The following is a 48,460-nucleotide window of genomic DNA, read 5'->3' as shown; positions in this document are numbered from 1 at the left end:
GGCCGCGGGGCGGGGGCACGTCGGAGCCGCCACGGGACAGGCGCGCGCCGGTCCTGGCGCGCGGCCCGTCGTCCCTGGCACCGCCGCGCTCGCGCCCACGCCCGGCGTCGTCGCGATCGCCGGCGCGGCCACGCCCCAGGTCGTCTCGCGGACCTGTGCGTCCGCGCCCTGAGTCGTCTCGCGGACCTGTGCGTCCGCGCCCTGAGTCGTCTCGCGGACCTGTGCGTCCGCGCCCCGGGTCGTCACGATGGCCGCTCCGGTCGCGTGCCGCGTCGTCGCGGGCGCCGCCGGTCTGGGCGCGTCCGCGCCACCGCTCGTCACGCTCGTCGCCGTCGCGTCCGGCGCGGGGTCGCGCGGCCTCGTCCCGGGTCCGCGCGGTCCTGCCGCGCGACCGGTCGTCGTCGCGGCCCTGGGACGCGCGGCCCCTCAGGCGCGCGTCGTCGTCCCTGGAGCGGTCGTCCCGGGGCCGATCGTCTCTGGGCCGGTCGTCCCGGGGCCGGTCATCTCGGGACCTGTCGTCTCGGGAGCGGTCGTCTCGGGAGCGGTCGGCCGGGCGGACGGCGCCGTCTCTGGGGCGCCGGCGCGGGCCGTCGGCGGGGTCCTGGCGGGAGCGGGCCCGCCGCTCGTCGTCGCCGCGCGACCGCCCGGCCCGGCCGTCGGCCTCGCCGCGCGAGCGGCCACGCCCGTCGCCGTCGTCACGGGAACGGCCCCGAGACGAGGCGTCGTCACGGGAACGGCCCCGGGACCCGGCGTCGTCGCGGGAGCGGCCGCGCGGGTCGGCGTCGTCCCTGCGCGGACGGCCACGCCCGTCGCCGTCGTCGCCCGAACGCCCCCGGGACCCGGCGTCGTCGCGGGAACGCCCCCGGGAGGAGTCGTCGTCGCGGGAACGGCCCCGGGAGCCGGCGTCGTCAGCGGAGCGGCCGCGGCGGCCGTCGCCCGATGGGCGGGCGCGGGGGTCGTCGTCGTCGCCGAAGGGCAGGTCGAACGGGTCGGGCTGGTTGCGCGGGCGGCGCGGCGGGTTGGCGTCGGGCGACGCGGGGCGGCCCGCCCCCTCCGAACGGGCAGAGCCCCCTCCTTGACGCCCTGCCCGTCCCGGGCCGCCGGGCCCCGCCGGGGTACGACGAGCGGCGCCTGGCCCTCCTTGAGAGCCGGCGCCGCCTGTACCACGGCCGGGACCCTGTCCCCTGCCGCTTGAATCCCTCACGGCCGGCTGTCCACCCGGGTGCTCGCGTCGCCGTTGCCGGAGAGGGGGTTGACCGAGCCCCAGTCGGGACGCTGCTGCAGCGCGGGCGCGTGCTTGGCCAGCTCGCCCGCCTGGGTGTTCTTCTCGTACTCGCGCTTCAGGCTGTCGGCCTCCTGGCGCGACTGGGCGATCTGCTCGCGCAGCTTGGCCTCGGTGATGGCGTCCTGGGCGAGCATGGTGTTGAGCAGCAGCAGGCTGACCAGGCCGCCGCACAGCAGGCCGACGACGAGCAGCACGAACGGCGCCCGCTGCCGGCGCCGCGGGGTGCGGCGCGCGGACTCGGGGCGCGATGAGGCGGCCGGGCGGCGCACCCGCGGCACGCCGGGACGCGCGCGGTCGGCGCCGGGCCGGGCCCGGTCGGTGCCGGGCCGCTCGACCTCGGGCGCGCTCGTACGGCCCGCGGCGGCGCGGGCGCCCGCCCCGATCGGGCCGTCGTCGGCCAGCCCGGGCCGCGGCTTGGACTGATGGGTCACGCCGGGCCTGCGCACGCCGGCACGGGCCTTGGGCACGCCCTTCGACCTCGTGATCGGCGTGCCCTTCGCCCCGGCGCCCGGCGTGCTCGTGGCGCGGCCGGCGGCCGGCTCGGCCGTCAGCACGGTCTCCGGGACGGCGCCGCGAACGGGCGTGCGGCGCCCGCTCTCCTGCTCAGTCGTCAAGTCGGATCCTCTCTGCCGCCCGCAGCCGGGCCGAGGCCGCCCGCGGGTTGCGGGCGAGCTCTTCTTCGCTCGGGAGCTCGGCTCCCCTCGTCAGCAGGCGGAACCGCGGCTGGTGAGCCGGCAGCGGGACCGGCAGCCCGGGGGGGCTGGTGTCCCTGGTTCGCGCCGTGAGGGCCTGCTTGGTGAGCCGGTCCTCCAGTGAGTGGTAGGAGAGCACGACGACTCGCCCACCCAGGGTCAGCGCGTCGAGCGCCGCGGGCAGCGCCACCTCCAGGGCGGTCAGCTCCGCGTTCACCTCGATGCGCAACGCCTGAAAAGTTCGTTTGGCGGGGTTGCCCCCGGTGCGCCGCGTCGCGGCGGGAATGGCGTCGCGGACGATGTCCGCCAGCCGCTTGGTCGACGTGATCGGCTCCTTGGCCCGCTCCTTGACGATCAGACCGGCCACGCGGCCGGCGAAGCGCTCCTCGCCGTAGTCGCGCAGGATGCGGGCCAGGTCGCCGGCCGGGTAGGTGTTGACCACCCGCTCGGCCGTCAGCTCCTGGCTGGTGTCCATCCGCATGTCGAGCGGCGCGTCATAGGAGTAGGCGAAGCCCCGTTCCGGCTCGTCGAGCTGCGGCGAGGAGACGCCGAGGTCGAACAGCACGCCGTCGACCTCGGCGAAGCCCGCCCGGTCGAGCACGTCGGCCAGCTCGTCGGACGTGGCGTGCACCAGCGTGGTGCGCCCGGCGTACGGGGCCAGCCTGCGCGTGGCGAACTCGATCGCGAAAGGGTCGCGGTCGATCCCGATCAGGTGGAGTGCCGGATAGGCGGCGAGCAGGGCCTCGGAGTGACCGCCGAGGCCGAGGTTGGCGTCGACGACGACGGGGCCGGAGCCCGGCTCCGCCGCCCTGCCCAGTGCCGGGTCCAGCAGTTCCAGAACGCGCTCGAGCATCACCGGAACGTGACCGCCCATGCCTGCGTCGTCGTGCATCTCCAACCCCCCTTTCATCGCGTCCTTGCTCGCGGATGACGCGTGGATCGATCGTCGGCTCTTCCTGGGTCCCCACCCCGGCGCCGTCCGGCCAGGTCCCCATCCGCACCCTCTTCGTGGACGCCCGCCATCTGACACCGGGGAAGGTGCATCAGATACCGGGCAGTGGTTGCGGGTGGAGACCTCGCCGAACGACTTCACCGACGGATCGACCGTGTGATTTCTACAGGATCCCTGGCAGCACCTCCTCCGACAGATCGGCGAACGCCTGCTCCTGCGCGTTGAGATAGGTGTCCCAAGCCTGCGAGTCCCAGATCTCCAGCCGGGTGTTGGCCCCGATGACCACGCAGTCACGTTCCAGGCCCGCGTACTGGCGCAGGCTCTGCGGGATCGTGATACGCCCCTGTTTGTCTGGTTTCTCATCGGACGCGCTGGCGAAGAAGACGCGGCTGTAGTCACGCACCGCCTTGGCGGTGACCGGGGCGGTGCTGAGAGCCTCGGTAATGCGCTGGAACTCCTCCACGGGAAACACGTAGAGGCATCGCTCCTGGCCTTTGGTGATCACAAGACCCTCCGCCAGCTCCTCACGGTACTTAGCCGGCAGGAACAGCCGTCCCTTGTCGTCGAGACGCGGCTGATGGGTGCCGAGGAACATCGGCCCCACCTCCCGTGCCTCGTGAAGCGCTCAGCGCTGGTGCACCGGGCCCTCCACTGCGCACCACCATACTCCACTTCTCCCCACCGTCAACTGATTCGAACCCAGTTCGCCCGCCGTTTCCGTTGCGTTACCGCAGGTCAGAGCGATGGAGGGGGGTGGAGCCTGCTGATCACCCGTTCAACTTCCACGGGCGTGTCGAGGCGTCAAAAGACCGCGGTAATAAGGGCCGGGCGGCTTCGCCAAGGCCGTGGTGGAGGAAAGTGGAGCGCGCGGACGGGCCGGAGTGTCACCGGATTCGCACTGCTATGCCACAAGAACAGGAACATCGCCAAGGTTCCCTGGAATATCCACAAAAGTCGCTCGAGAACCCACAGCGTCGTAGGGTCGTACAGACAATGGAAAAGGAATGGCATGGCTCCCGCAATGGCTCTGTCCGGGACAGCCGTCGCACTTCGCATGGAGGCCTGGTGGCAGTAACCCATGACGTCCCTCCCCAGCTCGACGAGCTGGTCTCCACAGCGCACCGGATTCGGCAGGCGATCGAATCGGTGATCGAGGGCAAGAGCGACGCGGTCCGGCTCACGCTGACCGTGCTGCTCGCCGAGGGCCACCTGTTGATCGAGGACGTGCCTGGCGTCGGCAAGACCATGCTGGCCAAGGCGTTGGCGCGCTCCATCGACTGCCCGGTACGCCGGGTGCAGTTCACCCCCGACCTGTTGCCCAGCGACATCACCGGTGTGAGCGCCTACAACCAGCAGACCCGCGAGTTCGAGTTCAAGCCCGGGCCCGTTTTCGCGAACATCGTGGTGGGCGATGAGATCAACCGGGCGTCGCCCAAGACCCAGTCCGCGTTGCTCGAATGCATGGAGGAGCACACGGTCACGGTGGACGGGGTGACCTATCAGCTCGACGCGCCGTTCATGGTGATCGCCACCCAGAACCCGATCGAGATGGAGGGCACCTATCCCCTGCCCGAGGCCCAGCGCGACCGTTTCACCGCCCGCGTGGCGATGGGCTATCCGGAGCCCACGGCCGAGCTGGAGATGCTGGACGTGCACGGCGGCACCTCACCGCTGGACAAGCTGCAGCCGGTGGCCACCACCGCCGAGGTGCGGGCGCTGATCGAGGCCGTGCGCGGCGTCTACGTCTCGCAGCCGGTCAAGAAATACGCCATCGACCTGGTCGTGGCCACCCGTCACTCCCCCGATCTGCGGCTGGGCGCCTCGCCCCGGTCCACCCTGCAGCTCGTCAGGGCGGCCAGGGCGCACGCGGCGCTGTCGGGCCGCGACTACGTCATCCCCGACGACCTGCAGGAGCTGGCCGTGCCCGTGCTCGCGCACCGGCTGCTGCCCAGCGTCGAGGCGCAGGGCCAGCGCCGCCTGCCCGAGCAGGTGGTGACCGACCTGGTCAGGCGCGTGCCGGTGCCGGAGACGCGTTGATGGATCCGCAGCGGAGCGAGGACATCCATCAACGCCACGGGTTTGGTGATGCGCGGTGAGAGCAGGGCTGCGGGCGCTGACGTCGCGGGGCAGGTCGTTCCTTGCCTCCGGCGTCGCCGCCCTGGTGATGGCCTTCTTCCTGGGTGAGAACGACCTGTTCAGGATCGGCGTCCTGGTGACGGCGCTGCCGCTGCTGGCCGCGATGGTGGTGGCGCGGACCAGGTACCGGATGAGCTGCGCCAGGCGCCTCGACCCGCCCAGGGCGGAGGTGGGCGGCGAGGCCACGGTGACGCTCCGGCTGGAGAACGTCACCCGGCTGCCCACCGGGCTGATGCTGATCGAGGACACCGTCCCCTACGCGCTGGGCGTGCGGCCCAGGTTCGTGCTGGACCGGGTGGAGGCGCGGGGCATCCGCGAGATCGACTACCGGGTCCGCTCCGACCTGCGCGGCCGGTACACGATCGGGCCGCTGACCGTGCGGATCACCGACCCGTTCGGGCTGGTCGAGCTGACCCGTTCGTTCACGATCAGCGACACGCTGGTGGTGACGCCGCAGGTGATGGCGCTGCCCCACGTCCGGCTGTCGGGTGAGTGGACCGGCGGCGGCGACAGCCGCACCAGGAGCGTGGCGGCGGCCGGCGACGACGACGTGGCCCCGCGCGAATACCGTCAGGGCGACGACCTGCGCCGGGTGCACTGGCGCTCGACCGCGCGCCACGGCGAGCTGATGGTGCGCCGCGAGGAGCAGCAGTGGCAGAGCCGCGGCGCGCTCCTGCTCGACACCCGCAGGTACGCGCACCGGGGCGAGGGCCCGCGCTCGTCGTTCGAGGTGGCGGTCTCGGCCGCGGCCTCGATCGGCGTGCACCTGGCCCGTGAGGGGCTGGGCCTGCGCCTGGTCACCGACCAGGGCGCCGAGCACCTGACCGACTCCGGGCTGAGCTGGTCGCTGCTCGACACTCTCGCGATGGTGCGGCACAGCCAGGCCCGCTCGCTGGAGCTGGGCGTCTCGGCGCTGCGCCAGGGCGGCGGCGACGGGCTGATCGTGGCCGTGGTCGGCGAGCTGACGCCCGACGAGGCCAGGGATCTGGCCAGGCTCAGGCACGGCGGGATCACCGGCGTGGCGGTCCTGCTCGACGTGGGCAGCTGGGACGGCGCGCCGAGCGAGGACCACGAGGCCGTGCAGGGCGTGCTGGCCGGCTACGGCTGGCGCATCGTGCGCCTGCCCGCGGGCACCTCGATCGCGTCGGTCTGGCAGAACGCCGCCAACCGCGGCAGGTACGCGCTCAGCCCGGCGGGAGGTGCGGCATGAGGTTGTCGATCGCCGCGGGGGTGGCCACGTTCGCCGCGGCCGTCCTGCTCTACCCGCTGTTCGAGGGCGGCGGCTGGTTCTGGGCCTCGCTCGGCGCGGTGCTCGCGGTGGCGGCGGCGAGCCTGCTGTGCGGCCGGCTGACGCTGCCCGCCTGGGCGGCGGCGCTGGTGAGCGTGGCGGCGCTGTGGATCTACCTGACCGCGTCGTTCGCCTCCGAGGAGGCCTGGGCGCTGTTCGTGCCGACCAAGGGGTCGGTGGCCGAGCTGATCGACCTGCTGGGCGTCGGCTGGAAGGACATCCAGCGCTTCGCCGCGCCGGTGCCGGCCAACGAGGCCGTCACGTTCCTGACGGCCGGCGGGGTCGGGCTCATCGCGCTGACGGTGGACCTGCTGGCCGCGCGGATCCGGCGGGCGGCGCTGGCCGGGCTGCCGCTGCTGGCGCTGGCCGTGGTGCCGGTGTCGATCCTGTCCGAGCCGATCGACTGGCCGGCGTTCATCCTGGCCGCGCTGGGCTTCACCAGCCTGCTGATCGCCGACGGCCGCGAGCGCGTCGGCCACTGGGGCCGTGCGGTCCTGGTACGCCGCACCCGGACGGCCTCGGCCAGGGCGGAGGGCTCCCGCGACAACGCCGACACCAGCAGGCTGCGCCTGTCGGGCAAGCGGATCGGCTTCGCGGCGATCGCGCTGGCGGTATTACTGCCCGCGCTGCTGCCGTCGATGGAACCGGTCTCGCTGTTCACGTTCGGCGTGGGCGGCACCGGCTCGGGCAAGGGCAACTCGATCAGCATCCCGAACCCGATCGCCAACCTGAAGGGCCAGCTCGACCTGCCCGAGCGCCGGGAGGTGCTCACCTACACCAGCAGCGACGACAAGCCCAGGTATCTGCGGATCTACGCGCTCGACACCTTCGACGGCCAGCAGTTCGGCATGAGCGAGCCGAAGGGCGCGCCGGAGAACAAGACCGAGAACGGCCCGCTGCCGCCCGCCACCGGCCTGACCTCGATCCCGGTCAAGGACGTGACCACGAACGTGCGGATCAGCGAGGAGATCGAGCGGCTGTCGTTCCTGCCGCTGCCGTACCCGCCCAAGCAGATCCAGGTGGACGGCGACTGGCGGGCGGACGTGAGCACGCTCATGGTCTTCTCCACCCGCGAGGAGGCGGCCGGCCTGGAGTACGACGTGGTCACCGGCGAGCCCCAGGCCACACCGGAGCTGCTGGAGTCGCTGCCGCAGGCCAGGAACTCGATCGACCCGCGGTTCCTGCGGCTGCCGCCGAACCTGCCGCTGGAGATCAGGCTGCTGGCCGAGCGGGTGACGCGGGGCGCCACGTCGAACTACGAGGCCGCGGTCAAGCTGCAGGAGTTCTTCACCAAGACCGGCGGTTTCCAGTATTCGCTGGAGACGCAGGGGCACAGCACCTCGGCGCTGCAGGACTTCCTCATCCAGAGCCGGGTGGGCTACTGCGAGCAGTTCGCCGCGTCGATGGCGGTGCTGGCCAGGATCGTGGGCATCCCGTCGCGGGTGGCGATCGGCTACACCGGCGGGATGAAGCTCACCGACCGCTGGACGGTGGGCACGAACGACTCCCATTCCTGGCCCGAGCTGTACTTCGAGGGCGTGGGCTGGCTGCCGTTCGAGCCGACCCCGGCGGGCACGCTCGGCCAGGGCAGCGCCCGGGTGCCGGCCTACACGCTGCCGCGCCCGCGGACCACGGGTGACACCAGCGTCCCGACGCCGGGTGCGACGAGCAGCGCCGAGGAGCCGCTCGGCCCGAACAACCGGCCGAACCTGCGCCAGCTCGACCGCGAGGCGCAGAACGGCGGCGCCGCGCTGCCGATCGAGGAGCCGACGCCGATCATGGCCCAGGTGGGCATCGGCGCCGGCGTGCTGCTGCTGATCCTGCTGATCCCGGCCGCGGTCCGGCTGGTCACCAGGAGCCGGCGGGTGCGCGTGCTGGGCTGGAAGGTGGCCGAGCCCGAGGACGAGCTGACAGCCAGGGTGATCGCGGGCCGGCATCCGTCGGTCGCGGCAGCCTGGGCGGAGCTGGACGACGTGCTGCACGACTACGGCATGACGCGCCAGTCCAGCGAGACCCCGCGGGCGCTGGCCCGGCGGCTGACCCAGCAGTACGAGTTCGACGCCGACGCGGCGGCGGCCATCACGGCCATCGCCTCGGCCGTGGAACGGGTGCTGTTCGCCAGGGACCCGGGTGTGATCGGCCCGATGAAGAAGGACCTGCGGACGGTGCGCAAGGCGCTGGCGGCCACGGTGTCGCGCGGACGGCGGATGCGGGCCGTGCTGCTGCCGCCGTCGACGCTGCGGCGGATGCGGAACCTGGGCGAGCGCCTGCTCGACGGGTTCGACCTGCTGGAGAACATCAGATTGCGGCGGACGGCAGGCCAGCGAGGCTCCTGACGCCACCCGGGGGGCCCGCGCGGGGCTCCCCGGCTCGCACAGCGCGAATGTGCGGTCGTTCCCCGGGGAACGACCGCACGTTCGTCGTCTTGGGGCTAGCGCTCGTCGTGACGGCGGCGCCAGCGCTCTTCCATGCGCTCCATGAAACTGCCCCGGTTGCCCTTGCGGGCGCCCTTGGTCGGCGGAGCCGCGGCCCCGGACCCGGGAGCGGAGTCACCGAACCCATTCATACGTTTCCAACTGGACAGGCCCCACAGACACGCGGCGAGCATGACCACGAAACCGCCGACGCCGAGCGGGATCAGGCTCATCACCACGCCGACCATCATCAGGACGACGCCGAGCGCAAAGCCGATGGAGGCCTTGATCAGGCGGCGCTTGTAATGGCTGCGTGGGTCACTGATCCTTACGGTGTTGGCCCACTTCGGGTCCTCGGCGTAGAGGGCCTGCTCGATCTGGTCGAGCAAGCGCTGCTCGTGCTCAGAGAGCGGCACGGCGCCTCCCAAGGACGGCCCCAGGACGGGGAAGACGGCAACGGACGACACGGGGTGTCCGAACCTCGCGGTCGGTTATCCCCAGAATACGAGGCTGTAGACGTAGGCGAAAGCAAACGTCCAACGCAGACCAAACCGGAGGTGACGCCATGGTCTCATTTTTTCTCATCTCGCGCTCCTTCCCCCGATTCTGCCCGAAATCGTGACATTGGGCGTCATGCCTCTATTTCATCAAGACGGCCGCGCACGAGCGACGCCGGGAGCACGGCATCGGGCCCGAACCTGCGGATCGCCTTGTCCATGGCCTGCTCGGCCTCACGCCAGCCGGTCTCGCGCTCGCCCAGGGTGAGCTGGCGGACGGCCTCCTCGGCCGGGCGCAGGTTCTCCATCCTGACCCCGACCAGGCGCAGGCGCACGCGTTCGAGGCCGGCCGCCTCGTACAGCTCGCAGGCGGTCGCGTAGATCTCCTGAGCCACATCGGTCGGCTCCCGCAGGGTGCGCGACCGGTTGATCGTGGAGAAGTCGGCGCGGCGTAGCTTCACACTTACAGTTCTGCCCACGTGTCCGGCCTTACGCATGCGCGCCGCCACCCGCTCCGACAGCCGCAGCAGCTCCCGCTTGATCACCTCGGGATCGTCGACGTCGGCGGCGAAGGTCTCCTCGTTGCCGATGCTCTTGTCGGGCACGTGGGCGCTGACGGGGCGTTCGTCGCGCCCCCAGGCCAGCGCCGCCAGATGGCCGCCCACGGCCTGCCCCAGCTCCCTCTGCAGCGTGCTGGAAGGCACTCTGGCGAGATCACCCACCGTCCGGATGCCCAGACGCACCAGGGCCTGTTCCGTGCGCTCACCGACCCCCCACAGCGCCGAGACGGGCAACGGGTGCAGGAAGGACACCACCTCGGCCGCGGGCACCACCAGCAACCCGTCGGGCTTGCACTGCTTGGACGCCAGTTTGGCGATGAATTTACTGCTCGCGACGCCGACCGAGCAGGTGATGCCGTAGCGCTCCAGCACCTGCTCCCTGATCATCGCGGCGATCTTCGCGGGCGGGCCGAGCCGCCGCCGCGCCCCGCCCACGTCGAGGAACGCCTCGTCGGAGGCGATCGGCTCGACCTGCGGGGTGATCGCGTGGAAGATCTCCATGACGCCCTTGGAGACCTCGGCGTACTTCCCGTGGCTGGGCGGGATGATCGTGGCCTTCGGGCACAGCCTGCGTGCCCTGCTCATCGGCATCGCGGAGTGCACGCCGAACGCCCTGGCCTCGTAGGTGGCGCTGAGCACGACGCCGCGCCCGGCGGGCGAGCCCACGATCACCGGGCGCCCCCGCAGCTCCGGCCGGTCGAGCAGCTCGACGCTGGCGAAGAAGGCGTCCATGTCGACGTGCAGGATCGGGCAGCCGCTGTCGTCGGCCCCGGTGCGGGGAGCGGGGCCGATGCCCGTGATCTGCTTGCGAGACACGTTGTCAAGTCTATCCGAACAGGCGTTCTATGGCTCCCCTCGGACGCCGGCGACTCAGCCGCGGTGACCCAGCACGTGCAGCTGCGTGGCGATGTCGCGCAGCACCGGATGGGTGGCCGCGGCCTGTTCCAGCGCGATCAGCGCCTCGGCGGCCCCGGGCTCGCCGTCGACCAGCCTGCTCGGCACCAGGTCGGCGAAGACGCGCACGCCGTGGATCGCCCCGGCGGTGAAGCCGGTGGCCGTGAGCAGCTCGGTCAGCGCCGCGGCGGAGTAGCGGCGCGGCGTGGGGTCGCGATCGCCCCAGCGGCCGAGCGGGTCGTCGAGCGCCGCCCTGGCCTCGTCGAAGCGGCCGGTCAGCGCTCGGTGGATGGAACTGGCCACCGGGTTGGCCGCCAGCACGCTCACCGCGCCGCCGCGGCGCAGCAGCCCGGCCACGGCGGTCAGCGCGCCGATGGGGTCGTCGACGTATTCCAGCACGCTGTGGCACAGCACCAGGTCGGCGCTGTCGCGGCTGAGCAGGTCGCCCAGGTCGGCCGCGTCGCCCTGCAGGCCGCGCACCGACACGCCCTTCTCCTTGGCCCGGCGCTCCAGCGCGGCCAGTGAGTCGGGGGTCGGGTCGACCACGGTGACGGTGTGCCCGAGCTCGGCCAGCGGCACGGCGAACCCGCCGGTGCCGCCGCCGGCGTCGACGATGTCGAGCCCGTCGCGCCCGGTGGCCGCCGTCCGCTCGGCCAGCACCCCACGCAACGCGTCCCAGACGACCGCGGTACGCACCGCCGGGGTCCTCGTGACGCTTTCAGCACGCAACGTCCGCTCGCCTCCCTCGTTCCACGAACGCGCCCAGCCTACGCGCTGCGGCGGCACGACGCCTCCAGGGACCGGATGCGCTCACGGGGAGCGCCGCCCGAACCCGGCCGCCACTCGCACCCGGCCGCCGCTCACGGGGAGCGCCGCTCGAACCCGGCCGCCAGCCGTCCGGGCGCGCGCAGCAGCCAGGCGTCGGTCAGCAGTTCGGTCAGCTCCGCCGGGTCCAGCGCGCCGAACCTGGCCAGCACGACGGCGTGGCCGTCGTAGTGCGGGGTGGTGAAGTAGGTCTGCGGCTGGGCCGCGACGAGCTCGCCCTTGGCCTCCTCGCCCGCGACGGGGACCGCCAGGACGTCGCCTTCCTCGCGGATCCTGGCGAACCACCGGCCGCGCACGTAGAAGGCGGGGGTGCCGTACATGAGGCGCTCGGCGGTCTCGGGCAGCGCGAGCGCGGACCGGCGCACGTCGTCTTCGGTGACCATGAGCGTCATTGTGCCCTGGCGCACCGACAGATTCCCTGACGCACCGACAGATACCCCGGCGACGGCGTCGCACGGTCAGGGCGGAGTTCGCGCGCCTGACCGTGCGACGATACACATCCCTCGCCTGCGCGAGCCGTGCGGGCCGCGTTGCGCAGAGCGTACCCGCCCGCCGGCCGCCGCCCGTGTGCCTAGAGGGTGAGGCTTGGCTTGAGTTGCTTGAAGCGCGCCAGCAGGCCGTTGATGAACTGCGGCGACTCGTCGGTCGACAGCTCGCCGGCCAGGTGCACCCACTCGCTGATGACCACGCCCTCGGGGACGTCGGGCATCCACAGCAGCTCGTAGGTGCCGCCGCGCAGCAGGTTGCGGTCGACCGCGGGCATGCGCTCCAGGGTCCAGCCCTCGGCGTAGGTGGTGATCAGCTCGTCGATGCGGGGGCGGTGCCTGGCCACGCCCTCGACGATGGCCGAGGTGTATTCGTTGACCGGGGGCTCCTGCCGTTCGACCCGCTCGGCGAGGATCTTCAGCGGATCCTCGCCGCGCAACTCGGCCTCGAACAGGATGTCGAGCGCACGCCTGCGTGCTTTGCCGCGTGCCGACACCTCAGGCCCGGCCGAGGTATTCGCCGCTGCGGGTGTCGACCTTGACCCGCTCGCCGGTGGTGATGAAGAGCGGCACCTTGATCTCGGCGCCGGTCTCCAGCGTGGCCGGCTTGGTGCCGCCGGTGGAGCGGTCGCCCTGCAGGCCCGGCTCCGTGTTGGAGATGGTCAGCTCGACGGCCGCGGGCAGGTCGACGTAGAGCGCGGCGCCCTCGTTGAACGCCACGGTCGCGAGGGTGTTCTCCAGCATGTAGTTGGCGGCGTCGCCGACGGTCTTGCTGGGCACGTTGACCATGTCGTAGGTCTCGGTGTCCATGAAGACGAAGTCGTCGCCGTCCTTGTAGGAGTACTGCATCTCGCGCTTGTCGACGTTGGCCACGTCGACCTTGACGCCGGCGTTGAACGTCTTGTCGACGACCTTGCCGGAGAGCACGTTCTTGAGCTTGGTGCGCACGAACGCGCCGCCCTTGCCCGGCTTGACGTGCTGGAACTCCACAACACTCCAGAGCTCACCGCCCTCGAGCTTCAGCACCATGCCGTTCTTGAGGTCGTTGGTCGTCGCCACTCGTCTTCTCCCGCGTGCGGCCGCTCTACAGGACGAGCAGCTCCTTGGTCGTCTTCGTGAAGAGTTCCGGCCCGCCCTCACGTGTCACGAGAGTGTCCTCGATGCGGACGCCGCCCTGGCCCGGGAGATAGACCCCCGGCTCGACTGTGATCGGAACTCGATCCTCAAGTCTACCGTTCCTCGACGGACCCAGGAACGGCTCCTCGTGGATCTCCAGGCCGACGCCGTGTCCCAGGCCGTGCCTGAAGTGCTCGCCGTGCCCGGCGGCGGCGATGATCGAGCGGGCCGCGCCGTCGACGTCCTTGGCCTCGGCGCCGGGGGCGAGCGCGTGCCGGCCGGCCCGCTGGGCCTCGGCCACCAGGTCGTAGAGGTCGCGCTGCCACTGCGCGGGGGCGCCAAGCACGACCGTCCTGGTCATGTCGGCGTGGTAGCCGCGGTAGCGGGCGCCGAAGTCCATCGTGACGAGGTCGCCGGCGCGCAGCTCACGTCCGGTCGGCGCGTGGTGCGGGACGGCGCCGTTCTCGCCGGCGGCCACGATCGAGTCGAAGGCGGGCTTGTCGGCGCCCAGCTCGGTCATGCGCTGTTCGAGCAGGCGGGCCACGTCGCGCTCGGTGAGCCCGGGGGCGATCTTCGGCAGGACGTCGGCGAACGCCTGGTCGGTGATCTCGCAGGCGGTGCGCAGGCACTCCAGCTCGGTGTCGTCCTTGACCGCGCGCAGCAGTTCGACGGCGGGCTCCAGGGGCACCAGGCCGGCGCCGAGCCGGTTGAAGGTGGCCACGCTCATGTGCGCCGCCTCGATGCCGGCGCCGGTCTCCACGAGCCTGCCCACCACGTCGGCGGCCTCGACCGCCGTCACGTCGAGCGCGCGCGTCTTCTCGATGTAGCGGTTGTCGGTGGCCAGCAGCGCCGTGCCGTCGGCCCTGACCAGGACGGCCGCGTTCGAGCTGTCCAGCCCGGTGAGGTAGCGCACGTTGACGAGGGAGGTGACGAGGATGGCCGGGACCTCGCGTTCCGGCAGCAGCGCGGCGAGCCTGGCCCGACGCTCCTGGTAGTTGACGGTCATTGCGCTAATGTACGCGTTTTTGACCATTCGGCCGTTACCTACTTCCGACGACTCTTGACCAGCGGAGGGCTCCGGATTTACTGTCCAAAGCTAGTTAGGAAGGTTTCCTAACTCCAAGGTTTCCTGACTTCCCGTGGGGAGCGTGGCCATGAGACTGGCCCTGGCGATCTCGACCCTCATCGTGACCGTGCTGGCCGCGGGGAGCCCCGCCGCGGCCGCGCAGCCGCCGCCGTCCGGCCACATCCGCGTCGATCAGGTGGGTTTCGCCCCCGGCGAGGCCAAGCACGCGTACCTGATGACGACGGGCGCGGCGGCCGGGGCCCGCTTCAAGGTGCTCGACCGCTACGGGCGCGTGGTGCTCAACGGCCGGGCGGGACACGACCTGGGCGCGTGGAACGCGGCCTACCCGCACGTGTACGACCTGGACCTGTCACGGCTGCGCAAGCCGGGACGCTACCGGGTCACCTCGGCCGGGCTCACCTCGCCGCCGTTCGAGATCGCGCCCGGCTCCCCCGCGCCCGCGATCATGACCTTCTTCCGCGGCCAGCGCGACGGCGGCGCCAGGCACCGCAACGACCGCGCCGCCTCGGTGTACGAGTGGCCGGCGTTCACCGGCCCGGACACCGACGTGATCAAGGGCACGCTGACCAGGATCGGCGGCCCGGTGGACGTCGAGGGCGGCTGGTTCGACGCCGGCGACTACCTGAAGTTCACCCACATCCTCGCCTACGTGGACACCCTGATGTGGGCCTCGATCCGCGACGGCGGCGACCAGCGCCTGGCGAAGGAGGCCCGCCACGGGCTGAAATACCTGGACAAGATGTGGGACGGCGACTCCAAGACCCTCTACATCCAGGTCGGCATCGGCGCAGGCGACGAGGCGGGCACGTTCTCCGGCGACCACGACGTCTGGCGGCTGCCCGAGTCCGACGACACCTCCGAGCACCCGTACCTGAAGAACCGCCCGGTCTTCCGCGCCGCACCGCCCGGCGAGCCGATCAGCCCCAACCTGGCCGGTCGCACCGCGGCCGCCTTCGCCCTGGCCGCCCAGCTCGAACCCGACCCGCGGCGGGCGGCGTCCCTGCTGGAGGAGGGCGCGTCCGTCTACGCGATGGCCAGGACCACGGACGTCGGCCAGCTGGTGACGTCGCTGCCGTACGCGTTCTATCCGGAGAGCGCCTGGCGCGACGACATGGAGCTGGGCGCCGCCGAGCTGGCGCTGGCCGCGCAGCGCCTGCGCGACCCGCGCGCGGCCGACTGGCTCGGCCAGGCGGCGCACTGGGCCGGCGAGTACCTGCGGCACGAGGCGGGCGGCGACACCTTCAACCTGTACGACGTGAGCGCGCTCGCGCACCGCGACCTGGTCAGGGCCCTGCGCGCGCACGGCGCGGGAGCGCCGGGGATCGGCGCGCGGCTGATCGCGGACCTGCGGGCGCAGCTGGAGATCGGCGTGGCCAGGGCGGCCAAGGACCCGTTCCGCGCCGGGGCCGCGCATGACCAGTTCGACGCCGTGCCGCACGCCTTCGGCCTGGCGGTCACCTCGGTGCTGTACCGGACGGTGACCGGCGACAGGACCTACGACGCGTTCGGCACGCAGCAGCGCGGCTGGGCGTTCGGCGCCAACCCGTGGGGCGTGTCGTTCGTGGCCGGGGTGGGGACGAACGCGATCCGGTGCCCGCACTACCAGATGTCCAACATCACCGGCGGGCCGGCCACGGGCGCGGTGGTGAACGGGCCGAACAGCGCCTCGCTGTTCGACGACGGGCTGGGCGGCCACCTGGACGGTATGAAGCCGTGCCCGGCCGACGGCGTGGACCGCTACGCGCAGTTCACCGGGCGGGGTAGCCGGTTCGTCGACGACGTGCGGTCGTGGCAGGCCTCGGAGCCGGCCGACGACTTCGCCGCCGTCGCGCTCTACGCGATGTCCCTCATGCCGGGCCGCTGACCGGCTGGGCACGCGTCCCGCGCCCGGCCGGGCGCGGGACGCGTCACACCCGTCGGGCGTCGCGTCAGAGTCGCCAGTCGTTGAGGAAGTCGGCCAGCGGGCCGTCCATGGGCGCCTCGCCGTGCTCCTGCGCCTGCCGCAGCTCGTTGTAGGCCTCTCTGAGCTGTTCGAGCCCACCGTCCGGCTTGCCCTCCTGGAACTTGTCCGAGGCCTTGCCGATCTTCTCCAGGATCTTGTCCGCCAACTGAGGGTTCATCGCGCCCTGGTTACGCGCGATCTCCACGACCTCGCCGAACCGGCGCGACCACTCCTGATAGCCGCCGGGCGGGATGGCATCGCCCAGCGTGGCCTTCGGCTGCGGGCCGGTCTCGACCAGCCGGGTGGGCTCCTGCGTGATCACGGTCGGCTCGGGTTCCGTCGTGGTCTCGGTGGGGCTGGGCAGCGTGACGGCGGTCGGCGGCGCCGAGGTCTCCAGCGCGACCGGCTCGCCGCCGGAGCCCGCCCACATGATCAGGCCGGCGGTGATGGCCGCGATCGCCGCCAGGGCCACGCCGAGCTGGACGAACAGGCGGCGGTTGGAGTTGTCGGGCGGCGGCATCTCGGCAGCCGCGTCGAAGATCGCGGTGTCGCCCGAGCGTGGCTGCAGGTCCTGGTAGATCATGGTGGAGTTGGACGCCACCTGCTCCGGGGACGGGCCCTGGCCCGGCGCGGTCTGGCCCGGCGCGGTCTGGCCCGAGGTGGTCTGGCCCGGCGCGGTCGGCACGCCGGGCACCGGGTGCGCGGCGGTCTTGGGCCTGGGCCTGGCGATGGCGGCCAGCGTGCGGCGTACGGACTCGCCCGAGGCCGGCCGCTTGCCCGGGGCCTCGGACAGCAGGGCCAGCACCAGGCCGTCCAGTTCCGCGGGGATCTCGGCACGCAGGCTGCTCGGCGGCGCGGGAACCGGCCCGGCGTCCTGGTCCCGGGCCTCGTCGCGGTCCTGGTCGCGGGACTGGTCCCGGGCCTCGTCCGCACCATCGGCGTCCGGGGACTCGGCGAAGGGCGGTCGGCCGCACAGCAGCTCGTAGCAGACGACGCCCAGCGCGTACAGGTCGCCGGCGGGCGCTGCCGCGTCCTCGGGGGCGCGGTAGCGCAGGTCCGCGGCGGCGGTCTCCTGGCCGGCCAGGCCGAATCCGACCACCTTGAGCACGCCGCTGGCGGCGCGGCGGAAGCTGTCGGCGTTCACCTGCCCGTGCACCACTCCGGCCCGGTGCGCGGCGTCCAGCCCGGCCGCCGCCTGTCCCACCAGGTCGCACACCTCCACGATCGGCAACGGGCCCTGCGCGGCCAGGTCCTCGCCCAGGCTCGTCCCGGTCAGGAACTCCATCACCAGGAACGGCGCGCCCTCGTGGTCGCCGACGTCCAGCACCATGGCCACGTTGGGATGGATCACCCGGGCCACGGCCTGCGCGTGCTGTCTCAGCGCCTCACGCGTGCCCGCCCCGACCGCCTTGGCGCCCAGCATCTTGACGGCCACCACCCAGTCGGCCCTGGTGTCGTAGCCCCGCCACACCTCCCCGAGCGGCCCGCTGCCGATGCGCTCGTCCAGCCGGTAGCGGCCGGCCACCACGGAAGAGGAGGGCGTGTCAGACATATCCCCGCCAAATATCTCGACCTTCGACAATTTCGACCCACCATAGAGCCCCACGCGCCCGGAGTGCCCATTCGCCGGTTCACGCGCGCCGTCCTGACAACGCGAAAGGCGGGGAGCCACGCGGGCTCCCCGCCTCAGGCGGTACAGGTCAGCCGAACCGGATCATGCGGCCCGGGTCAGACGGTCGCCGGGACGGGGGCGCGTCCCGCCGGGGCCTCGGCGGGACCGGCGGCGGGCTCGTCGAGCGGCTGCGGCGCGGCGTTGAACACGGCCTCGTCCAGCCGGCCCTCGGAGCGGGCCACCAGCACCGGCACGACCATCTGGCCGGCCACGTTGGTGGCGGTGCGGATCATGTCCAGGATCGGGTCGATGGCCAGCAGCAGCCCGACGCCTTCCAGCGGCAGGCCGAGCGTGCTCAGCGTGAGCGTCAGCATGACGATCGCGCCGGTCAGACCGGCCGTGGCGGCCGAGCCGACCACCGACACGAAGGCGATCAGCAGGTAGTCGCCGACCCCGAGCTCGACGCCGAACACCTGGGCCACGAAGATCGCGGCCAGGGCCGGGTAGACCGAGGCGCAGCCGTCCATCTTGGTGGTCGCGCCGAACGGCACGGCGAAGGAGGCGTAGTCGCGGTCGACGCCGTTGCGCTCGACGGTGACGCGCTGCGTCAGCGGCAGCGTGCCGACCGAGGAACGCGAGACGAACGCCAGCTCGATCGCCGGCCAGGCGTTGCGGAAGAACTGGATCGGGTTGACCTTGCCGACGACCGCCAGCAGGGTCGGGTAGACGGCCAGCAGGACGATGAAGCAGCCGACGTACACGCCGACGCTGAACTTGGCCAGCGGCGCGAGCAGTTCCCAGCCGTAGGTGGAGACGGCCTTGCCGATCAGGCCGGCGGTGCCGATGGGGGCCAGGCGGATGACCCACCACAGGGCCTTCTGCACCAGTTCGAGCACCGAGCGGCTGAGGTTGAGCAGCGGCTCCGCCTTCTCACCGACCGCGAGCGCGGCGGCGCCGAGCACGACGCCCAGGAACACGATCTGGAGGACGTTCACCTCGGTGAAGGCGGTGACGACGTTGGTGGGCACGATGCCGGTGACGAAGTCCAGCCAGGTGCCGGCGCCCTCGGTGTCGACGGCCTTGGCGGCGCCGGTGTCGAGGGTGACGCCCTGGCCCGGGTTGATGATCAGGCCGAGCCCGATCGCGAAGGCGACCGAGACGAAGGCGGTGACCAGGAACCAGAGCAGGGTCTTGGAGGCGAGCCTGGCGGCGCCGTTGACGTTGCGCAGGTTGGCGACGCTGACCAGGACGGCGGTGAACACCAGCGGCGGCACGGCCAGCTTGAGCAGCTGTACGAAGATCTTGCCGACCTGGGTCAGCGTCTCGGCCAGCCAGGAGACGTCCCAAATCTTGGCGACGAATCCGAGCGCGACGCCGGCCACCAGGCCGAGCAGCAGTTGCAGCGAGAAGTTGAATCTCTTCACGGGGGGAGGAACTCCGATATTCCGGCATGCCGCGGCAGACGGGCATGCGAGGTGAGGAAGGTGGACCGGAAGCAGCGGTCAACGACAGAGGGACCCGTGCAAGCGGCACAGGTCCACGTGCAGCCGCTCAACGAGCCACACGATCACCACAGAGAACCTCACGAGCTGCTACAACACGGCGTTAGCGGCCCCTATTCCGATATGTCCGGTGATCTGGGTCACAGCGCCCTGATGTCCTTTTCTGTGCCGCGGAAAGCGCGAAGCCCCCGGCCGGCGGCAGGGGGCTTCGGCGACATCGGGGCAGGTCAGGCGGCCATCTCCCGGACCCGCTCGATCAGCCGCACGCGCTCCTCGTGGGTGCGGCCCAGCGGGGTGACGTTGATCGTGGTCACCCCGGACTCCCGCATGGCCGCGATCCGGTCCCTGACGAAGCCCTCGCTGCCGATCAGCGACATCTTCTCCAGCAGCTCGCCGGGCACCAGCGCGGCGGCCTCGTCCTTCTTGCCGTCCAGGTAGAGCTCCTGGATCTGCTCGGCCTCCTTCTCGTAGCCGTAGCGCCTGACCAGGTCGTTGTAGAAGTTCTTGCCCTTGGCGCCCATGCCGCCGATGTACAGCGCGGCCATCGGCCGGCCGAACTCCAGCAGCCCGGACACGTCGTCGCCGATGGCCAGCATCGCCTGCGCGATGACGTCCAGCTCGCCCAGCCCGGGGTCGCGCTTGGCCTTGCCCGCGGCCAGGGACGGGCCCCAGACGTCGGCGGCCTTCTCCGGCATGTAGAAGATCGGCTCCCAGCCCTCGCACAGCTCGGCGGTCAGCTCGACGTTCTTCGGGCCGATGGCGGCCACCACGATCGGGATGCGCTCGCGTACCGGGTGGTTGATGAGCTTGAGCGACTTGCCCAGCCCGGTGCCGCGCTCGGCCGGGAGCGGCAGCGTGTAGTGCTTGCCGGCGTACTCCAGGCGCTCGCGCCGCCACACCTTGCGGCAGATCTCGATGACCTCCCTGGTACGCCCGAGCGGCGCGGTGTACGGCACCCCGTGGAACCCCTCGATCACCTGCGGCCCCGAGGCGCCCAGGCCGAGCGTGAAGCGGCCGTCGGAGACGTAGTCGAGGCCCGCGGCGGTCATGGCCAGCAGCGTCGGCGTGCGCGAGTAGATGGGCAGGATGCCCGAGGCGATCTGCAGCTTCTCGGTCTTCGCCGCGATGTAGCCCATCTGGCTGACCGCGTCGAAGCTGTAGGCCTCGGCCACGAACACGATGTCGAGGCCGGCCTTCTCGTAGTCGGCCAGCTCGGCGACCGACTCCTTGAAGCCGCCCGAGTAGTTGAGTGCCATACCGATGCGCATGCCGGGCTCCCGATGAACCGAATGTTATTCCGTTTGCGTCGGCAACCAGGTTAGCGTGTCCGCGTGCCGGGCCGGGAGCGGCTAGCCTGGTGCCGATGCTCAAGCGCTTCGTCGTCGTCGTTTCCGCCGTGGTCGCGCTGGCCCTGGCGGGCCATCAGCTGATCCCGGCCCTGGGCGGGTTCACGCCGGTCATGGAGAGCCTGCTGCCCTGGATCGGGCTGACCGTGCCGCTGCTGCTCGTGGCCGCCGCGCTGACGCGGTCCACGCCGGCCGTGGTCGCGGCGCTGGTGCCCGGCGTGGTGTGGGCGGTGATGTTCGGCTCCACGGTGCTCCGCAGCTCGCCCGGCGGCCCGCACGACCTGGCGGTCGGCACCGTGAACGTGGGCGTCACCAACGGCTCGTCCGGCGAGGCGGTGCGCGCCATCGCCGAAGACCTCGACCTGCTCGCGGCCCAGGAGCTGACCCCGGGCGGCCCGGCGGCCAAGCAGCTCAACAAGATGTTCCCGCACCACTACCCGGTCGGCACGGTCGGGCTGTGGAGCCGCCACCCGATCAGCGAGACCCGGCCGCTCGACGTCGGCATGGGCTGGCCGCGCGCGCTGCGCGCGGTGGTGACCACGCCCAAGGGCAAGGTCACGGTCTACGTCATGCACCTGGCCTCGGCCCGTCCCGGGCACACCGCCTCGCGCGACGCGTCGCTGGCCGCCGCGCGCAGGCTCATCGACGCCGACGACAGCAAGCGCATCCTGCTGCTCGGCGACCTCAACACGGCCACCACCGACCGGGGCATGCGCGGGCTCACCCCGCCGCTGTCCGACGCGCAGAGCGTGGCCGGCGAGGGGTTCGGCTTCACCTGGCCGGCCGAGTTCCCGATCACCCGGCCCGACCACATCCTGTTCAAGGGGATGACGGCCACCAGCGCCGGGGTGGCCCCGGCCACCGGCAGCGACCACCGCGCCGCCATCGCCTCGCTGCGCTTCTGACCTCTGCCGGCCGCTGCTAGCCGCCCGCCTCCAGTCTGCGCAGGTCCTGGGGGGTGTCGATGTCGGCGGGGTCGCCGTGCTCGTCGCACGGCACCTCGGTGACCAGCTCGGGATGCGCCTTGATGAACGGCCTGGCGCCCACGTCGCCCACGGCCAGCTCGGCCACCTCGGCGAAGTGGCGGGCCGCGATCAGCACCGGGTTCCTGCGCCGTCCGGCGTAGGTGGCCACCGCGACCTCGGCGCCGCTGCCGATCAGCGCGCGCACCGCGCCGGGGCCGATGAACGGCTGGTCCACCAGCGCGATCACCACCGACTCCGTCTCGGGCGGCAGCGCGGCCAGCCCGACCCGGAGCGAGGAGCCCATGCCCCCGGCCCAGTCCGGGTTGCGCACGGTCACCGCCCTGCGCACCTGGACGGTGGCCGCCCCCAGCACCACGACCACCGGATGGCAGCCGCCCTCCTCCAGCAGCCTGACGCCGCGGTCGACCAGCCGCTCGCCCGCGTACTCGATCAGCGCCTTGGGCGTGCCCAGGCGAGCGCCCTCGCCGGCGGCCAGCAGCAGTCCCGCGACCCGCGACCCCCTCATGACGCCTCGTGGTGGATGCGGCCGTCCGTGCTCGACAGCGGCCTGCCGGTGCCGCCCCAGCGCAGCTGGATCAGCTCGGCGGCGATCGACACGGCCGTCTCCTCCGGCGTGCGGGCGCCCAGGTCCAGGCCGATGGGCGAGCGGAGCCTGGCCAGCTCGGCCTCGGTCAGCCCGGCCTCGCGCAGGCGCGCCAGCCGGTCCTCGTGGGTACGTCGTGATCCCATGGCGCCTACGTACCCCGCCTCGGTGCGCAACGCCACCTCCAGCAGCGGCACGTCGAACTTCGGGTCGTGGGTCAGCACGCAGATCACCGTGCGTTCGTCGACCGGGACCGAGGCCAGGTAGTCGTGCGGCCACTTGACCACGACCTCGTCCGCCTCGGGGAAACGCTTCGTGGTGGCGAACACCGGCCGGGCGTCGCAGACCGTGACGTGGTAGCCGAGGAACTTGCCCACCCGCGACACCGCCGCGGCGAAGTCGATCGCGCCGAACACCAGCATGCGCGGCGGCGGCGCGAAGGACTGGACGAACACCGACAGATCGTCCAGGCGGCGCTCGCCGTGCCCGCCGTAGTGCCTGATGCCGGTCAGCCCCTGGGCCAGCATGCCGCGGGCGTCGTCGTCGACGGCGTCGTCCAGCCGGTCCAGGCCGAGGCTGCCGCTGGTGCGCTCGGGCCAGATGACGCGGCGGGCGCCGATCTCGCCCGGGCCCGCGACGATAGTGGCCACGGCGACCGGCCGGTGCGCCTCGACGGCGGCGGCGACCTCGCCCAGCTCGGGGAACGTCTCGATGGAGATCGGCTCGACCAGGATGTCGATGATGCCGCCGCAGGTCAGCCCGACGGCGAAGGCGTCGTCGTCGCTCACGCCGTACCGCTGCAGCAGCGGCCGGTCGATCTCGGCGGCCAGCTCGAACACCGCGCCTTCCACGCAGCCGCCCGACACGCTGCCGACCACCTCGTCGCCGCGCACCGCCATCGCCGCGCCCGGCGGCCTGGGCGCGCTGCTGAACGTGCTCACCACCGTCGCCAGCCCGAACCTGAGCCCCGACCTCCACCACCGCATGATCTCTGGCAGCACGTCACGCATGCGCGAGCCTTTCGCTGAGTTCCTCGTAGGCGGCCAGGCTGTGACCGGCCACCAGGTCGTCCAGGTGGGGCAGGGCGGCCCGCATGCCGCCGGTGAGCGGCTGGTAGTCCGCGTACCCCTTGTGCGGGTTGACCCAGATCACCCGGTGCGCCTGCCGGGCGAGCCTGGCCAGCTGGGCGCCGAGCAGCGCCGGGTCGCCGCGCTCCCAGCCGTCGGAGGCGATCACCGCGATCGCGCCGCGGGCCGAGCGCCGGGTCAGGAACTCCCGCAGTTCCTCGCCCAGCCTGGTGCCGCCGCTCCAGTCCGGGATGGCCCGCGACACCTCGTTCAGCGCGGTGCCGGGGTCGCGGTGGCGCAGTTCGGCGGTGATCGAGGTGAGCCTGGTGCCCACCGAGTAGACGCTGGTGGCCCTGGGGGCGCTCCTGACCAGGGCGTGCGCGAAGCGCAGCAGCGTCTCGGCGTAGGGGGCCATGGAGCCGCTGACGTCCACGAACAGCACGACCGCGCGCGGCCTGGTGGTGTGCCGCCGGTGCCGCAGCCGGGCCACGTCGCCCTTGCGCAGCGCGTCCCTGATGGTGCGGCGCTGGTCGAGTGCCCCGCGATGGGCGCTTTCGTAGCGTCTGGAGCGGCGCGGCGCGCGCCTGGCGCGCAGCATCGCCAGCATCCGGTGCACCTCGGCCCGCTCAGCCTCGCTCAGCCCGGCCACGTCGCGGTGCCGCAGCACCTCCACGCGGCTCGCCGTGGCCGGCGCGGCCTCGCCGTCCGCTCCCCCGCTCTCGCCGTCGTCGGCCGCCGCCAGGTGCCGGGTGATGCTGGTCGTGCTGGTACGCGCGAGCGTGGCCCGCGCGCCGCCGAAGAAGGCGGCGAAACACCGGTCGTAGGCGGGCAGGTCGTCGCGGGTGGCGCACAGGGTCAGCCGGCCGGCCCAGTAGAACTCGCCGCGGTCCGTCACGTCCAGGTGGTCGAGCGCCTCCAGCAGGTTACGGGTGCGCTCGTGGTCGGCGCCGACCCCCGCGGCCCGGAGCGTCCTGGCGAACGCGGTGACGGTGGCGACCAGGTCGTCGAGCGCGTCATCCATGCAGCAGGCCGGTGTTCATGACGGTCGTGACGTCCTCACGGTACTTCAGCGCGGCGCCCAGCGTCGCCGCCGCCCGGCCGGGGTCGAGCTCCCTGGCCCCGAGCGTGAGCAGCGCCTCGGTCCAGTCGAGGGTCTCGGCGATGCCCGGCGGCTTGACCAGGTCGGCCCGCCGCAGCCGCTCGGCCGCCCGCGCCACCTGCAGCGCCAGCGTCTCGGTGCAGCCGGGCAGCTTGCGCAGCAGGATGGCGACCTCCCGGTCGAAGCCGGGATGCTCCAGCCAGTGGTACAGGCAGCGCCGTTTGAGCGCGTCGTGCACCTCACGGGTGCGGTTGGAGGTGACGACGACGACCGGCGGCGTCCTGGCCTTGATCGTGCCCAGTTCGGGGACGGAGATCGTGAAGTCGGACAACACCTCCAGCAGGAACGCCTCGAACTCGTCGTCGGCGCGGTCGACCTCGTCCACCAGCAGCACGCTGGGCTGAGTCTCGACAGCCTTCAGCAGCGGCCTGGCGATCAGGAACCGCCGGTCGTAGATCTCGCTCTCCAGCCTCCCGACGTCCGTGATCCCGGCCGCCTCGGCGGCTTTGAGGTGCAGGAGCTGGCGGGCGAAGTCCCAGTCGTACAGCGCCTGGGCCGCGTCGAGCCCCTCGTAGCACTGCAGCCTGATCAACGGCGCCTTGAGCATCCGCGCCAGGGTCTTGGCCAGCTCGGTCTTGCCGACGCCCGCCTCGCCCTCCAGAAACAGCGGCCGCCCCATCCTGAGCGCCAGGAACGCGGCCGTGGCCAGCCCTTCGTCCGCCAGGTAGGCGTGCCGGTCGAGCAGCTCGATGAGCTTCTCCGGCGACTCGATGTCCATTGCCCTGATTGTCCGCCGCAGCACGCCTTCAGGCTACGCGCCACCGCGTTTCACCGATATTCATGACTCGACCCGACTGCGGACTGTAATCTCTCGATCGCAAATCGCAATCGAGAGGACGCTATGCCCCCCAAGCTTCCCCACGAGATGCCGTTGGAGATGATCAGCCAACGGCCGGCCTTCGCGATGGAACTGCTGTCGTGGGCACTCAACCGCCGCATCGAGCACGACTACCTGGACATACGCGAAGAGTCCGCCGACCTCACCGACCGCCTCCCGACGGAGTACCGGGCCGACGCGGTCACCTCCGGCCGCACCCGCTTCGGCAGACGAAGGCGCTACCTCATCACCGAGGTGCAGAGCGAGTACAAGGTGGAGAAGGTCTGGGCGTGGATGGGTTACACGGGCACGCTCATGGCCAAGCACAAGAGCGTCGTCCACCTGCTCGTCTACTGCCTCGACCAGCCGACCGCGCGCAAATATCGCGAGCAGGAGCTCATCCCCCAGGGCAGCTCGCTCACGCTGCATCCCATCGTGATCTGCCCGCAGGACCTGCCCGTGCTCCGCGAGTCGGCGGACGTGCAGCGGTACCCGGAGTTCGCCACGCTCCGCGCGGCGGCCCCGCCCCACGACTTCGACACGGCGGCCGCGGTGGCCATGTCCTTGCTCGGGTTCGAGGACCGGCGTGGCCATACTTACTACGATTATCTGCGGATGAAGCTTCCAGAGAATCTCCGCAAGCGACTGGAGGACCTGATGATCGAGACCCAGCCACGAATCAGCGACCGCTTCACCCAGTCCCTGGAGAACGCCGCCGAAGCGAAAGGCAGAGCTGAAGGCGAAGCGGAAGGCGAAGCCAAGGCCCTGCGGGCTGTTCTTGAGGCACGCGGGCTGGAGATCACCGACGAGCAGCGCCAGGCCATCGAGAACTGCCGCGACACCGAGCAGCTTCTCACCTGGACGACCCGCGCCGCCACCGCCGCCACCGCTGAAGAGATCTTCGGGGAGAGGTGATCATGACATGCGGACTCCGAGCGACTGGGACGACGAGGACGACGCCGAGAAGGCGCGCCTGACCAGGCGAGCGACGCGGTTCTACGCCGCCGACCTCAAATACCGCCTGCCCGACAAGTTCACCCAGCCCATTGAGGAAGCGGCGGAAGCCAGAGGCCTGACCCGAGCGCTGCTGAGCGTGCTGGCCGTCCGGGAGATTCCGATCACCATCGGCCGACGCGACATCATCGACGAGTCTCTGGACCGGGACCTGCTCTTGACCTGGGTCACCCGCGCCTCGACCGCCGGCACCGCGGAAGAGGTGTTCGGCTAGTTCTCGCGGGCCTCCCCGCGCTCCCGGATCAAGGCCGCGAGTTCGGCCGTGGCCCGGCGGGCGCGGGGTTTCTCGGAGCCCTGGATGCCCATGGCGCCGATCGTGCGGCCGTCCGAGAAGTCGATCTTGGGCCAGGGGTCGCCCACCAGCAGCGTGACGTCGATGACCTCCGGCCAGCTGTACCGGTGCGTACGCATCGCGTTCACCACCGTGATGCCCTCGTCGTCCGCCTCCACCCGCACCCGGCCGAGCAGGTGGAGCACGTACGCCACCGCGCACCCGAACGCCACGATCGCCACCCGGTCGGGCAGCTTGAACGGATCGGCGATCAGCAGGGCCATGACCACCGACCCGAGCACGATCACGGCGGCGACCCCGTACGCGACGAACCTGGGCTTGCTGGGACGCCACGTGACGGGCAGCGGCGGCGGGGAAACGGGCTCGGGCACGAAGGAAACCTACCGCAGGTCAGTGGAGGTCTCGCAGCAGGAGTGCGGTCTCGAGGGCGGCCACGGCCGACTCGTACCCCTTGTCCTCCTTGCTGCCCGGCAGCCCCGAGCGGTCCACCGCCTGCTCCATGTTCTCGCAGGTCAGCACGCCGTTGCCGATCGGGGTCTCCTCGTCGAGCGAGATCCTGGTCAGCCCGGACGTGACCGAGTCGCAGACGTAGTCGAAATGGGCGGTCTCGCCCCTGATGACCGCTCCCAGCGCCACCACCGCGTCGCACCGCCTGGCCAGCGCCTGGGCGACGACCGGGATCTCCAGCGAGCCCGGCACGCGCACGACGGTGGCGGTGGCGCCGCTGTCGTCGCACGCCTGCACCGCCCTGGCCACCAGCTGGTCGGTGATCGCCGCGTGCCAGCTCGCCGCGACCACCCCGACGACCAGGCCCGCGGCGTCGGGAACCGTGCCCGCGGGTCGTCCTTCGCCGCTCATGACGCCTCCGAGATGTCGTGGCCGAGCCGGTCGCGCTTGGCCGTGAGATACCGCTCGTTGTGGGGGTTCATGGCCACCGGCATGGGTTCGCGGCCGAGCACCTTGATGCCGTAGCCGTCCATGCCCTTGAGTTTGGCCGGGTTGTTGGTGAGCAGCCGGATCGACTTCACGCCGAGGTCGGCCAGGATCTGCCCGGCGTTGGAGAACTCGCGCGCGTCGACCGGCAGCCCCAGCTCGACGTTGGCGTCGACGGTGTCGCTGCCGTTGTCCTGCAGGCTGTAGGCCTTGAGCTTGGCCAGCAGCCCGATGCCGCGCCCCTCGTGCCCGCGCAGGTAGACGATCACGCCGCGGCCCTCGGCGGCGATGGCCGACATGGCGTTGTCGAGCTGCACCCCGCAGTCGCAGCGCAGCGAGCCGAACACGTCGCCGGTCAGGCATTCGGAGTGGGCTCTGACCAGGATGTTCTCGCCGTCGGCCAGCTCGCCGTAGACGAGCGCGACGTGCTCGCCGCCGTCGAGCGCGCTGGCGTAGCCGTAGGCCCGCCACATCCCGTACGCGTTGGGCAGCCGCGTCTCGGCGACCCTGGTGACCATGCTCTCGGCCCGCCGCCGGTAGTCGACGAGCTGTTCGATGGACACGAGCGCCAGGTCGTAGGTGTCGGCGAAGACGCGCAGCTGCGGGAGCCTGGCCATGGTGCCGTCGTCGTTGACCACCTCGGCCAGCGCGCCGGCCGCCGACAGCCCGGCCAGCCTGGCCAGGTCGACGGCCGCCTCGGTGTGCCCGCGCCTGGCCAGCACGCCGCCCTCGTGGTAACGCAGCGGGAAGATGTGCCCGGGACGCACCAGCTCGTTCGGCTCGGTGGCGGAGTCGGCCAGGGTGCGGATCGTCCTGGCCCGGTCGCCGGCGGAGATGCCGGTGGTCACGCCGTCGCGGGCGTCGACGGTGATCGTGTACGCGGTGCGCATGCGCTCCTTGTTCTGGAACACCATGAGCGGCAACCCGAGCCGGTCGAGCTCCTTGCCCTCCATGGCCACGCAGATCACGCCGCTGGTGTGCCTGATGGTGAACGTGAGCAGCTCCGGTGTGGCCTTCGCGGCGGCGAAGATGATGTCGCCCTCGTTCTCCCGGTTGGCGTCGTCGACGACCACGACCGGCTTGCCGTTGCGTATGTCCTCGATGGCCCGCTCGATCGGGTCGAGCACGATCTCGTTCACGACGCCACCGCCAGCTTCGCCTGCGTCGTGGTGCGGTATTCCCTGAGCCACTTGACGAACCCGTAGATGACCATGGCGAAGAACACCACGTAGACGGTGGCCGAGACGGTCAGCCCGGAGTTGTAGGCCACCGGCACGCCCACCAGGTCGACCAGCACCCACACGATCCAGAAGTCGACCAGGGCCCGGCCCTGCGCCCAGGTGGCCACCGCCCCGCCGACGAAGATGTACGCGTCGGCGGCCACCAGCGCCCACGGCGCGCCCGGGTACCACGACAGGTTGAACGTCTTGAACAGCACGGTCACCAGCGCGGTGCCGACCAGCAGCGCGGCGATCAGCGTGGCCCGCTCGCGCCCGGTGGCCGGCCTGACGGCCAGCTCGTGGCCCTGGCTGCCGCGCCGCCACCGCCACCAGCCGTAGATCGCCAGGATCGCGAACAGGGCCTGCTTGAGCGCGTTGCCGGTGACGTGGGCGCTGATCGAGGCGATGAACAGCAGCACCGCGCCGGTGAACTGCACCGGCCAGGTCCACAGGGACTTGCGCATGGCGAACAGCACGGTCGCCAGCGCGAAGACGTTGCCGACCAGGTCGGTCCACTTCACGGGGTGACCGAAGATCTCAACAGATGCCTCAGCCCAGCTCATCGGGCCACCAGCCTTTCCACGTACTTCGCGATCACGTCGACTTCGAGGTTCACCACGTCGCCCACTCGGCGTTCGCCGAGGGTGGTCAGCTTCAGCGTGGTCGGGATGAGGCTCACGCCGAAGCCGTCGTCGTCAACCGTCGTCACGGTCAGGCTGATTCCGTCGATCGCGATCGAGCCCTTCTCCGCCACGTACCGGCTCAACGGCTCGGGCAGGGTGAAGCGGAGGTTGTCCCAGTTCGCACCGGGTTCGCGGGACTTGAGCACGGCGGTGCCGTCGACGTGGCCCTGCACGATGTGGCCGCCCAGCCGCTGGTCGGCGCGTACCGACCGCTCCAGGTTCACCGCCGAGCCCACGGTCAGGGCGCCGAGTGAGCTGCGGTCGAGGGATTCCTTGATCACGTCGACGTCGAACACGTCGTCGCGGACGTCCACGACCGTCAGGCAGACGCCGTTGACCGCGATCGAGTCGCCGTGCTTGGCGTCGGAGGTGACGATCGGGCCGCGTACCGACAGCTGGGCCCCGTCGCCCACGGACTCGATGGCGACGATCTCGCCCTTTTCCTCGATGATTCCGGTGAACATCACTTCTCCCTGACTTGTGGGGACGTGGGCCGGGCGGTCAGCCTCAGGTCCGGCCCGATGGGGGAAAACTCGTCGAATCGCAGGCGGTGGATGTCGGTGATCGTCCGGACGCCGGCCTGTTCCAGCGCGGCGCGGCCGGAGCCGAGGAACGCCGGCGCCAGGTAGGCGACCACCCGGTCGGCCAGGCCCTCGCGCAGGAACGCGCCGGCCAGCCTGGGGCCGCCTTCCAGGAAGAGGCTGACCACGTCGCGTGCGGCCAGCTCCTTGAGCAGGGCGGGCAGGTCGAGGCCGCCGCCCGGGGCGCGGGGCACGCGCAGCAGATCGGCGTCGAGCCCGGTCTCGGTGTCGGCGGCGACGGCGATCAGGGTGGGGGCGGCGGCGTCGAGGACCCTGGCGGCGGGGGGCGTGCGCGCGTCGGAGTCGACGATCACGCGCAGCGGCCGCCGCCGCTCCGCGCCGCCCGGCTGCGGGGGCCTGGTGGTGAGATGCGGGCCGCCAGGCTGCGGGGACCTGGCCGTGACGTGCGGGTCGCCGGGCTGCGGGGGCCTGGCGGTGAGGTGCGGGTCGTCGGCCAGGACGGTGCCGATGCCCGCGACGATCGCGTCGGACGCCGCCCGCAGGCGGTGCACGTCGGCCCGGGACTCCGGCGAGGTGATCCACTGGCTGGTGCCGTCCTCGGCGGCCGACCTGCCGTCGAGGGTGGCGGCGAACTTCCAGGTGACGTGCGGGCGGCCGAGCCTGACGAACGTGAGCCACTCCTCGTTGGCCCGTTCGGCCTCGGCGGCGAGCACCCCGGTGGTCACCTCGATCCCGGCCGCGCGCAGGCGCGCCGCGCCGCCGGCGGCCTTGGGGTTGGGGTCGGTGACCGCCACCACGACCCGGGCCAGGCCCGCGTCGAGCAGCGCGGCGCTGCACGGCCCCGTCCTGCCGGTGTGGTCGCAGGGTTCGAGCGTGACGTACGCGGTGCCGCCCCTGGCCCGCGCCCCCGCCGCGCGCAAGGCCACGACCTCGGCGTGCGGCCCGCCGGCGTAGGCGTGGAACCCCTCGCCGGCGACCTGGCCCGCGGCGTCGAGCACGACGCAGCCGACGACGGGATTGGGGCTGGTGGTGCCGTGCCCGAGCCGGGCCAGCTCGACGGCGCGCGCCATGTGCGCCCTGTCACGGGGGGATGTGTCCACCCCGGGCCTCCTACTCGCCAGTAGCTCCAAGCCACGGCGGGCCCCGGGGGGTTGACCGGGTGCACGGACGCACGTCACGTACGTGTGCACCACAGCAGGCGCCCGGCTGGACGCCGGACACCTCGCGCGCTTCCTCCCATCCGGACTTTAACCGTCGGTCCCGGAATTTCACCGAGTCAACCGGCCGATGGCATCGGCCGGGTCGCGGACTGTCACCGCCGGTTCGGACTTTCACCGACCCCGGAGCACGCTAGCTCTCTTCTCCTATCAGTTTGCCATGTCCTCATCGGCACCTGCGACCACCCCCGCACCGGGGACGGAGCGCGAGGTCAGGCGGCCATCAACCGCCTGGCGCGACGGGCGGCCGGGGCGTAGCGAACCTGGGCGGGCACCAGGCCGAGCCCGGTGTGCAGGGTCCTGAGCGTGGCCGTGGCCCACAGGTCGCCGACCGGCGTGGCGGGCAGCCCGTACAGGCGGCGGGCCCAGCGGGGCAGGGTGGCGAAGGCGAGCAGGGTCAGCGCGGGCAGCGCCGGGCGCAGCGGGGTCAGCATCAGCGGCAGCGGCGCGTTCAACGACAGCCGCAGCGGGTGCGCCGCCTCGGGGACGAAGCGCAGGCCGGGCCGCTCGGCTTCGATGTAGTCCGACAGCTCGGCCACCGAGCCGGGCACGTCGTCCCGGGCGAGGCCGACCACCTCGGCCGCGCGCCGCCACTCGGCGACGAACGTGTCGGCCTCGGCGTCGGTGAGCCTGACGCCGGCCCGTCGGGCGACCGACAGGTACGAATCCACCTCGCCCACGTGCACCCAGCGCAGCGCGGACGGGTCGTCGAGCCGGAATCGGGTGCCCGTATCCGGATCGTGAGCGGTCAGTTTGGCATGAATCTTGCGCACCCGGCGTCCGGCCCGCTGTACTTCCTCCAGAGAGCCGTACGTGCGTACCCGCACGAACTCGGTCGTACGGACGAAGCGTGACCACGACTCGTCCGGATCCATGAGGGCGGAGTTCTGCAGCACCCCGCGCATCGCCCGCGGGTGGAGCCCCTGCATCAAGAGGGCGCGGAACCCGCCGACCAGCAGAATCGGCTCACCCATGATCCGCCATGTCACGGACCTGGGGCCGAACAGTCCATGGTCACTCATAAGTAAGGACTTACCCAGGTCACACGCCGGTTATGTCACGAGAGTGTCATGGCCGCATCTTGATTCCGTGATCACGGCGCGCAGGCGAGTGTGTCATCCTCTCAGTTGTCCACATAACGGGACAAGAGGTTTTCAGCCACAGCCTCATGGAATTTGTGCACCAATATCGGGATATATCACTTCGCCGTTGCTCCGCGGCTCCGTGACCTGCGAGCCTGACCATCAGGTCTGACTTTTCCTGATTGCACGTTTCGCTTGGAGCCCCAACTACATGACGACACCGACGTCCACTGCACCCGCGCCTGACGCGACGTCCGTGACCGAGGCCCAGGAGGCGGTTGGCCGTTCGCCGGGCCAGCTCATGTGGCTCCGGTTCCGTCGCGACCGCACAGGGGTCATCTCCGCGATCATCGTGATCTTCTACTTCCTGGTCGCGATCCTCGCCCCGGTGATCTCCGCCGTTTACGGCAAGGACCCGTACACGTTGTACGGCCAGGACATCCCGGGCCTGCTCAACGACTTCGGGTACCCGGTCGCGCCGAACGGCGGGATCAGCTCGGAGTTCTGGTTCGGACTCGAGCCGAACCTCGGGCGTGACGTGTTCACGCAGCTCATCTACGGCGTCAGGACCTCGCTGATCATCGCGGTCGCCGCCACCCTGCTGATCACGACCATCGGTGTCGTGGTCGGCATCGTGGCGGGATACGCGGGCGGCAAGACCGACTACTTCGTCGGCCGGCTCATCGACCTGACGCTGTCGTTCCCGTCCACGCTGTTCATCCTGGCCTTCATCCCGGTGCTGGACAGCCTGGTCGTGGGGGCCGCCGAGGAGCCACCGGTCTGGTACCGCGGCATCTCGCTGACCATCCTGCTCACCGCGTTCGGCTGGGCCGGACTGGCCCGGTTGCTGCGCGGCCAGGTGCTGTCGATGCGTGAGCGCGAGTTCATCGAGGCCGCCAAGGTGACGGGCGCCTCGCCGGTGCGGATCGTGTTCAAGGAACTGCTGCCCAACCTGTGGACGCCGATCCTCATCCAGTCCACACTTCTGCTGCCCGCCATGGTCACGGCCGAGGCGGCGCTGTCGTTCCTCGGTGCCGGCCTGGGCGAGCGGGTCCCCGACTGGGGCCGGATGTTCCTGCGGGCCACCCAGGTCTACCAGAACGACATCACCTATCTGATCTTCCCTGGAGTCGCACTGCTGATCTTCGTTGTCGCCTTCAACCTGCTGGGCGACTCGGTTCGCGACGCCTTCGACCCCAAGATCAAGCGCTAAAGGAGAAATATGAATCACCGCAGGAAGGCGGCAGCGGTTCTCGCCGCCGCGGCGCTGGCCGTGGTCACGGCCTGCGCGCCGGGCAACGCGGGCGCCCCCACCGGCGCCCCGGCCAGCTCCGGTGCGTCCGCCGCCCCCGCCGCGACGTACACGCCGGCGACCATCACCCTGGGCACCGCCGACGACTCCAAGGGTCCGGCCATCCCGCCGGAGGGGGTGCAGAAGGGCGGCACGGTCACCATGATCGACCGTGACGACTTCGCCCACCTCGACCCGGCGCAGATCTACGTCAACACCGCCCAGACCATGGCGATGCTGATCCACCGCGGCCTGACCGGTTACAAGCGGACCGCCAAGGGCGAGTTCAAGCTGGTCGGCGACCTCGCCACCGACGCGGGCACCCCGTCGGACGGCGGCAAGACCTGGACGTTCACCCTCAAGGACGGGGTGAAGTGGCAGGACGGCAGCGCGATCACCTCCGCCGACGTCAAGTGGACGATCGAGCGGATGTTCGCCCCGTTCGTCACCTTCGGCCCGAGCTACATCCAGCAGTGGCTCACCGAAGAGGACTACAAGAAGGCCTACGAGGGCCCGTACGACGGCAAGGAGCTCGACGCCATCGAGACTCCTGACGACAAGACGGTCGTCTTCAAGTTCAAGACGCCGCACGCCGACGCCAACTACGCCTTCGCCATGGGTGGTTACGGCATCGTGCCCAAGGCCAAGGACACCAAGGAGAAGTACGACAAGGAGCCCTTCTCCTCCGGTCCGTACATCATCAAGTCGCACGTCGTGGACAAGTCGTACGAGCTGGTCCGCAACCCGCACTGGGACGCCAACACCGACCCGATCCGCGGCGCCTACCCCGACGTGTGGAAGATGGAGTTCGGCCAGGAGCCGCTGCAGATCACGGACCGGTTCGTCGCCGACGCCGGCCCTGACCAGACGGCCTTCACCTTCTACGCCTCCACCCCGCCGGAGCGCCTGCAGCAGGTGCTGAGCAACCAGGACCTGGCCGGCCGCCGCCTGGTCAGCCCGTCGCCGTACGGCAACTACTACTACTTCAACCTCGACCGGGTGAAGGACCAGAAGGTTCGCCAGGCGATCAACTACGCGTGGCCGTCGAAGCAGATCCAGCAGACGCTGGGCGGCCCGCAGGCCGCGGCCCTGCCGACGACGATCCTCAACGAGAACACCACGGTCGGCTACAAGCCGTACGACCTGTTCGGCAAGACGACCAAGCCCGAGGGTGACATCGAGAAGGCCAAGCAGCTGCTGGCCGAGACGGGCAACCCGAACCCGACCATCGTCTACGCCTACAACCAGACGCCGACCCAGGAGCAGGTCACGATCGTGATCAAGAACGCTCTGGAGAAGGCCGGCATCAAGGTCGTGGCCAAGCCGCTGGACCGCAAGACGTACTACGACTCGATCAGCCAGACCAAGAACGAGTTCGACCTGTACTGGGGCGGCTGGGGCTCTGACTGGCCCTCCGGCTCCACCGTCATGCCGATCATCTTCGGCCCGGTCGCGGACGGTGGGCAGAACATGTCGCACCTGAACACGCCCGAGCTCACCGCGAAGATGAAGGAGATCTCCGAGAACCCCGACATCGACGCGGCGAACGCGGCGTGGATGGCGCTGGACAAGGAGATCCAGGAGAAGTACACCCCGCTGGTCGTCGCTGAGAACCGCATCGCGACCATGCTGCACGGCTCCAAGGTGGGCGGCGCCGAGATCGATCCGCAGCAGTGGACGGTCCTGCCGAACACCATCTTCGTGAAGCAGTAGCACCCTCGCTCCGGGCACCCCGCAGGGGTGCCCGGGGCACTCTCTTGGAGATCTCGTGCTTCGATTCCTAACCCGTCGTGCGGTGGGCGCAGCGGTCATCCTGCTGATCATCTCGGCGGTGACGTTCTTCCTCTTCTATGCGATCCCCGCCGACCCCGCTCGACTGTTCTGCGGCAAGGTGTGCCCACCCGCCCTCCTGGAACAGGCCCGCCACAACCTCGGCATGGACCAGCCGCTCATGGTGCAGTTCGTCCAGTGGGTCGCGGGCATCTTCGTGGGCCGCGAGTACGAAGGACTCGGCTACTGCGCCGCGCCCTGCCTGGGCTACTCCTTCGTCAACCGCGCCCCGGTCTTCGAGACCATCATCGACCGGCTGCCCGTCACCGTCTCGCTGACGATCGGCGCCGCGATCGTCTTCCTGCTGTTCGGCGTGGCCATGGGCGTCATCGCCGCGCTGCGTCAGGGCAAGCCGCTCGACAAGATCGCCAGCGTCGCGTCGCTGATCGGCGCCTCCGCGCAGATCTACTTCGTCGGCACCCTGATGATGTACTTCTTCGTGTACCAGGCACGCGTCTTCTCGCAGCCCAAGTACTACCCGATCACCGAGGAACCGCTGAAGTGGTTCTCCGGCCTGCTGCTGCCCTGGCTCGTGCTGGCGATGATCTTCACCGCCAACTACACCAGGATGACGCGCTCCACCATGGTGGAGAACCTGGCCGAGGACTACGTGCGCACGGCCAGGGCCAAGGGCATGTCCGGCGCCAGCGTCACCATGCGCTTCGCGCTGCGCGGCACGCTGACCCCGATCATCACCATCTTCGGCGTCGACCTGGGCACGCTCATCGGCGGCGCGATCATCACCGAGACGACGTTCGGCCTGCAGGGCATCGGCCGCCTGTCGATCAACGCGGTGTTCGACTCCGACCTGCCCACGCTGATGGCCGTGGTGCTCGTCGCGGCGGGCGCGATCGTGATCATGAGCGTCGTCGTGGACGCCCTGTACGCCGTCATCGACCCACGCGTGAGGCTGAGCTGATGTTTCTTGAAGTCAACGATCTCACCGTGGACTTCCACACCGAGGACGGCGTCGTCCACGCCGTGGACGGCCTGTCCTTCGAGGTCGAGCAGGGCAAGACGCTCGGCATCGTGGGAGAGTCCGGCTCCGGCAAGTCGGTGACGAACCTGGCCGTGCTCGGGCTGCACAACCCGGAGACCGCGAAGATCTCCGGGAGCATCAAGTTCGACGGGCAGGAACTGCTGGGCGCGTCCCGCTCCACCATGGAGAAGCTGCGCGGGCACAAGATCGCGATGATCTTCCAGGACCCGCTGACCGCGCTGTCGCCGTTCCACACGATCGGCCGGCAGATCGGCGAGGTCTACCGCAAGCACATGGGCGTGTCGAAGTCGACCGCGCGCGACCGCGCGATCGAGATGCTCGACCGGGTGGGCATCCCGCAGCCCAAGACGCGCGTGGACGACTACCCGCACCAGTTCTCCGGCGGCATGCGCCAGCGCGCGATGATCGCCATGGCGCTGGTGTGCGACCCCGGCCTGCTCATCGCCGACGAGCCCACCACCGCGCTGGACGTCACCGTCCAGGCCCAGATCCTGGACCTGCTGCGCGAGCTGCAGGAGCAGTCGGGCACCGCGATCATCCTGATCACGCACGACCTCGGCGTGGTCGCCCAGACCGCGCACAACGTGCTGGTCATGTACGCGGGCCGGGCCGTGGAACGCGGCACGATGCAGGAGGTGCTGCGCGAGCCGCGCCACCCCTACACCTGGGGCCTGCTCAACTCGATGCCGACCCTGAACCGGCCGGTGGACCTGCCGCTGCAGCCGGTGCGCGGCACGCCGCCGAGCATGATCAACCGGCCTTCCGGCTGCGCCTTCCACCCGCGCTGCGACTACATGAAGCTGCTCGGGGCGCAGGTATGCTCTGGCGAGCGTCCTGAGCTGGCGCCGCACCGCGGCCACGGCGACGCCTGCTACCTGTCGCTCTCGCAGAAGACGGAGCTTCGCGCGCAAACTGGTAAGGAGACGCAGTGACGGAGAAGCTGCTGGAGCTGTCCGGCGTGGAGAAGCACTTCCCCGTCAGAGGCGGCACGCTGTTCAAGCGGCAGGTCGGCGCGGTCCACGCGGTCGACGGCATCGACCTGACGGTGCACGCCGGTGAGGCGCTGGGCCTGGTCGGCGAGTCCGGCTGCGGCAAGTCCACCACCGGCAGGCTCGTCGCCAGGCTGCTCGAACCGACCGCCGGCAAGATCCTGTACCAGGGCCAGGACATCACCCACGCGGACCGCAAGGCGCTCAAGCCGATCAGGTCCGAGATCCAGATGGTCTTCCAGGACCCGTACTCGTCGCTGAACCCCCGTCACACGGTCGGCTCGATCATCCGCGGCCCGCTGGACATCCACGAGATCAACCCGCCCGGCGGCCGTGAGGCCCGGGTCCGGGAGCTGCTGGAGACCGTCGGGCTGAACCCGGAGCACTACAACCGCTTCCCGCACGAGTTCTCCGGCGGCCAGCGGCAGCGCATCGGCGTGGCCAGGGCGCTCGCGCTGGAGCCGAAGCTGATCATCGCGGACGAGCCGGTCTCCGCGCTCGACGTGTCGATCCAGGCGCAGGTGGTCAACCTGCTGCAGGAGCTGCAGCGGGAGATGGGCATCGCGTTCCTGTTCATCGCGCACGACCTGGCCGTGGTGCGGCACTTCTCGCAGCGCGTCGCGGTCATGTACCTGGGCAAGATCGTGGAGATCGCGGACCGGGAGTCGCTGTACGAGCGGCCGCGGCACCCGTACACGCACGCGCTGCTGTCGGCCGTGCCCGACGCCGACCTGACCGCCGAGCCGCGTGAGCGGATCCGGCTGGCCGGTGACGTGCCTTCGCCGATCAACCCGCCGTCGGGGTGCCGCTTCCGTACGCGCTGCTGGAAGGCGCAGGAGAAGTGCGCGACCGAGGAGCCGCCGCTGGTGCAGCTCTCGGGCAACCGCGAGGGCCATCTGACGGCCTGCCACTTCCCCGAGGCGCCCACCGTCCACGGTGACGACGTGGTGCTCGACCCGGCGCTGGCGTAACACCCCGCGCGGTTCCCGCTTTCGCCCCCGGCGCCGTCTCGGTGCCGGGGGCGCGCGTTTTCCCGCCCGATTTTTGAGAGCCCGGATCAGCGGGTGGCGGCGGCGCGCAGGGCGTCGACGGCGGCGGCCCGGTCGTCGGCGCCGAAGACCGCGCTGCCCGCGACGAACACGTCGGCGCCCGCGTCGGCGCAGCGCTCGATCGTGTCGGCGGCCACTCCCCCGTCGACCTGCAGCCAGATCTGGCCGCCGTGCCGCTGGATCAGCTCACGGGCCCGGCGGATCTTGGGCAGCACCATGTCGAGGAACTTCTGCCCGCCGAACCCCGGCTCCACGGTCATCAGCAGCAGCATGTCGATCTCGCCGAACAGCCCCTCGTACGGCTCGACCGCGGTGGCCGGGTTGAGCGCCAGCCCGGACCTGGCGCCCAGCTTGCGGATCTGCCGCAGGGTGCGGACCGGGGCCTTGGCCGCCTCGGCGTGGATGGTCACGCTGCCCGCCCCCGCCTCCGCGTACTGCGGGGCCCAGCGGTCGGGGTCCTCGATCATGAGGTGGCAGTCGAGCGGCGTCGAGGTCGCCTTGAGCAGCGACTCGACGATCGGCAGCCCGAGCGTCAGGTTCGGGACGAAGTGGTTGTCCATGACATCGACGTGCAGCCAGTCGGCGTTCGGCACGGCTGCCGCCTCGTCGGCGAGCCTGGCGAAGTCCGCGGACAAGATGCTGGGAGAGATCTGTACGGCCATGATGGTCAAGTTTATTGAACGGCCTGCGGCTGTTTCGCGCGGGACATGAGTCCGAGCCTGATGAACGTCAGCGGCGCCCCCACCAGCACCCACAGCGACAGCAGCGCGTAACGCAGGAAGCGCAGGACGTCGGCGTCCGGCAGCGCCGCGCGCAGCCCGAACCAGATGAGCCCGAGCCCGGCCGACCCGAGCAGCCAGCGCGCCAGCCGCAGGTTCAGCGGGCCGCCCGCGTCGAACCAGCCGAGCCGGTGCATGACCGAGGCCCCGGCCAGCACGCCCAGCAGGGCCCCGGACATGGCGACGATCCTGTCCAGGCTCTCGGGCGCGATCGTCCCGGCCGAGCTCCAGCTCAGGGGCGGCGACCAGCCCGCGTACGGCGCGTTGGCCAGCACCGCCGCGCCCAGCACCGCCCCCGACACCGCCGCCGCGGCCGCCAGTTGCCCCCACAGCGGCTGACGCACCCACCAGCCGGTCACCGGGCGCTCCAGCCCGCGTACGAGCGCCAGCACGAGCAGGCCGAGCAGCGTGCCCACCACGACGTCGGAGACGAAGTGCACCCCGAGATAGACGCGGCTCAGGCAGACCAGCGCGACCAGCCCGCCCGCCGTCCACCACGCCCACGGCCGCCGCGACCCGGCGGCGAGCTGGCCCAGGGTGGCGGCGGCGATCTGCGCGTGCCCGGACGGCAACCCGAACGACCCCTCCACCGACAGCGGACGCACCCCAGGGTCGATCCAGTACGGCCGGGGCGCGTGGGTGAGGAGCTTGGCGATCGCGTTCGTGGCCGCCGCCACCAGCACGGTCACCGCGACCCGCAGCCCGAGCCTGGGGTCCACGCACCAGTACAGGGCGGGCAGGAGCACCAGGAAGAACGTGTCGGTGCCGAACATCGACACGAACTCCATCACCGGCTCGACGGCGGCGGGCAGACTCTGCAGCCAGCGGATCGGCGCCAGCTCCGCGAGGTGGAGATCGTCCAGTATGTCCATCCGCCGATGGGATCACATCGGCGGGCGGGCGCGACAGTGCCCACGCCCGGCCGATCCCGGACACGGGCCTGACCGATCCCGGACGCGCGCCCGGACGCGGGCCTGAGCGCTCAGCCGCGCTTGCGGAGCAGGGCCAGGAACATGGCGTCGGTGCCGTGCCGGTGCGGCCAGAACTGCGCGTGCGGGCCGTCACCCAGCCCGGCGGCCTCCGGCAGGTAGGCGCGGGCGTCGAGCTGCTCGACGTCGTCCCTGCGCCGCATGACGTCGCCCACCACGACCCTGGTCTCGGCCAGGTGCGGCGAGCAGGTGACGTAGGCGACCACGCCGCCGGGCCGCACCGCCTCCAGCGCGGTGTCGAGCAGCCGGCGCTGCAGCTTGCCCAGCTCGGCGATGCTGGACGGGTCGCGCCGCCACCTCGCCTCCGGCCGCCGCCGCAGCGCGCCCAGGCCGGTGCAGGGCGCGTCGAGCATGACCCGGTCGAACACGCCGGGCCGCCACACCGGCTGGGTGCCGTCGGCGGTGATCACGGCGGCGTCCCTGGTGGTCTGCCAGACCAGCCGGGCGCGGTGGTACTGCACGTCGGCGGCCAGCAGGCGGGCGCCGCCTGGGAAGGCCATCCCGTCGCCAGACTCGCCGCTCTCCAGCCCGGCCAGGTCACCGTGGACGGCGATGGCGTCGAGCAGCCCGGCCTTGCCGCCCGGGCCGGCGCACATGTCGAGCCAGAGCTCGTCCTCGCGGCCGTCGAGCGGCACCCTGGTCAGGGCCAGGGCGACGAGCTGGCTGGCTTCGTCCTGCACGGCGGCGCGGGTCTCGGCCACCGCCTCGATCTGGCCGGGGTCGCCTTCCTGCAGGTAGGCGGCGTACGGCGAGTAGCGGCCCGGCTCGGCGCCGGTGTCTTCGAGCTCGGCCACCGAGCTGCGCCCCGGCCTGGCCACCAGGGTGACCAGCGGGCGGGCGTTGTCGGCTTCGAGCAGGTCGGCCATCTCCTCGCCGCCGCCCAGGGCGTCGCGGAAGGCCGAGACGATCCACCGGGGGTGGCTGTGCGCGACGGCCAGGTGGCCGACCGGGTCGTGGGCCGGGTCGGGCGCGACGATCGGGATCCACTCCTCGATCGTGCGCGAGGCGACCTTGCGCAGCACCGCGTTGACGAACTTGGCCGCGCCCTGGCCGATGCGCAGCCGCACCAGGTCGACGGTGGTGCCGACGGCCGCGTGCGGCGGCACGCGCATCTTCAGCAGCTGGTGCGCGCCCAGCCGCAGCGCGTCGCGCACGTCGGGGTCGGGCGCCCGGTCCGAGCACATCTCGATGACGGCGTCGTAGGTGCCGAGGCCGCGCAGCGTGCCGTAGGCCAGCTCGGTGGCCAGCGCGGCGTCGCGCCCCTTGATGCCGCGCTCGCGCAGCAGGCGCGGCAGCAGCAGGTTGGCGTACGCGTCGCGCTCGTCGACGGCGCGGACGAGGTCGTAGGCGACGTTACGCGCGTGGTCGCGCGCGGGCCTGCGCGGCCCGCCCGGCCTACCGCCGCCGCCCCTGCCGCCCTGGTTCCCGCCGCCCCGGTTTCCGCCGCTTCTGCCGCCGGCTCCCTGGTCCCCCCTGGTCTTCATCCCCTGCGTCTTTCCTCACTGCCGTGGCGCGGGTGGATCACTTGAATCCCTCGCCGCTCTCCAGCCGGACGCCGCGCGCCCACTCCACGGCCCCCATCAGCCGCTTGCCCTGCGGCTGGACCTCGCCCAGCTCGACCGGTCCGGTGGCGGTGCCGACGAGCACCGCGTGCTTGGTGGCGACGATCTGGCCCGGGGCTGGACGCTCCTGGCCGGAGACAGGGCGCACCGGGCCGAGCTTCACCCGCTGGCCGCGGAACTCGCTCCACGCGCCGGGCGCGGGCGTGCAGGCGCGGACCAGCCGGTCGACGTGCATGGCCGGTTTCGCCCAGTCGACCTGCGCGTCGGTCACGTTGATCTTGGGTGCCGTCGTCACGCCGTCGGCGGGCTGGGGCAGGGCCTCCAGCGAGCCGTCCTCGATGCCGTCGAGCGTGGCGGCCAGCAGGCCGGCGCCGGAGACCGACAGCCGCTCCAGCAGCGCGCCGCTGGTGTCGGCGGTCTGGATCTGCTCGGTGACCACGCCGAAGACCGGCCCGGCGTCGAGCTGCTTGACGATGCGGAACGTGCTCGCGCCGGTGATCTCGTCGCCGTGCAGGATCGCGTGCTGCACGGGGGCCGCGCCGCGCCAGGCGGGCAGGATGGAGAAGTGCAGGTTGACCCAGCCGTGGCGGGGCACGTCGAGCGCCGACTGGGGCAGCAGCGCGCCGTAGGCCACCACCGGGCAGCAGTCGGGCGCCAGCTCGCGCAGCCGGTCGAGGAACTCCGGGTCGCCGGCCTTGGCCGGGCGCAGCACCTCGATGCCGGACTCCTCGGCCAGCTCGGCCACCGGCGAGGGGTGGACCTTGCGGCCGCGCCCGGACTGCGCGTCGGGGCGGGTCACGACGGCCACCACCTCGTGGCGGGGCGAGTCGATCAGCGCGCGCAGCGACGGCAGGGCCGTCTGCGGGGTGCCGGCGAAGACCAGGCGCATGTCACAGAGCCTTTCCGCCGGTGGCGTGCGGCGAGAACTTGATCGTGGGCGCGGACAGCCCGCTCCACTCGGCCTCGCGCACCGCCTTCATGGCGGCCTTGCGCTGCTTGGCGTCCATCCGGTCGATGAACAGGATGCCGTCGAGGTGGTCGGTCTCGTGCTGGAAGCAGCGGGCCATCAGGTCGGTGCCCTCGAGCGTGACGGGCTCGCCGTGCATGTCGAAGCCCTTGGCCACGGCGCGGATCGAGCGCGGGGTCGGGAACGACAGGCCGGGGAAGGACAGGCAGCCCTCCTCGCCCTCCTCGTCGAGCTCGGACGACAGGTCGAGGTCGGGGTTGATCAGGTGCCCGAGCTGGTCGTCGACGTAGTAGGTGAACACCCGCAGCCCGACGCCGATCTGCGGCGCGGCCAGGCCCGCGCCCGGCGCGTCCATCATCGTGTCGGTGAGGTCTTTGACGAGCTTGCGCAGCTCCTTGTCGAAGTCGACGACCGGGGACGCGGGGGTGCGCAGCACGGGGTCTCCGAACAGCCGGATCGCCTGGATCGTCAAGGGGTGTCTCCGTTTCTGGGCCGTGTTCCCGGGCCGTGGATCAACCTAGTTTAGTGTGCTCCAGCGACCGGGCCTTCATCGCCGCCTTGCGCGCGGCCTTCACCACCGCCTCGTCGTCGTGCGCGCCGGCCAGCATCTCCAGCACCGCGATCGTGTCGGGGTGGCCGACGGCAGGCATCTCGCCGACCAGCTTGATGAGGTCTTCGCCCGGCTCGGGCGTGTCGAGGCGGCCGGCGGCGGGGCCGGTGATGTGCATGAGGGCCGCCAGCGAGTCGACGGCGATCCAGGTGTGGTCCTCGGGGCTGAGCGGCGGCGCCTGCAGGTCGCGGATGTGCAGCCAGGAGGCGGCGTAGCGGCGCACGAGCGGGTGGTCGAGCGCCTCCCTGACCGGGGTCTCGGCCTCGGGCCCGAGCTCCTCCAGGATGGCGCCCACGGTGCCGCGCTGGCCGGCGGTGCCGTCCTTGGCGATGGCGAGCAGGTCGCGTGCGGCCTCGTCGGGCGTGCGCCGCTCCAGCCAGCCGGCCACCGCGCTCTGCGTGGCCACGCCCTTGACCAGCTGCTCGACCAGCTCGCCTGCCGACAGGTCGGCGAACACCTCGACCTCGGCCGTGGTGGGCGCGTCGTGGCCCTCGCGCAGCAGGTCGCGGCGGATGGCCCAGACGCCCAGCGGGGTGAGCGCGGTGCGGCCCGCCGCGGTCTGCTCGACCAGGCCGCAGTAGGTGAGCAGGGACAGCGCTTCGAGCAGCTCGCCGGGCAGCGCGGCGGCGAGCCTGCGCATCTCGACCTGGCCGGGGGCGCAGGCCACCTCGTGCGACTGCAGGATGCCGCGGGCCAGGTTCGCGATGGCCACGCCGGAGCGCACCGAGTAGATGGTGGCCAGCATCTCGGCCAGGTGGCCGTCGACCACGGTGGAGCCGGTCAGGCCCTCGTCGGCGCGGTCGAGCACGTCCATGACCACGCCGTCCCAGAACTCCAGCGTGGCCTCGGGGGTGAGCTGCATCGACAGCGAGCCGCGCGACGCCTGCCCGGCCATGATCTTCAGCAGGCCGGTGTTGACCGCGACGATCCAGATCAGCCGCAGCCTGCCGGCGGCGAGCCCCAGCTCCTCGGCCGCGGCGGCGGCGTCGGGCCCGGGCAGCATGCCCTCGGCGGTGACGCGCCTGCTGCCCGTCCAGGCGGTGAGCCTGATGGCGTCGGCGACCAGGGGCACCGCGGGGACCAGGCGCGCCAGCTCGGCGTCCGGCGTGAGCTGGACGGGCGGGAAGGTCAGCGCCTCGTGCTCCACGGCGGTCTCCTCAGGCGGCCGTGGCGGCACGACGGCCTGCTCATCGATCAGCTTGCGCAGCTCGGCGAGGTCGAAGACGTTGTTTGCCACCCAGGAAACTTACTGCACACCAGTCACAGGCACGTACTCATTGGATGGCCCGGGAGCGGGCCTTGAACGCCGCCTTGCGTGCCGCCTTGGCGACCGTGCTGTCGGGCAGCGAGCGTCCGAGCAGCTCCAGGACGTCGACGACGTCGGGGTGGTCGACCCGCCACATCTCCTCGATGAGATGCGCGGGCGGCCCGGAGGCGGCCATGTTCTCGGCGAAGATCTCCGGGTCTTCCTCGGCCGCGGGCATCGCCAGCGCCAGCATGTCGACGCTGACCCACAGTAGCTCGTCTTGAGTGAGCGGCGGCGCGGGCAGCCCGCGAGCCATCAGCCAGTGGATGACGTGCGGGCGCAGCTCCTGGTCGTCGAGGCAGGCGCGGACCTCGCCGGCCGCCTCGGCGCCCAGCCTGTCGACGATGGTGACCGCGATGCCCCTGGCCACGGCGGGCGCGCCGGAGGCGGCGGCCAGCAGCTCGGCGGCGGCCTCGCTCGGAGCCCGGCCGGCCAGCCAGCGGTCGATGTCGGCTTCTGCGGCGTCGGTGGGCACGCCGTCCATCAGGCCTTCGATGAGGCCGAGCGCGTCGGCGGCGCCCAGGTCGGGCGCGAGCGGCGCGTCGAGGCCGAGCGCCAGGTAGTGCTCGCGCAGCGCCCAGACGGCCGGCGGGGTGAGCTGCGCGGTGTCGCCCGTGACCTCGATCAGGTGGCGGGCGGCCAGCCGGTCGAGTACGGCGGCCACGTCGATCTCGCCGCTCTCGGCCATCTCCAGCAGGAAGTCGGCGATCACCCCGAGCGGGACGCGGGCCTGCAGCCGGTAGAGCATGTCGAGCAGGTCGTACAGGCCGTCGTCGAGCTCGGCGTGCCCGGTGACCTCGCCGCCCGTGTCGTCCTGGACCAGGTGGGTCACGGTGCGGGCCCAGCCGTCGAGCGTGTCTTCGCCCGGCGGCAGCAGCGACTCTGGCGCGGCCAGCCGCACCGGGGGCAGCGGGACGCAGCCCGGGCAGTCGCACGGCGCCTCGCCCAGGTCGGGCACGGGGACCTCGCCCGACGGGATGGGCACCGACTGTTCGAGCGATTCCGGGCCGATGGCGCTGAACAGGCTCTTGGCCATGCCGAAGTTCGCGGTGTCGGCGAGCGCGTCCGGCATCTTGGGCGCGATGTCGTCGAGCCGCTCGCGCATCGCGGCCGCGGTGGGGTCGTCGACCTCGCCCGCCTGGCTGAGGTAGTCGACCAGGGTGCGGGCCGCGGCGACGGTCTCCGGCGCGCTCTCCGGCGGCGCGATGACCTTGCGCGGGTAGATGGACAGCAGCAGCTCGTGGAAGGTCTCGGGCGTGAAATCGCCGAGTTCGTTGACGTTCAGGTAGTCGCTGGCGTAGTCGCAGAGCAGGCGGACCTCGTCCGCGTCCACCTCGACGTCCCGCGCGCGCCCCCAAGCTCGCAGGTCGTCGATGGCCCGGTTCACCCATTCGATCGACACAGGGGCACGCTAACGGCTGGCTTACAGATGAGCGAATCGGGGAAATGGTCTAAATCAGGTCGAGGGGGTCGACACACACCCTCACGACATCCGGCGTCTTTCGCGCCGCACGCACCCCGCTGGCCCCTTTCAGCGCCGCCGCCAGGGCCGCGCCGCCCGCCCGTCTGACCCGGATCATGGCGCGTTCCTGGCCGGATTCGTCGACCGGGACCGGGCCGAGCACCTGGGCGTCGGACGGCAGGCGCACCTCGTCCAGCATCTGCCTGACGGCGGCGGCCGCGCCGGTGAGCGTGGCCATCCGCACGGCGGGCGGAAAGCCCAGCTCGGCGCGGTCGCCCAGCTCGCGCTCGGCGTGCGTGACGGGGTCCCAGCGCAGCAGCGCCTGCACCGACGGCAGCGCGGCGTCGGCCAGCACCACCAGCTCGGCGGAAGGACGCAGCAGCGCCGCCGCGTTCATCCAGCGGCGCAGCGCCTCCTCGGCGGCCCGCAGGTCGGCGCGGCCGAGCAGCGCCCACCCGTCGAGCAGGACGGCCGCCGCGTAACCGTCCTCCGCCACCGGCTCGGCCCCGGGCGTGGCCACCACCAGCGCGCGGGCGGACGGCACCGCGGCCAGCACGCCGTCGCGCCCCGACGTGCGCACCTGGACGGCCGGAAAGGCCCGGCCCAGCTCCTCGGCGGTGCGGCGGACGCCGGTGACGACCGCGCGCAGCCGCGGGCTGCCGCAGTGCGCGCAGCGCCAGCCGGCGTCCACCCGGCCGCACCAGCGGCAGTAGGGGGCCGCGTGACCGCCTCTGAGCGCCAGCGGGCCATGACACGACCCGGCCCCGTTCGAAGCCTCCCGCACCTCGATCGCCTCCCCCTGCACCGGGTGCTCCTCACGCGCGGTACGGGTGGGCGGCAGGGCGCAGCGGGCCGGCGTACGGCAGTGCTTGCAGGCCAGTGCGGGCAGATAGCCGCGCCTGGGCACCTGGACCAGCACCGGGCCCTTCTCCAGGCCGCGCTTGAGCGCCCGCCAGGCCAGGCTGGGCAGCCGCGCCCGCTGGGCGGCCTGGTCCTGGGCCAGCTCCGCGTCCTCGCCCGCCGGCTTCACCCGGGGGGCCATCGCACGCACCGTGGTGCGCGCGGCGACGATCGGACGCGCCCAGCGGGCCGCGATGAGCTGGGTCGCCTCCGCGGTGCGGGCGTAGCCGCCGATCAGCATGGCCGCGCCCGCCCGGTGCGCCCTGAGCCCGAGCACCTCGCGGGCGTGCGGGTAGGGGGCCAGGCGCTCGGCGTGCAGGTCGTCGCCGTCGTCCCAGATGGCCACCAGGCCGAGATCGACGACCGGGGCGAACATCGCGGCGCGGGTGCCCGTCACGGCCCGCACCTGTCCTCTGAGCACCTTCAGCCACCGTCTGTACCGTTCCGCCGGGCCGAGGTCTGCGGTGAGCGCCACATGCCTGTCCGGGCCGCCCAGGGCGCGCGTGAGCGCCTCGTCGGCCAGGACGACGTCCTTCCCGTCGGGTACGACCACGATCGCGCCCCTGCCGCCGTCGAGGGTGGCGCGGACGGCCTCGGCCATGGCGCCGGCCCAGCCTCTGGCGCCGGGGAGCGCGGACCAGACGGCGCGGGGGGCACGGCCGTCGCGCAGCGCGGCCAGGAACGACGGGCCGGCCGGGTAGTCGTCCCAGGGGGTGCGCACGGGCGCCGGCGGGGCGGCGTGATCGCTCGGGAGGGCTGTGTCGTCGGAGGTCTCGGGCCCGCTTCCCGCCTCGGCCGCAGCAACGGGTTCGGCTCCGGACGTGACTCCAGCTTCGGGGGTGGCTTCGAGCGTGGCTTCGGGCGTGGCCTCGGGCGTGGCCTCGGTTTCGGCCTTGGCTTCCGCTTTGGGCGTGGCTTCGGCTTCGGGCGTGGCTTCGGCTTCGGCCTTGGGTTCCGCTTTGGGCGTGGCTTCGGCTTTGGGCTCGTCTGTGGCTTTGGCTTTGGCTTCGGCTTCGACCTTGGCGTGGCGGGGTGGGACGGCCAGGCGCAGGACGTCGATCAGCGTGCCCGCGTACCGGTCGGCCACCGCTCTGGCCAGGCCCGCGATCTCCGGGGTCAGCACCTGCTCCGGTGACACGACCCGTTCCAGCGGGGTCAGCTTGCCCTCGTGGTCGCTCTGCTCGACGCGTTCCAGCAGGAAGCCGTCGACCAGCTTGCCCGCGAACCGCACCCGTACTCGTACGCCGGGCTCGGCGGTTTCGTGCAGGGTGGCGGGGACCAGGTAGTCGAACGGGCGGTCGAGGTGCGGCAAGGGGTTGTCGACCGCGACTCTGGCCACCGCGCGCTCGGGCGCCGGGACGGGCGCGCCCTTGCCGTCCTTCGACGACGCGGGGGGCCGCACGGCTTCGAGCGGCAGGAGCGCGTCGTCGGAGTGGGTCACGCCAAAGGTCTACCAGACCCCACCACTCCCCACGCCCGAGCCTCACACCCCCCACAC

45 protein-coding genes and 1 riboswitch are annotated in these 48,460 nt (G+C 71.7%); of the genes, 12 read left to right on the top strand and 33 right to left on the bottom strand.

Annotated elements, in window-relative coordinates:
- Positions 1–1,200 precede the first annotated feature (1,200 nt).
- From HII36_RS20470 to mraZ, 3 genes are all read right to left on the bottom strand, one after another.
- The gene (locus HII36_RS20470) at positions 1,201–1,899 is read right to left on the bottom strand and encodes a hypothetical protein (protein WP_173524832.1); all 699 of its coding nucleotides are present in this window, start codon (positions 1,897–1,899) and stop codon (positions 1,201–1,203) included.
- On the bottom strand, positions 1,889–2,887 hold the full coding sequence (gene rsmH / locus HII36_RS20465) for a 16S rRNA (cytosine(1402)-N(4))-methyltransferase RsmH (RefSeq protein WP_173524831.1): 999 nt from the start codon (positions 2,885–2,887) through the stop codon (positions 1,889–1,891). The genes HII36_RS20470 and rsmH overlap by 11 nt, the downstream gene beginning before the upstream one ends.
- A 205-nt stretch (positions 2,888–3,092) precedes the next feature.
- The gene (gene mraZ, locus HII36_RS20460) at positions 3,093–3,524 is read right to left on the bottom strand and encodes a division/cell wall cluster transcriptional repressor MraZ (RefSeq protein WP_125630494.1); all 432 of its coding nucleotides are present in this window, start codon (positions 3,522–3,524) and stop codon (positions 3,093–3,095) included.
- 398 nt (positions 3,525–3,922) lie between these two features.
- On the opposite strand from mraZ, the gene HII36_RS20455 reads away from it, so the two are divergent.
- From HII36_RS20455 to HII36_RS20445, 3 genes are read left to right on the top strand one after another with little or no spacing between them, the layout of a single operon-like run.
- Complete coding sequence (locus HII36_RS20455; protein WP_407940817.1) at positions 3,923–4,966, top strand: AAA family ATPase; 1,044 nt, start codon at positions 3,923–3,925, stop codon at positions 4,964–4,966.
- A 55-nt stretch (positions 4,967–5,021) separates the two neighbouring features.
- The gene (locus HII36_RS20450; protein WP_173524829.1) at positions 5,022–6,275 is read left to right on the top strand and encodes a DUF58 domain-containing protein; all 1,254 of its coding nucleotides are present in this window, start codon (positions 5,022–5,024) and stop codon (positions 6,273–6,275) included.
- Positions 6,272–8,689: a transglutaminaseTgpA domain-containing protein gene (locus HII36_RS20445; protein WP_173524828.1), complete on the top strand. Its 2,418-nt coding sequence runs from the start codon at positions 6,272–6,274 to the stop codon at positions 8,687–8,689. The genes HII36_RS20450 and HII36_RS20445 overlap by 4 nt, the downstream gene beginning before the upstream one ends.
- 95 nt (positions 8,690–8,784) lie before the next feature.
- On the opposite strand, the gene HII36_RS20440 is transcribed toward HII36_RS20445, so the two are convergent.
- From HII36_RS20440 to HII36_RS20410, 7 genes are all read right to left on the bottom strand, one after another.
- Positions 8,785–9,183: a DUF3040 domain-containing protein gene (locus tag HII36_RS20440; RefSeq protein ID WP_173524827.1), complete on the bottom strand. Its 399-nt coding sequence runs from the start codon at positions 9,181–9,183 to the stop codon at positions 8,785–8,787.
- Between the two features lie 215 nt (positions 9,184–9,398).
- Positions 9,399–10,640 carry a DNA polymerase IV gene (gene dinB, locus HII36_RS20435; protein WP_173524826.1) on the bottom strand — a complete coding sequence of 414 codons (1,242 nt, stop codon included), beginning with the start codon at positions 10,638–10,640 and terminating at the stop codon, positions 9,399–9,401.
- 54 nt (positions 10,641–10,694) lie between these two features.
- On the bottom strand, positions 10,695–11,414 hold the full coding sequence (locus HII36_RS20430; RefSeq protein ID WP_173524825.1) for a methyltransferase domain-containing protein: 720 nt from the start codon (positions 11,412–11,414) through the stop codon (positions 10,695–10,697).
- 164 nt (positions 11,415–11,578) lie between these two features.
- Positions 11,579–11,926 (bottom strand): MmcQ/YjbR family DNA-binding protein, encoded by a 348-nt coding sequence (locus HII36_RS20425; protein ID WP_173524824.1) that lies wholly within the window; start codon positions 11,924–11,926, stop codon positions 11,579–11,581.
- 188 nt (positions 11,927–12,114) lie between these two features.
- Entirely contained in the window at positions 12,115–12,525 is a 411-nt protein-coding gene (gene nusB, locus HII36_RS20420) for a transcription antitermination factor NusB (protein WP_173524823.1), read from the bottom strand.
- Between the two features lies 1 nt (position 12,526).
- Positions 12,527–13,087, bottom strand: a complete 561-nt coding sequence (efp, locus tag HII36_RS20415) for an elongation factor P (RefSeq protein WP_173524822.1) — start codon at positions 13,085–13,087, stop codon at positions 12,527–12,529.
- A 25-nt stretch (positions 13,088–13,112) separates the two neighbouring features.
- Entirely contained in the window at positions 13,113–14,150 is a 1,038-nt protein-coding gene (locus HII36_RS20410) for a M24 family metallopeptidase (RefSeq protein WP_173524821.1), read from the bottom strand.
- A gap of 148 nt (positions 14,151–14,298) precedes the next feature.
- On the opposite strand from HII36_RS20410, the gene HII36_RS20405 reads away from it, so the two are divergent.
- A complete protein-coding gene (locus tag HII36_RS20405; protein WP_173524820.1) occupies positions 14,299–16,095 on the top strand; it encodes a glycoside hydrolase family 9 protein in 1,797 nt (598 codons plus the stop codon).
- A 64-nt stretch (positions 16,096–16,159) separates the two neighbouring features.
- Here the strand turns inward: HII36_RS20405 and HII36_RS20400 are convergent, their stop codons facing one another.
- From HII36_RS20400 to HII36_RS20390, 4 genes are all read right to left on the bottom strand, one after another.
- A complete protein-coding gene (locus tag HII36_RS20400; RefSeq protein WP_173524819.1) occupies positions 16,160–17,725 on the bottom strand; it encodes a protein kinase domain-containing protein in 1,566 nt (521 codons plus the stop codon).
- Positions 17,726–17,901: 176 nt separating this feature from the next.
- Complete coding sequence (locus HII36_RS20395) at positions 17,902–19,209, bottom strand: dicarboxylate/amino acid:cation symporter (RefSeq protein ID WP_173524818.1); 1,308 nt, start codon at positions 19,207–19,209, stop codon at positions 17,902–17,904.
- 78 nt (positions 19,210–19,287) lie between these two features.
- Positions 19,288–19,350, bottom strand: coding sequence for a putative leader peptide (locus HII36_RS59215; RefSeq protein WP_407940818.1), 63 nt, complete (start codon positions 19,348–19,350; stop codon positions 19,288–19,290).
- A 164-nt stretch (positions 19,351–19,514) separates the two neighbouring features.
- Complete coding sequence (locus HII36_RS20390; protein WP_173524817.1) at positions 19,515–20,555, bottom strand: LLM class F420-dependent oxidoreductase; 1,041 nt, start codon at positions 20,553–20,555, stop codon at positions 19,515–19,517.
- Positions 20,556–20,650: 95 nt separating this feature from the next.
- Here HII36_RS20390 and HII36_RS20385 point away from each other — a divergent pair, with 95 nt between their 5' ends.
- Positions 20,651–21,538, top strand: coding sequence for an endonuclease/exonuclease/phosphatase family protein (locus tag HII36_RS20385; RefSeq protein WP_173524816.1), 888 nt, complete (start codon positions 20,651–20,653; stop codon positions 21,536–21,538).
- Between the two features lie 16 nt (positions 21,539–21,554).
- On the opposite strand, the gene HII36_RS20380 is transcribed toward HII36_RS20385, so the two are convergent.
- From HII36_RS20380 to HII36_RS20365, 4 genes are read right to left on the bottom strand one after another with little or no spacing between them, the layout of a single operon-like run.
- Complete coding sequence (locus HII36_RS20380; RefSeq protein WP_173524815.1) at positions 21,555–22,124, bottom strand: nucleotidyltransferase family protein; 570 nt, start codon at positions 22,122–22,124, stop codon at positions 21,555–21,557.
- Positions 22,121–23,212: an XdhC family protein gene (locus HII36_RS20375; RefSeq protein WP_173524814.1), complete on the bottom strand. Its 1,092-nt coding sequence runs from the start codon at positions 23,210–23,212 to the stop codon at positions 22,121–22,123. The genes HII36_RS20380 and HII36_RS20375 overlap by 4 nt, the downstream gene beginning before the upstream one ends.
- Positions 23,205–24,290: a vWA domain-containing protein gene (locus tag HII36_RS20370; protein WP_173524813.1), complete on the bottom strand. Its 1,086-nt coding sequence runs from the start codon at positions 24,288–24,290 to the stop codon at positions 23,205–23,207. The genes HII36_RS20375 and HII36_RS20370 overlap by 8 nt, the downstream gene beginning before the upstream one ends.
- On the bottom strand, positions 24,283–25,146 hold the full coding sequence (locus HII36_RS20365) for an AAA family ATPase (protein WP_173524812.1): 864 nt from the start codon (positions 25,144–25,146) through the stop codon (positions 24,283–24,285). The genes HII36_RS20370 and HII36_RS20365 overlap by 8 nt, the downstream gene beginning before the upstream one ends.
- A 159-nt stretch (positions 25,147–25,305) precedes the next feature.
- On the opposite strand from HII36_RS20365, the gene HII36_RS20360 reads away from it, so the two are divergent.
- Together HII36_RS20360 and HII36_RS20355 are read left to right on the top strand one after the other, a co-directional pair.
- The gene (locus tag HII36_RS20360; protein WP_173524811.1) at positions 25,306–26,160 is read left to right on the top strand and encodes a hypothetical protein; all 855 of its coding nucleotides are present in this window, start codon (positions 25,306–25,308) and stop codon (positions 26,158–26,160) included.
- 7 nt (positions 26,161–26,167) lie between these two features.
- Positions 26,168–26,473 carry a hypothetical protein gene (locus HII36_RS20355; protein ID WP_173524810.1) on the top strand — a complete coding sequence of 102 codons (306 nt, stop codon included), beginning with the start codon at positions 26,168–26,170 and terminating at the stop codon, positions 26,471–26,473.
- On the opposite strand, the gene HII36_RS20350 is transcribed toward HII36_RS20355, so the two are convergent.
- From HII36_RS20350 to HII36_RS20320, 7 genes are all read right to left on the bottom strand, one after another.
- Entirely contained in the window at positions 26,470–26,922 is a 453-nt protein-coding gene (locus tag HII36_RS20350; protein ID WP_173524809.1) for a PH domain-containing protein, read from the bottom strand. The genes HII36_RS20355 and HII36_RS20350 overlap by 4 nt on opposite strands.
- 19 nt (positions 26,923–26,941) lie before the next feature.
- Positions 26,942–27,409 carry a 6,7-dimethyl-8-ribityllumazine synthase gene (gene ribH, locus HII36_RS20345; RefSeq protein ID WP_173524808.1) on the bottom strand — a complete coding sequence of 156 codons (468 nt, stop codon included), beginning with the start codon at positions 27,407–27,409 and terminating at the stop codon, positions 26,942–26,944.
- Positions 27,406–28,623 carry a bifunctional 3,4-dihydroxy-2-butanone-4-phosphate synthase/GTP cyclohydrolase II gene (locus HII36_RS20340; protein ID WP_328807798.1) on the bottom strand — a complete coding sequence of 406 codons (1,218 nt, stop codon included), beginning with the start codon at positions 28,621–28,623 and terminating at the stop codon, positions 27,406–27,408. The genes ribH and HII36_RS20340 overlap by 4 nt, the downstream gene beginning before the upstream one ends.
- Positions 28,620–29,267 carry a nicotinamide mononucleotide transporter family protein gene (locus tag HII36_RS20335; protein WP_173524807.1) on the bottom strand — a complete coding sequence of 216 codons (648 nt, stop codon included), beginning with the start codon at positions 29,265–29,267 and terminating at the stop codon, positions 28,620–28,622. Before HII36_RS20335 ends, HII36_RS20340 begins: the two co-directional genes overlap by 4 nt.
- Positions 29,264–29,851 carry a riboflavin synthase gene (locus HII36_RS20330; protein ID WP_173524806.1) on the bottom strand — a complete coding sequence of 196 codons (588 nt, stop codon included), beginning with the start codon at positions 29,849–29,851 and terminating at the stop codon, positions 29,264–29,266. The genes HII36_RS20335 and HII36_RS20330 overlap by 4 nt, the downstream gene beginning before the upstream one ends.
- Positions 29,851–31,029, bottom strand: coding sequence for a bifunctional diaminohydroxyphosphoribosylaminopyrimidine deaminase/5-amino-6-(5-phosphoribosylamino)uracil reductase RibD (gene ribD / locus HII36_RS20325; RefSeq protein ID WP_328807797.1), 1,179 nt, complete (start codon positions 31,027–31,029; stop codon positions 29,851–29,853). Before ribD ends, HII36_RS20330 begins: the two co-directional genes overlap by 1 nt.
- Before the next feature lie 122 nt (positions 31,030–31,151).
- Positions 31,152–31,282, bottom strand: a riboswitch (FMN riboswitch).
- 76 nt (positions 31,283–31,358) lie between these two features.
- Positions 31,359–32,120 carry an oxygenase MpaB family protein gene (locus HII36_RS20320; protein WP_236003680.1) on the bottom strand — a complete coding sequence of 254 codons (762 nt, stop codon included), beginning with the start codon at positions 32,118–32,120 and terminating at the stop codon, positions 31,359–31,361.
- A gap of 319 nt (positions 32,121–32,439) precedes the next feature.
- On the opposite strand from HII36_RS20320, the gene HII36_RS20315 reads away from it, so the two are divergent.
- Genes HII36_RS20315 through HII36_RS20295 form a run of 5 tightly spaced genes read left to right on the top strand, consistent with a single transcriptional unit; the run spans position 32,440 to position 38,309 of the window.
- Positions 32,440–33,441: an ABC transporter permease gene (locus HII36_RS20315; protein WP_173524804.1), complete on the top strand. Its 1,002-nt coding sequence runs from the start codon at positions 32,440–32,442 to the stop codon at positions 33,439–33,441.
- Between the two features lie 9 nt (positions 33,442–33,450).
- Positions 33,451–35,232: an ABC transporter substrate-binding protein gene (locus tag HII36_RS20310; protein ID WP_173524803.1), complete on the top strand. Its 1,782-nt coding sequence runs from the start codon at positions 33,451–33,453 to the stop codon at positions 35,230–35,232.
- 55 nt (positions 35,233–35,287) lie between these two features.
- The gene (locus HII36_RS58700) at positions 35,288–36,268 is read left to right on the top strand and encodes an ABC transporter permease (RefSeq protein WP_173524802.1); all 981 of its coding nucleotides are present in this window, start codon (positions 35,288–35,290) and stop codon (positions 36,266–36,268) included.
- On the top strand, positions 36,268–37,281 hold the full coding sequence (locus HII36_RS20300) for an ABC transporter ATP-binding protein (RefSeq protein WP_173524801.1): 1,014 nt from the start codon (positions 36,268–36,270) through the stop codon (positions 37,279–37,281). The genes HII36_RS58700 and HII36_RS20300 overlap by 1 nt, the downstream gene beginning before the upstream one ends.
- Entirely contained in the window at positions 37,278–38,309 is a 1,032-nt protein-coding gene (locus tag HII36_RS20295) for an ABC transporter ATP-binding protein (protein WP_173524800.1), read from the top strand. Before HII36_RS20300 ends, HII36_RS20295 begins: the two co-directional genes overlap by 4 nt.
- An 86-nt stretch (positions 38,310–38,395) precedes the next feature.
- Here the strand turns inward: HII36_RS20295 and rpe are convergent, their stop codons facing one another.
- The 8 genes from rpe to HII36_RS20255 form a co-directional block, all read right to left on the bottom strand.
- Positions 38,396–39,049, bottom strand: coding sequence for a ribulose-phosphate 3-epimerase (gene rpe / locus HII36_RS20290; RefSeq protein WP_173524799.1), 654 nt, complete (start codon positions 39,047–39,049; stop codon positions 38,396–38,398).
- An 11-nt stretch (positions 39,050–39,060) separates the two neighbouring features.
- Positions 39,061–40,038 (bottom strand): phosphatase PAP2 family protein, encoded by a 978-nt coding sequence (locus HII36_RS20285; protein WP_173524798.1) that lies wholly within the window; start codon positions 40,036–40,038, stop codon positions 39,061–39,063.
- Positions 40,039–40,148: 110 nt separating this feature from the next.
- Complete coding sequence (locus HII36_RS20280; RefSeq protein ID WP_173524797.1) at positions 40,149–41,639, bottom strand: RsmB/NOP family class I SAM-dependent RNA methyltransferase; 1,491 nt, start codon at positions 41,637–41,639, stop codon at positions 40,149–40,151.
- 37 nt (positions 41,640–41,676) lie between these two features.
- Positions 41,677–42,606: a methionyl-tRNA formyltransferase gene (fmt, locus tag HII36_RS20275; protein WP_173524796.1), complete on the bottom strand. Its 930-nt coding sequence runs from the start codon at positions 42,604–42,606 to the stop codon at positions 41,677–41,679.
- A 1-nt stretch (position 42,607) separates the two neighbouring features.
- On the bottom strand, positions 42,608–43,156 hold the full coding sequence (gene def / locus HII36_RS20270) for a peptide deformylase (protein WP_173524795.1): 549 nt from the start codon (positions 43,154–43,156) through the stop codon (positions 42,608–42,610).
- A gap of 40 nt (positions 43,157–43,196) precedes the next feature.
- Positions 43,197–44,531 (bottom strand): hypothetical protein, encoded by a 1,335-nt coding sequence (locus HII36_RS20265; protein ID WP_173524794.1) that lies wholly within the window; start codon positions 44,529–44,531, stop codon positions 43,197–43,199.
- A 37-nt stretch (positions 44,532–44,568) separates the two neighbouring features.
- The gene (locus HII36_RS20260; RefSeq protein WP_173524793.1) at positions 44,569–46,002 is read right to left on the bottom strand and encodes a hypothetical protein; all 1,434 of its coding nucleotides are present in this window, start codon (positions 46,000–46,002) and stop codon (positions 44,569–44,571) included.
- Between the two features lie 49 nt (positions 46,003–46,051).
- Complete coding sequence (locus tag HII36_RS20255; RefSeq protein ID WP_173524792.1) at positions 46,052–48,403, bottom strand: primosomal protein N' family DNA-binding protein; 2,352 nt, start codon at positions 48,401–48,403, stop codon at positions 46,052–46,054.
- Between the last annotated feature and the right edge of the window lie 57 nt (positions 48,404–48,460).

It is taken from the genome of Nonomuraea antri (genome assembly GCF_013283785.1).
GTDB classification, from domain to species: domain Bacteria; phylum Actinomycetota; class Actinomycetes; order Streptosporangiales; family Streptosporangiaceae; genus Nonomuraea; species Nonomuraea antri.
This window is presented reverse-complemented; position numbering and strand designations above follow the sequence as displayed.

Coding starts and splice junctions, on each gene's coding strand:
- HII36_RS20365 (WP_173524812.1), bottom strand. CDS start 25,146: ATGGACATCGAGTCGCCGGAGAAGCTCATCGAGCTGCTCGACCGGCAC.
- rpe (WP_173524799.1), bottom strand. CDS start 39,049: ATGGCCGTACAGATCTCTCCCAGCATCTTGTCCGCGGACTTCGCCAGG.
- mraZ (WP_125630494.1), bottom strand. CDS start 3,524: ATGTTCCTCGGCACCCATCAGCCGCGTCTCGACGACAAGGGACGGCTG.
- HII36_RS20300 (WP_173524801.1), top strand. CDS start 36,268: ATGTTTCTTGAAGTCAACGATCTCACCGTGGACTTCCACACCGAGGAC.
- HII36_RS20310 (WP_173524803.1), top strand. CDS start 33,451: ATGAATCACCGCAGGAAGGCGGCAGCGGTTCTCGCCGCCGCGGCGCTG.
- HII36_RS20385 (WP_173524816.1), top strand. CDS start 20,651: ATGCTCAAGCGCTTCGTCGTCGTCGTTTCCGCCGTGGTCGCGCTGGCC.
- HII36_RS20405 (WP_173524820.1), top strand. CDS start 14,299: ATGAGACTGGCCCTGGCGATCTCGACCCTCATCGTGACCGTGCTGGCC.
- HII36_RS20410 (WP_173524821.1), bottom strand. CDS start 14,150: ATGACCGTCAACTACCAGGAGCGTCGGGCCAGGCTCGCCGCGCTGCTG.
- fmt (WP_173524796.1), bottom strand. CDS start 42,606: ATGCGCCTGGTCTTCGCCGGCACCCCGCAGACGGCCCTGCCGTCGCTG.
- HII36_RS20445 (WP_173524828.1), top strand. CDS start 6,272: ATGAGGTTGTCGATCGCCGCGGGGGTGGCCACGTTCGCCGCGGCCGTC.
- HII36_RS20370 (WP_173524813.1), bottom strand. CDS start 24,290: ATGGATGACGCGCTCGACGACCTGGTCGCCACCGTCACCGCGTTCGCC.
- HII36_RS20330 (WP_173524806.1), bottom strand. CDS start 29,851: ATGTTCACCGGAATCATCGAGGAAAAGGGCGAGATCGTCGCCATCGAG.
- HII36_RS20390 (WP_173524817.1), bottom strand. CDS start 20,555: ATGCGCATCGGTATGGCACTCAACTACTCGGGCGGCTTCAAGGAGTCG.
- HII36_RS20335 (WP_173524807.1), bottom strand. CDS start 29,267: ATGAGCTGGGCTGAGGCATCTGTTGAGATCTTCGGTCACCCCGTGAAG.
- HII36_RS20285 (WP_173524798.1), bottom strand. CDS start 40,038: ATGGACATACTGGACGATCTCCACCTCGCGGAGCTGGCGCCGATCCGC.
- HII36_RS20315 (WP_173524804.1), top strand. CDS start 32,440: ATGACGACACCGACGTCCACTGCACCCGCGCCTGACGCGACGTCCGTG.
- HII36_RS20375 (WP_173524814.1), bottom strand. CDS start 23,212: ATGCGTGACGTGCTGCCAGAGATCATGCGGTGGTGGAGGTCGGGGCTC.
- HII36_RS20320 (WP_236003680.1), bottom strand. CDS start 32,120: ATGGGTGAGCCGATTCTGCTGGTCGGCGGGTTCCGCGCCCTCTTGATG.
- HII36_RS20425 (WP_173524824.1), bottom strand. CDS start 11,926: ATGGTCACCGAAGACGACGTGCGCCGGTCCGCGCTCGCGCTGCCCGAG.
- HII36_RS20280 (WP_173524797.1), bottom strand. CDS start 41,639: ATGAAGACCAGGGGGGACCAGGGAGCCGGCGGCAGAAGCGGCGGAAAC.
- HII36_RS20455 (WP_407940817.1), top strand. CDS start 3,923: ATGGAAAAGGAATGGCATGGCTCCCGCAATGGCTCTGTCCGGGACAGC.
- HII36_RS20360 (WP_173524811.1), top strand. CDS start 25,306: ATGATCAGCCAACGGCCGGCCTTCGCGATGGAACTGCTGTCGTGGGCA.
- rsmH (WP_173524831.1), bottom strand. CDS start 2,887: ATGAAAGGGGGGTTGGAGATGCACGACGACGCAGGCATGGGCGGTCAC.
- HII36_RS20400 (WP_173524819.1), bottom strand. CDS start 17,725: ATGTCTGACACGCCCTCCTCTTCCGTGGTGGCCGGCCGCTACCGGCTG.
- HII36_RS20380 (WP_173524815.1), bottom strand. CDS start 22,124: ATGAGGGGGTCGCGGGTCGCGGGACTGCTGCTGGCCGCCGGCGAGGGC.
- ribH (WP_173524808.1), bottom strand. CDS start 27,409: ATGAGCGGCGAAGGACGACCCGCGGGCACGGTTCCCGACGCCGCGGGC.
- HII36_RS20355 (WP_173524810.1), top strand. CDS start 26,168: ATGCGGACTCCGAGCGACTGGGACGACGAGGACGACGCCGAGAAGGCG.